Source organism: Kitasatospora sp. NPDC048722, from assembly GCF_040650235.1.
Taxonomy (GTDB): Bacteria; Actinomycetota; Actinomycetes; order Streptomycetales; family Streptomycetaceae; genus Kitasatospora.
Genome location: NZ_JBEZGX010000006.1, coordinates 112225 through 168609 on the forward strand (window position 1 = coordinate 112225; position 56385 = coordinate 168609).

The following is a 56385-nucleotide window of genomic DNA, read 5'->3' on the forward strand; positions in this document are numbered from 1 at the left end:
GATTCGGGCGCAACCGACCGCATCCGTCCGGGAGGTGTCCACCTCCACGTCGTACGTCACACCGGAGTGCACCGCTTCCGCCTGCGCCGCGGCCATCCCGGCGGCCCGGTCGCCGCGCGCCGCCTCCCGGGCGCTCGCGACGGCGGCGTCGCAGCGCACGCCGACCCAGAGCACGTCCAGGCCGTCCAGCGCCGCCCGCCACCGCTGCTGCGAGGCCGCGCCGCCGAGGAAGACCTCGTCGACCACGATCCGGGCGCCGGCCCGCGCCATCGCCGCGACCCCGGTCGTCCAGGCCGCGTCGAGCGCCGCGAACGCCGGTCCGACGCTCACCACACCGTCGGCGTCCTCGCCCGCCAGACCACCGATCCCCTCGCCGCCCTCGCGCAGCCGTGGCGGCAGCGCGTCGACCAGGGTGTCCGTGCCGAGGTGCAGCCACGGCTCCGGCAGCAGGTCCTGGAGGTGGCGCGCGATGCTCGACTTGCCCGAGCTGGAGCCTCCGTTGAGGACGATGACGTTCAGCGCGAACCCCCGTAGGCCGCTGCGGCGGAGGCGAAGGACGTGGCGAGTTCCGGGGTGCCGGCCCAGTGCAGGTGCAGGTAGGAGGCGTGGACGTTGCCGCCGGCGAAGCCCTCGGTGCGGGGGCCGGTGGGCTGGCGCCAGCCCCAGGCGGGGTGGTCGCCCGCGGCCGGCTCGCAGACCGTGCGGTGGAACTCGTGGCCGCGCAGCCGGGTGCCGGCCGGGCCGAGCGGGGAGTCGTGCAGGGCGACGGCCTCCCGGTAGCCGAGGGTGAGCCGTTCGGTCATCCGGGCGGTGGTGTCGAGCACGCCGCACATCGGTCTTCCGTCCAGTTCCCGCCCCAGGTAGAGCAGTCCGGCGCACTCGGCCGCGATCGGTCCGCCGGCGGCGGCGAACTCCCGGATCGCCGAGCGCAGTCGTGCGTTCCCGCTCAGCTCCCGGACGTACAGCTCGGGGAACCCGCCGCCGATGACGAGCCCGGCGGTTCCCTCGGGCAGCCCCGAGGCGTGCAGCGGGTCGAAGGGGACGACCTCCGCCCCGGCGGCGGCGAGGAGTTCGGCGTTCTCGGCGTACGAGAAGGAGAACGCGGCGCCGCCCGCCACGGCGATCCGGGGCCGACCGGCGACCGGTGCGACCTCGGCCGCCGGGTCCCACGGCTCGGCGTCCAATGCCGGTGCGGTCCTGGCCAGCGCCAGCACCGCGTCCAGGTCCACCGAGGCGGCGACGAGGTCCCCCATGTCCGCGACGGCCTTCAGGGCCTCCGCCGACCGCTCCACGGCCGGGATCAGCCCGAGGTGGCGCGAGGGCGTCGCGACGGCCGTGGAGCGGCGCAGCGCGCCCAGCACGGGCACGCCGGAGCCCTCCTCCAGGGCCTCGCGCAGCAGCTGCTCGTGGCGGTCGGAGGCGACCCGGTTGAGGATCACCCCCGCGAGCCGCACCTCCGGGTCCCAGGAGGCGAAGCCGTGCACCAGCGCGGCCACCGACCGGGACTGCGAGCTGCCGTCCACCACGAGCACCACCGGCGCGCGCAGCAGCTTGCCGACGTGCGCGGTGGACGCCAGCTCCCCGCGCCCCGACGCCCCGTCGAACAGCCCCATGACGCCCTCGACGACGGCGACGTCGGCCCCGGCCGCGCCGTGCAGGAACAGCGGCGCGATCCGCTCCGGCCCGCACAGGAAGGCGTCCAGGTTGCGTCCCGGGCGCCCGGCGGCCAGCGCGTGGTAGCCGGGGTCGATGTAGTCCGGGCCGACCTTGTGCGGGGAGACCGCGAGCCCGCGGGCGGCGAGCGCGGCGATCAGGCCGGTGGCGACGGTGGTCTTGCCCGCGCCCGAGGAGGGCGCGGCGACGACGAGGCGGGGGATGCTCAAGGAATCACCACTCGATGCCGCGCTGGCCCTTGCGGCCGGCGTCCATGGGGTGCTTGACCTTGGTCATCTCGGTGACGAGGTCGGCGAAGCCGGTGAGCGCCTCGGGGGCGTACCGGCCGGTGATGACGACGTGCTGGCTGCCCGGCCGGTCCTTGAGCACGGACACGACCTCCTCCGGGTCGACCCAGCCCCAGTGCATCGGATAGGTGAACTCGTCGAGCACGTAGAAGCGGTAGGTCTCGGCCGCGAGGTCGCGCTTGACCTGCTCCCAGCCCTCCTTGGCGGCGGCCTCGCTGTCCATCTCCATCTCGCTGGAGCGCTGGATCCACGACCAGCCGGAGCCCATCTTGTGCCAGTCGACGGTGCCGCCCTCGCCGGAGGCGCCGAGGACGCGCAGCGCGTTCTCCTCGCCCACCTTCCACTTGGCGGACTTCACGAACTGGAACACCCCGACGGACCAGCCCTGGTTCCAGGCCCGCAGCGCCATGCCGAACGCGGCCGTGGACTTGCCCTTGCCGGGGCCGGTGTGCACGGCGGTGATCGGCTGCGTGCGGCGCTGGCGGGTCGTCAGGCCGTCGTCGGGAACGCTCTCGGGAACACCCTTGGGCATGCTGCTCAGGCCGCCTTTCGCATGGTGGTTGCACGGTTGTCGCGACTTTCGCGGACGAGCGAGGCGACGCCCTCGGCGCGCAGCTCGTCCAGGGTGACGGAGGTGCCGCCGAGGTGCCCGGCGAGGGTGCGGGCGAGGCCGAGCCGGACGGGGCCGGACTCGCAGTCCAGGACGACGCTCGCGACGCCCTGGGCGGCGAACAGCCCGGCCGCGCGCCGGGACTGCGCGAGTGCGTCGCGACCGCCGGTGGCCCGTCCGTCGGTGACGACGACGACCAGCGGGCGGCGGGCCGGGTCGCGCAGCCGCTCGATCCGCAGCACCTCGTGGGCGCGCAGCAGGCCGGCGGCCAGCGGGGTCCGGCCGCCGGTGGGCAGCGACTCCAGCCGGGCCGCGCCGACCTCGACGGACGAGGTCGGCGGGAGCGCCAGCTCGGCGCCCGCGCCGCGGAAGGTGATCATGCCGATCTTGTCGCGCCGCTGGTAGGCGTCCATCAGCAGCGACAGCACGGCGCCCTTGACGGCGGTCATCCGCTGCCGGGCGGCCATCGAGCCGGAGGCGTCGACGACGAACAGCACCAGGTTGGACTCGCGGCCCTTGCGCACCTGCTCGCGGAAGTCGTCCTTGCGCAGCACGAGCGCGGCGCCGGAGCGCCCGCGCGCCACCTGGTGCGGCGCGGCGGCCTGGAGGGTGGCGGTCAGGTGCAGGCGGCTGAGGGCGCCCTGGGGGCGCCGCGCGCGGACGGTGTACCCGCTGTCGGTCTCGGCGGGGGAGCGGCGGCCCTGCGCGCCGTGGCCGGTGCCGCGCACGGCGAACAGCCGGGTGCGGTACGGGTCGCCGGCCGCGACCGGCGCGGACTCCCGCGCGGGGGCGGGGTGCTGGGCCGGGACGGGCTGCTGCTCGGCGAGGTCCGAGGCGGCGGCCTCCGGGGCCTGCGGACCGCCCTCGGGCTCCGGTGCGCCGCCGCCGTCCGGGCCGGGGCCGCCGTCGTCGCCGGGGCCGGGGCCGGGACCGTCACCGTCACCGTCCGGGCCGTCGCCGTCAGCTTCCGTCTCGGGGGAGTCCTCCGGGGAGTCCTCGGGCTGCGCGTGTTCCTCCAGCGTCCGGTCCAGCTGTTCCTCGTCCAGTCCGGGCGCGTCGAACGGGTTGCGGCGGCGCCGGTGCGGCAGCGCGAGCTGGGCGGCCTTGCGCACGTCCTCCTCCAGCACCTCCGTGCGGCCGTCCCACGCGGCCAGCGCGACGGCCGTCCGCGCCATGACGATGTCGGCGCGCAGCCCGTCCACCTCGAACGCGGCGCACACGGCCGTGATCTGCCGGAGTGCCACGTCCTTGAGCTCGACCTTGGGCAGCAACTCCCGTGCGGCGGTGATCCGTTCGGCGAGCGCCCGCTCCTCGTCGGCGAACCGCGCCGCGAAGCCGGCCGGGTCCGCGTCGTAGGCGAGCCGGCGCCGGACGACCTCGGCGCGCTCGGCCGGGTCGCGCGTCGCGGCGATCTCCACGGTCAGGCCGAAGCGGTCGAGCAGCTGCGGCCGCAGCTCGCCCTCCTCCGGGTTCATCGTGCCGACCAGCAGGAACCGGGCCGCGTGCCGTACCGAGACGCCCTCGCGCTCGACGTAGGAGCGGCCCATCGCGGCGGCGTCCAGCAGCAGGTCGACGACGTGGTCCTGGAGCAGGTTCACCTCGTCGATGTAGAGCACCCCGCGGTGCGCCTTGGCGAGCAGCCCGGGCTCGTACGCCTTGACGCCCTCGGCGAGCGCGCGCTCCAGGTCGAGCGAGCCGACGATCCGGTCCTCGGCCACGCCGACCGGCAACTCGACCAGCTGGGAGGGCCGTTCACTGTTCCCGGAGGAGGCGTGCGGTCCGTCCGGGCACTGCGGGTCGGGCGCGGCCGGGTCGCAGGAGAAGCGGCAGTCGTCGACCGTGGCGATGGACGGCAGCAGGCCGGCCAGCGCACGGACCATCGTCGACTTGGCGGTGCCCTTCTCGCCGCGCACCAGCACGCCGCCCACGGCCGGGGAGACCGCGTTCAGCAGCAGTCCGAGCCGCAGGTCGGCCATCCCGACGACCGCGGTGAACGGGTAGCGGACGTCACTCATGCCTTGCCAGCCTCCTCAGGCGCACCGGGCGGCAGGAACGGCAGCGATCCGGCCGCCGGCACCCCGCCCTCGATCAGCTTCCACAGCGCGTCGGTGTCCGCGTGCTCCTCGATCAGGTCCCCCAGGCGGTCCAGCCGGGCCTCGCGCGCCTCGGCGAACGAGGTGTCCGGTGCCGGGACGAACGCGCGGCCCGCCAGCGCGGCCACCTCGCGCAGGAACTCCCGGCGGAACCCGTCGTTCTCCAGCGCGCCGTGCCAGGTGGTGCCCCACACCGAGCCCACCCGGCACCCGTCGAGGAAGGGCTCGCCTCCCTCGACCGCGACCACCCCGTGGTGGATCTCGTAGCCCTCGACCCGCTGCCCGTACGCCTCGCCGACCGGCCGGGCGAGCACCTTCTCCACGCCGAACCGCACGTGCGTCGGCAGCAGGCCGAGCGCGTCGACGGCACCGGCCTTGGACTCGACGTCGTCGACGATCGAGCCCGCCAGCATCTGGTAGCCGCCGCAGACCCCGAGGACGGGCTTCCCGGCCGCCGCCCGCGCCCGCAGCGCCGGTTCCAGCCCGCGCTCGCGCAGCCAGGCGAGGTCGGCCACGGTGGCCCGGGTGCCGGGCAGCACGACGAGGTCGGCGTCGGCGAGTTCCTCCGGCCTGGTCGCCCAGCGGACGAGGACGCCGGGCTCCTGCGCCAGCGCGTCCAGGTCGGTGAAGTTCGACAGCCGCGGGAAGCGCACCACGGCCACCCGCAGCACGTCCGCCCCGAGCGGCCCGCGCCCGTCGACCCGGTCCACGACCGTCGACAGGTCCAGGGAGTCCTCGGCGTCCAGCCACAGCCCCGGCAGCATCGGCAGCGTGCCGAGCACCGGACGGCCGGTCAGGCCGTGCAGCATCTCCAGGCCGGGCGCCAGCAGCCGGGCGTCCCCGCGGAACTTGTTGACGAACCAGCCGGCCACGTGCCGCTGGTCCTCCTCGGACAGCAGCGCCAGTGTCCCGAACATCGCCGCGAACACGCCGCCGCGGTCGATGTCGCCGACCACCACGACGGGCAACCGGGCGGCCGTCGCCAGGCCCATGTTGGCGATGTCCCGGTCGCGCAGGTTGATCTCGGCGGGCGAGCCCGCGCCCTCGCACACCACCACGTCGTACCGCCGGCGCAGGTCCGCCAGGCACTCCAGGGCGCGCTCCAGCAGGACGGGCTTGCGCTCGCGGTAGTCCAGCGCGCCCACCTCGGCGACCGGCCTGCCCAGCAGCACCACCTGGCTGCGGCCGTCCGCGCCGGGCTTGAGCAGCACCGGGTTCATCGCCGCCTCCGGCTCCACCCGGGCGGCCTGGGCCTGCATCGCCTGGGCGCGGCCGATCTCGGCGCCGTCGGCCGTCACGAAGGAGTTCAGTGACATGTTCTGCGCCTTGAACGGCGCCACCCGGACGCCACGGCGGGCCAGCCAGCGGCAGATGCCCGCCGTGACGACGCTCTTGCCCGCGTCCGAGGTCGTCCCCGCGACCAGCAGCGCGTTGGTCATGCCCTTCCCCTCCTCAGCAGCGATCGCAGCAGGACGTGCCCCGCGACCGTCGTACCCAGTGCCAGCGCGCCCACCCGCCGCGACAGCGCGCAGGCCCGCTCGATGTCGTCCACCGTCACCGGCCGCAGCTCCGCGCCCAGCACCGGCCGGTGCTCGACGCGCTCGCCGTACCGCAGCGTGCCGCCCAGCCGCACGCCCACGGCGCCCGCGAACGCCGACTCGGCCTGCCCCGCGTTCGGGCTCGGGTGCGCCGAACCGTCCCGCCGCCACACCCGCCAGGCGGTCCGCGGCTGCGGCGCGGCGGCCACCGTGAGCAGCGCCGTCAGCCGGGCGCCGGGCCAGCCCGCCACGTCGTCCAGCCGGGCCGAGGCCCAGCCGAACCGGGCGTGGCGCGGCGAGCGGTGGCCCACCATCGCGTCCAGCGTGTTGACGGCGCGGAAGGCCAGCAGGCCGGGCGTGCCGGCGAGCGCGCCCCAGGCCAGCGCGTTCACGACGGCGTCCGCGGTGTTCTCGGCCACCGACTCCACGACGGCGCGGGCGATCTGCTGCCCGTCCAGTGCGCTCGGGTCGCGCCCGCACAGGTGCGGCAGCCGCTCCCGGGCGGCGGGCAGGTCGCCCGCGGCCAGCGCCCGGCCGATCGTGCGCGCCTCCCGGGTCAGCGAGGTGCCGCCGAGCACCGTCCAGGTCGCGGCGGCGGCCAGCGCGGCCCGCCCCAGCGGCCTGCGGCCGGCCGTCCGCTCCAGCACCACCGCGCCCGCCGCGACGGCGCCCACGCAGAGCGCCGTGTACGCGGCCCCGGCGGCCCGGTCGTCGCGCCACATCCGGCGCTCCAGGCGGGTCGCCGCACCGCCGAAGACGGCCACCGGGTGGCCGCGGCGGGGGTCGGCGTAGCGGGCGTCCGCCAGGTAGCCCGCGACGGCGCCGACCGCGAACGCGGCGGCGCTGGTCAGCGGGCGCACGACGGCGGGGGACAGGGGAGGGCTCGGCGGGTCGGGGCAGCCTGCATCGCGTGCGAGTCCTCACTCAGGGTCCGCGCCCTGGATCGACGTACCGGGGGCGAGAGTCTCCTGGCTTCCGGGTCGAACGCACCTCCGGAGCCTTCCGGCAGCCCGTCAGCGAAGACTGACGGTCCGCCTGTGGGCCCCTCCTGCCCGTCGGCGGGCAAGGAGGGAATCGTTCCGGCCGTGCTCCCCGGTGACAGTGGCGGGACCGCGCCGGACTCGCACCGGCTTCCTCTGCATGCCTCCGTTTGGCCCTGGGATCCCATCACGCGGCCGAACCGGGAGTCAACCGAGGTCACGGAGGGGTTGGTCACACGCGGGAGGCCCGGCGCGCGCCCCCGAACGCCCCGTCACTACCTCCGAGTACGGCCGCCGCAGGAGCATGACATCTCGTGCGATCCTCCAGCGGTGCGCGCGCGCCTCCCGCGGCGCTTCGTGCGTTCGGCGGCTGGGGGGCCCGTTCGTACCGGCCCTAGCGTTCGTTCACATGCGACGAAGACAGCCTCCCGCCTTGTCCCCGGTGCCGTTCTCGCCCGCCGCGGCCCGCGCCCACCGCGCCGGGCTCGGCCTGACCCCCGGACAGGTCGCCCGCGGCATGGCCGCGCACGGCGTCCGGCTGCTGCCCACGCACGTCATCGCCTGGGAGAGCGGAGAGCTGCGCCCCACCGAGGAGGAGTTCATCGCCCTCGCGCGCGCCCTGTGGTGCCCGCCCGCCCAGCTCATGGGCACCCGCCCGGCCCTCCTGCGCGACCACCGCGTGGCCCGCGAACTGAGCCAGGACACCGCCGCCCGTCGCATCGGCGTCGCCCTGCGCGTCTACCAGGAGGCCGAACTCACCGGGACGTGGGACGGCGACGAGGAGCGGACGCACGCGCTCGCCCAGGTGCTCGGACTGCGGCTCACCGAACTCGTGGAGGTCACGGGCCGCGGCGCCGAGCTCGACCAGCGGCTGCGCAGGTGCGTGGACGGGCGCTGGCAGCCCCACCTGCGGGCGGTCGCGCGGCTCGTGCCGGTCCACGAGGACGACCTCGCGGCCGTCCTGACGGCCCTGCACCAGGAGCACCAGGTCTCCTCCCCGCACTGGGGTGCCGCGACGCCCACCCTCCCCCCGCGCGACCGCCCCCTGGCGCCGCGCTTCTGGGAACTCCTCGGCCGCATCCAAACGGAGATCCCGGTCTGACCCCGCCCCGTCCCCCGTCTCCCCCCCGTCCCCCGTACAGCCCATCCCGCCTGGCCGCCGCCCCCACCCGCCAGTGAACTTGTCCCCAGCAGACTCACAGAGCGGGGAGCGATATGCGTTGGGGAACCGCAGCCGCCGTGGCAGCGGCCGCCGTCGGCACCGGGGTCGCCGTGCTGGTCGTCGGCCGGCGGGCGTCCGAGCGGCTGGTGCGGCCGGAGACCGCCGTGCCGGAGTCCGGACCCGTCCTGGTGCAGAGCCTCGCCGCCGGCCGGATCACCTTCAACCGGACGCCCTCGGCCCTCCACCCCGGCCGCTGGGCGCTGGAGTGGGACGGCGACGGCCACGCCGTCGTCGACGACATCCTGCACAGCGACGAACAGGGCGTCACCCGCCGCCTGGTCCGCGCCGACCGGGGCACCCTGACGCCCGGCACCGAGGTCCGGTTCACCCCGCGCGTGCACCTCGGCGACCCGACGACCTCCCTCGGCCTCCCGTTCACCGAGACCGCCGTCGCCGGCGAGCTGGGCGCGATGCCCGCCTGGCGCCTGGACGGCAAGCGCGGCACCTGGGTGGTCCTCGTGCACGGCCCCGGCGCCGACCGCTCCCAGACGCTCCCCGTGCTGCCCGTCCTCCAGCGCCTCGCGCTGCCCGCCCTCGCCGTCACCTACCGCGGCGACCAGGGCGCCCCCGCCTCGCCGGACGGGCTCAGCCACTTCGGTGAGACCGAGTGGCGCGACGTGGAGTCGGCCGTGCGGCTCGCCCTCGACAGCGGCGCCGGCCGGGTGATCCTCTACGGCTGGTCGGTGGGCGCCACGATGTGCCTGCACGCCGCGGCCCGTTCGGCCTGGTCGGGGGCGATCGCCGGGATCGTCCTGGACTCGCCGGTGCTCGACCTGCCCGCCACCGCCCGCCGCGACGCGGTCCGGGCCGGCCACACCAGGCCGGTCGCGGAGCTCGGCGCGCTGGCCGCGGAGGGCCGCACCGGGGTCGACCTGGCCGACTTCGCGCGCCTCGTCGAGGGCGCCGACCTGCGCGTGCCGACCCTCGTCCTGCACAGCCCGGACGACCCGATCGCGCCCTTCCGGGCCGCCCGGCACCTCGCCACGGCCCGCTCCGACGTCGTCAGCCTCCAGGCCTTCCCGGGCGCGGACCACGCGGCCCTGTGGAACTCCGACCCCGCGCACTACTCGGAACTCCTCCGGCGCTGGCTCACCCCCCTCCTCTGACCCGGACCGGCAGCCGTTAATCCGGGGCATTCCGGCCGGTCATTCCTGCGCCCGGCCTCCGCTTCCCCTCTTCTCGCATTCCCCCCACCCGTCATCCCGCGCCACCCGGGCACCGGAAGCCGATTCCGCCGGAACGGGAAGTCGACGCGGTCGATTTCCGCCACCGCGTCCGCCGTCGCCGACCTGGCCGATCCGCATCCACCCGGAGCACTCGCGGCGGGCGTGCCCGGTGGGCGCGTTCCCGTCTCCACCCGTCGTCCGCACCGCGCGAGTCGGCCATTCACCCCTCGCCGAAGCCTTTTCCGTATCCGTTCGAACACCCCACGTGACCACCGCAAACGGGCCTGGCATGAGCCCGCCACACGATTCCGGCCAGGCGGTTTGCCGCTGTTGCCCGATCTTGCGGAGGTGCTGCCACAACCCGCCCGCCCGTACGACCAACCGGATGTGACAGAAGGCCGGTGCAAGGGGAAGACTGCTCGACGTGACGTCTCGGAACCCGCGCGACCGTGATGCCCCGCTCCCACCGACGATCGGTACCGGTGCGACGGTGACCCGCCTTCCCGGTACGGCCCACCGGCCCGTCGGGGCCAGGCCGGGCGGGGGCGGCGTACCCCGCCGACGAGGCCCCGCACCCGCCCCCGGCCGCGGCCGGGTCCCCGTGCCGGACGGCTTCCCGGCCCCCGCCGAGCTGGCCCCGCTGGCCCGCCGGATGCTGGTGGACGCCGTCCGGATCGCCCGCTGGGCCGGGGAGCTCGGCGAGGTCGACAAGCGGGGCGAACTGCTCCCCGAGGACGCCCGCGCGGCGGGCCGCGCACTGGCCATGACGGTCGGCGCCGCGGCCAAGGCCTGGGGCCAGGCGCTGCTGGTCGGCCTGGTCGAGGCCCGCGACGGCGGCGCCGGGCCGGGCTGGCGGCTCCACGCCTGGGAGCACGACGACGAGGCCGTGGTGCGCGGCTGGTCCGCGCTGTTCGACGCCTGGACGCTGCTCGCGCCCGTCCCGCCGGCCGCCCTGCGCGGCGTCTTCACGGTGCTGGCCGGCCAGGCCGTGGACCAGGCCCCGCAGCTGCTCTCCTTCCTGCACCTGGTGGACGGCCCGGTCGCCGACAGCGAGCTCCTGGAGCTGCTGCGCCGCGGCCTGGACGAGCGCCGGGTCGGCGGCAGCGGGGGTGCGGGCCTGTCGCCCGTGCCGCACGCCGCCTCCGCGGTGTCGGCGGTCCGCGGCACCTGCCGCGAGCCGCAGATCGACACCCCGGCCGCGCCCGCGGACGTCGCCGCCGTCCTGGACTGGATGCTGGACGGCCTCGCGGCCGTCGGTGCCGTCGTGCGCAGGAACGACGCCGCCGAACTGTCGCCGCTCGGGCACTGGGCGGTGCGGGCGAAGCTGGAGGAGATCTGCACGGTCGCCCAGACCGCGGCCGGCCACATCGAGCAGAGCGCCTACGAGCTGCTGAACGCCTGCGCCGACTACTCGCCGGGCCCGGCCCGGGCCGAGTACCGCGCCTGGGTGGCGGCCCGCCCGGCGGACCGCGCCGTGGCCGAGCTGCTGGACGCCGCCCAGGGCGACGACGCGCTCGTGCGCGGCCTGGCCTTCGAAGCGCTGCGGGTGGCCGGGGGCACGGCCGAGCAGGCGGTGCGCGCGGCCGTGGACGAGCCGGTGCTGCGCCCGTACGCGCTGCTGTGGCTCGCGGAGCAGTCGGACGAGGGCGTGTCCCCGGCCGACGTGCTGGGTGCCGAGGACGCGGCCTGGCTCTGGGTGGACACGGCGGCCGCGGTGCTGGACCACGGCGAGACCGAGCTGCTGGTCGGCCACGTGGAGGGCGCCTCGGCGGGCGACCCGGTGCGGCTGTTCGCCCGGGCCCGGCAGTCGGGGCACCCGCGGGCGGCCTCGGTGCTGACGGCGGTGTCGGGCGTGCACCCGGACCCGGGCGTGGCCAGGGCGGCCCGCCGCTCGGCGTTCAGCGTCCACACCGGCGGGGCGTGAGCGCCCGGAGGCGAGAACGAGGAAGGGGCCCGGATCCGCAGTGGATCCGGGCCCCTTCGTCATGCGCGGGAGGCTCAGCCGAGCCGCGACTCCGCCCGCCGGGCGCGGACGTCGCCGACCTTCTGGCCGACCTTGCGCCGGATGACCAGCAGCGGCGCCATGGCCGCGAGCGCGATCTGGGCGAAGGCGCCGACGTGCAGGAGCGCGTTGCCGCCCGGCAGGCCGGTGGCCCACGCGGCCAGGCAGCCGATGGAGACCACGATCCAGCACAGCGTGGCGGTGGCCAGCAGGCCCTGCGGCTTCGGGTACTCGATCCGGCTGACCATCAGGTACGCGGCGCCGAAGATGGCGAGCAGACCGGGCAGGAACGGCGGGTCGAGCAGCACGATCGCGATGACCGTCATGGCGCCCATCGGGCAGGGCATGCCCTGGAACACCCCGGGCCGCATCTTCACGGCCGAGAAGCGGGCCAGTCGCAGGACCACCGCGAGCAGCACGGTCAGCGCGATCAGCGCGGACAGCGGCCGGTTGGAGCCCTGCGAGACCATGCCCCAGACCGCGACGAAGTAGGCCGGCGCGATGCCGAAGCTGATCAGGTCGGCCAGGTTGTCGAGTTCGGCGCCCAGGGCGGAGGAACGCAGCTTGCGCGCCACCAGGCCGTCGAAGAGGTCGCACATCGAGCCGATCAGCAGCAGCGTCACCGCGGTGGCGGCGCTGTGCCGGTCCGGAGCGACGTCCGGGTTGGTGATGTGCGGGATCAGGACCCCGGTGGTGATCGAGTAGATCGCCAGGAAGCCGCAGACGGCGTTCCCCAGGGTCAGGAAGTCGGCGGTGGACAGGTGCTGCGGCGAGCGCGGCGCGCGGAGCTCGCGGTCGCGTGCCCAGCGGCGACGGCGCAGCGCCGTCTCCTCGTCGTCCAGGCCGACGATCGTCTCAGGATCAGTCACGGTCAAGGCGTGTCACCCCGGCTGTGGTCTTCTGGCCGACCTCGACGCCGACCTCGACGCCGGCCGGCAGGTAGGTGTCGACCCGGGACCCGAACCGGATCAGGCCGATCCGGTCGCCCTGGGCGACCTTGGTGCCGGCGTCGACGTAGGGCACGATGCGGCGGGCCACGGCCCCCGCGATCTGCACCATCTCGATGTCGCCGAGCTCGGTGTCGAAGTGCCAGACGACCCGCTCGTTCTGGTCGCTGTCCTTGTTGAACGCGGGCACGAACCCGCCCGCGACGTGCTCGACCGACGTCACCGTGCCGGGCAGCGGCGCGCGGTTGACGTGGACGTTGAGCGGGCTCATGAAGATGGCGACCCGGGTGCGGCCGTCCGGCCAGGCGTCGATGCTCTGCACCACGCCGTCGGCGGGGGAGATCACTCTGCCCGTGCCGATCTCACGCTCGGGGTCGCGGAAGAACCACAGCATGCCCGCGCCGAGCGCGCAGGCCGGTACCGCCGCCAGGGCCCACTTGCCGCTGCGCCGGGTGAGGGCGGTGGTCACGGCGGCCGTGGCGAGGGTGGGGACGAACCAGGGGGTGGCTCCGCGCGCGATGGTCACGCGGGGTCGCCGACCGGCCGTCGTGGCTGCGAGGGCATCGCGGTCCGTGACGGAGGTGTGAGGGGACGGGCTGATGGGCATCGAAGACCTTTGTCGCGGGGGATCATGGCCGCTGGACGGGGGCCACCGCGGGATCGGGTAAGAGAGGGACGGCTGCTGTCCCGGTGGATGCTATCGGGAGCACACGGTGGGTGGGCAACCCGCCTGCTCGTTCCGCAGGCGCGAGGTCACGCCTACTCATACGACCGTAGCTCGCCGCCGTCCGGTTCCCAAGGGCCCGGACCGGCCTGGTGACTCTTGTCTCAGCGGGTGTGCCGGGGGAACGCCGCGTCCGAGTCGTCCGCTCCCGGACGCCCCGCGGCGGCGCCGCCACGGCGTGCGGAAGCGGCCGCGGGGCGCGTAGCTGCAGCTCTACGCCCTGCGGCCGCTTCCGGGGCCGTGCCGGGGCCCAGGCGGACCAGGCCGGGGCCGTCGTGGCACGGCGGGATGCCGGGACGGGCCCGCACGCCCGTCGGCCGGCTGTTCAGGGGGCCACCCGTCGGGCCGGGGTGGCCCGGGGGTCACTCGGCGATCCGGTACTCCTCCAGGAGCCGGCGCCCGACGATCATCTTCTGGATCTCCGCAGTTCCTTCACCGATGAGCAGCATCGGGGCCTCGCGGTAGAGGCGCTCGATCTCGTACTCCTTGGAGAAGCCGTAGCCGCCGTGGATGCGGAAGGCGTCCTCGACGACCTCCTTGCAGTACTCGGAGGCGAGGTACTTGGCCATGCCGGCTTCGAGGTCGTTGCGCTCGCCGCCGTCCTTCTTGCGGGCGGCCATGACCATCATCTGGTGGGCGGCCTCGACCTTGGTGGCCATCTCGGCGAGCTTGAACTGGATCGCCTGGTGCTCGGCGATCTTCTTGCCGAAGGTGGAGCGCTGCTGGGCGTAGGAGATGCCGAGCTCGAAGGCACGGCGGGCGACGCCGCAGCCGCGGGCGGCGACGTTGACGCGGCCGACCTCGACGCCGTCCATCATCTGGTAGAAGCCGCGGCCGGGGACGCCGCCGAGGATCCGGTCGGCCGGGATCCGGACGTCCTGGAGGACCAGCTCGGTCGTGTCGACGCCCTTGTAGCCCATCTTCTCGATCTTCCCGGGCACGGTGAGGCCGGGGACGGTCGGGTTCGGGCCGAATCCGGCCGTCTTCTCGATCAGGAAGGTGGTCATGTTCTTGTACGGGCTGCTGCCGCCCTCGTCGGTCTTGCACAGGACCGCGACGAGGGTGGAGGTGCCGCCGTTGGTGAGCCACATCTTCTGGCCGTTGAGGACGTAGAAGTCGCCGTCCTTGACGCCCTTGGTGGAGATGGCCGAGACGTCGGAGCCGAGGCCGGGCTCGGACATCGAGAACGCGCCGCGGATCTCGCCGGCCGCCATCTTCGGCAGGAAGTAGTCCTTCTGCTCCTGCGTGCCGTGGGCGTTGATCATGTGCGCCACGATGAAGTGCGTGTTGACGATGCCGGAGACGGACATCCAGCCGCGGGCGATCTCCTCCACCACGAGGGCGTAGGTGAGCAGCGACTCGCCGAGGCCGCCGTACTCCTCGGGGATGGTGAGGCCGAAGAGGCCGAGCTGCTTCATCCCCTCGACGATGGCGGTCGGGTACTCGTCCTTGTGCTCCAGCTCGGTCGCGACCGGAATGATCTCCTTGTCGACGAAATCCCGCACGGTGGCGAGGATGTCCCGCTGGATCTCGGTGAGGCCGTCGGTCTGTGCGAGGCGTCCCATCGTGCGGCTCCGATTTGTCGTGAAAAGTCGGGGGGGGGGATTGCCGGGGGCCCTGCCGGCGTGGCTGCGGCAGCAGGGCCCCCGTTCCGGGTGGGGGTCGGCCGATGACGGCGGCCTGCCCCTCCGGGGCATGGGGAGGAGAGGTGCGGGTTCAGGAAAGAGGGGTGGGACGGCCGGGCTGTTCGCCGCCGCGCTCCTTGGTGTACGTCTCGGTCGGCACCATCACCTTGCGGCGGAAGATGCAGACGACCGTGCCGTCCTGCTTGTACCCCTTGGTCTCGACGTAGACGATGCCCCGGTCGTCCTTGGACTTGGAGGGCCACTTGTCGAGGACGGTGGTCTCGCCGTAGATCGTGTCGCCGTGGAAGGTCGGCGCGACGTGCCGCAGCGACTCGATCTCCAGGTTGGCGATCGCCTTGCCCGAGACGTCCGGGACGGACATGCCGAGCAGCAGCGAGTAGATGTAGTTGCCCACGACGACGTTCTTCCCGAAGTCGGTCGTCTTCTCCGCGTAGTTGGTGTCCATGTGGAGCGGGTGGTGGTTCATGGTGAGCAGACAGAACAGGTGGTCGTCGTACTCGGTGACGGTCTTCCCGGGCCAGTGCTTGTAGACCGCGCCGACCTCGAACTCCTCGTAGGTGCGTCCGAACTGCATGGCTCAGGCCCTCAGCTTTCCGGGATCTCGAACTTGGTGGTGCGCTCCATGCCGGCGGCCCGGCCCTTGCCGGCGATGACCAGGGCCATCTTGCGGCTGGCCTCGTCGATCATCTCGTCGCCGAGCATCGCCGAGCCCTTGGCGCCGCCCGCCGCGGAGGTGCAGTAGTCGTAGGCGTCGAGGATCAGCTCGGCGTGGTCGTAGTCCTCCTGCGAGGGCGAGTAGATCTCGTTTGCGGCGGCGACCTGGTCGGGGTGCAGCACCCACTTGCCGTCGAAACCGAGGGCGGCGGAGCGGCCGGCGACCTCGCGGTAGCCCTCCTGGTTGCGGATCTGCAGGTACGGGCCGTCGATCGCCTGGAGGTCGTTGGCGCGGGCGGCCATCAGGATGCGCATCAGGATGTAGTGGTAGGCGTCGGCGTTGTAGCCGGGCGGCTGCTCGCCGACCACCAGGGACTTCATGTTGATCGAGGCCATGAAGTCGGCGGGGCCGAAGATGATGGTCTCCAGCCGGGGCGAGGCCTCGGCGATGGCGTCGACGTTGATCAGGCCCTTGGCGTTCTCGATCTGCGCCTCGATGCCGATCTTCCCGACCTCGAAGCCCATGGTCTTCTCGATCTGGGTGAGGAGGAGGTCGAGCGCCCTGACCTGCTCGGCGTCCTGGACCTTCGGCAGCATGATGCAGTCGAGGTTGGGGCCGGCGCCCTCGACGACGGTGATCACGTCGCGGTAGGTCCAGTGGGTGGTCCAGTCGTTGACGCGGACGACGCGGGTCTTGCCGCCCCAGTCGCCGTTGTTGAGGGCGTCGACGATGTTGTGGCGGGCGCTCTCCTTGACCAGCGGGGCGCAGGCGTCCTCCAGGTCGAGGAAGACCTGGTCGGCGGGCAGGCCCTGGGCCTTCTCCAGGAAGCGCGGGTTGCTGCCGGGCACGGCGAGGCAGGAGCGGCGCGGGCGCAGGCGGTTGACAGTGCTCATGAGGGTGGTTCTGTTCCTTCCCAGTGGTCAGCTGGTCAGCTGGTCAGTTCGTGGCCGGGGTCGGTGCGGGCGTCCACGGCTGGAGCTTGTTGGCCAGCCGGATCTCGTCCACGATCCGGCCGATGATGGTCGTGATGCCGAAGTCCTTCGGGGTGAACACGGCGGCGACGCCGGCGGCCTTGAGGGCCTCGCCGTCCGCTGCCGGGATGATGCCACCCACGATCACCGGGACATCCTCCACCCCGGCCCGCCGCAGGCGCTGCAGCACGTCGGGCACGAGCTCGGAGTGCGCGCCGGAGAGGATCGACAGGCCCACGCAGTGGACGTCCTCCGCGACGGCCGCGGAGACGATCTGCTCCGGCGTGAGCCGGATGCCCTGGTAGACCACCTCGAACCCGGCGTCGCGGGCCCGGACGGCGATCTGCTCGGCGCCGTTGGAGTGCCCGTCGAGGCCGGGCTTGCCGACCAGCAGGCGCAGCTTGTCGGCGCCCAGCTCCCCGGCGGTGGCGGCCACGGCGGCGCGCACGGCGGCCAGTTCGCCGCCGGGCTCGGCCGCGACCGCGACCGGGGCGCCGCCGACGCCGGTGGGGGCGCGGTACTCGCCGAAGACCTCGCGCAGGGCGAAGGACCACTCCCCGGTGGTGACGCCGGCCCGGGCGCAGGCGAGCGTGGCCGGCATCAGGTTGGCGTCGGTGGCGGCGACGGTCTTGAGCTCCGCCAGCGCCTGCTGGGCGGCGGCCTCGTCGCGCTGTCCGCGCCAGGCCTCCAGGGCGGCGAGGACGGACTGCTCGGAGGCCGGGTCGACGACCATGATCGCGGTGTCGAGGTCGGCCGTGAGCGGGCTCTCCTCGGTGGTGTCGAAGCAGTTGACGCCGACGATCTTGTCCTCGCCGGACTCGATCCGGGCCCGGCGGGCGGCGTGCGAGGAGACCAGGTTGGACTTCAGGTAGCCGGACTCGACGGCCGGGATCACCCCGCCCATCTCCAGCACCTTCGCGATCTCCGCCTCGGCGCCGGCCAGCAGTTCGGCCGTCTTGGCCTCGATGACCTCGGAGCCGTTGAAGATGTCCCCGTACTCCAGCAGGTCGGACTCGTAGGCGAGCACCTGCTGGATCCGCAGCGACCACTGCTGGTCCCACGGCCGGGGCAGGCCCAGCGCCTCGTTCCAGGCCGGGAGTTGGACGGCCCGGGCGCGGGCGTCCTTGGAGAGCGTGACGGCGAGCATCTCCAGCACGATCCGCTGGACGTTGTTCTCCGGCTGCGCCTCGGTCAGGCCCAGTGAGTTCACCTGCACGCCGTAGCGGAACCGGCGCTGCTTGGGGTCCTCGACGCCGTAGCGCTCGCGCGTGACCTTCTCCCACAGCCGGGCGAAGGCGCGCATCTTGCACATCTCCTCGACGAAGCGCACGCCGGCGTTCACGAAGAAGGAGATCCGCGCGACCACGTCGCCCATGCGCTCGGCCGGCACCTGCCCGGAGTCGCGCACCGCGTCGAGCACCGAGATGGCGGTGCACATCGCGTAGGCGATCTCCTGGACGGGCGTGGCCCCGGCCTCCTGCAGGTGGTAGCTGCAGATGTTGATCGGGTTCCACTTGGGGATGTTGCCGACCGTGTAGGCGATCATGTCGGTGATCAGGCGCACCGACGGGCCGGGCGGGAAGACGTGCGTCCCGCGCGACAGGTACTCCTTGACGATGTCGTTCTGGGTGGTGCCGGTGAGCCTGGCGATGTCGGCGCCCTGCTCCTCGGCGACCACCTGGTAGAGCGCCAGCAGCCACATGGCGGTGGCGTTGATCGTCATGGAGGTGTTGGTCTGTTCGAGCGGGATGCCGTCGAACAGGGTGCGCATGTCGCCGACGTGGCCCACCGGCACGCCGACCCGGCCGACCTCGCCGCGGGCGAGGATGTGGTCGGAGTCGTAGCCGGTCTGGGTCGGCAGGTCGAAGGCGACGGACAGGCCGGTCTGGCCCTTCGCCAGGTTCCGCCGGTAGAGCGCGTTGGAGTCGCTCGCGGTGGAGTGTCCGGCGTAGGTGCGCATCAGCCAGGGTCGGTCGCGCTTCTGCGGCTCGGTCATCGGATCGGCCTCAGACGTTCCGGAAGCGGTTGATCGCGTCGAGGTGCGTGGCGCGGAACTCCGCGTCGCGCACGCCCAGGCCCTCCTCGGGGGCCAGGCACAGCACGCCGACCTTGCCCTGGTGCTTGTTGTGGTGCACGTCGAGGGCGGCCTGGCCGGTCTCCTCCAGGGAGTAGACCTTCGACAGGGTCGGGTGGATCTTGCCCTTGGCGACCAGGCGGTTGGCCTCGTACGCCTCGCGGTAGTTGGCGAAGTGCGAGCCGACGATCCGCTTGAGCGACATCCACAGGTAGCGGTTGTCGTACTGGTGCATGTAGCCGGAGGTGGAGGCGCAGGTGACGATGGTGCCGCCCTTGCGGGTGACGTACACCGAGGCGCCGAAGGTCTCCCGGCCCGGGTGCTCGAAGACGATGTCGACGTCCTCGCCGCCGGTGAACTCGCGGATCTTGGAGCCCAGGCGCTTCCACTCGCGCGGGTCCTGGTTCTCCGCGTCCTTCCAGAACCTGTAGCCCTCCGCCGAGCGGTCGATGATCGCCTCGGCGCCCATGGCGCGGCAGATCTCGGCCTTCTGCGGGCTGGAGACCACGCAGATCGGGGTGGCGCCGCCGGCCAGCGCGTACTGGGTGGCGTACGAGCCGAGGCCGCCGCTGGCGCCCCAGATCAGCACGTTGTCGCCCTGCTTCATGCCGGCGCCGTTGCGCGAGACCAGCTGGCGGTAGGCGGTGGAGTTGACCAGACCGGGGGAGGCGGCCTCCTCCCAGGTGAGGTGCTTGGGCTTGGGCAGCAGCTGGTTGGTCTTCACCAGGGCCAGCTGGGCCAGGCCGCCGAAGTTGGTCTCGAAGCCCCAGATGCGCTGCTCCGGGTCCATCATCGTGTCGTTGTGGCCGTCCGGGGACTCCAGCTCGACCGAGAGGCAGTGGGCGACGACCTCGTCGCCGGGCTTCCAGGCGTTGACGCCGGCACCGGTGCGCAGGACGACACCGGCCAGGTCGGAGCCGAGGACGTGGTACGGCAGGTCGTGGCGCTTGGTGAGCGGCGACAGCCGGCCGTAGCGCTCCAGGAAGCCGAAGGTGGAGACCGGCTCGAAGATCGAGCTCCACACGGTGTTGTAGTTGACCGCACTGGCCATGACGGCGACGAGGGCCTCGCCCGGGCCGAGCTCGGGCAGGGCGACGTCGTCGAGGTGGAGGGACTTGCGGGGGTCCTTGTCGCGGCTGTCGAGGCCGGCGAACATCTGCTCCTCGTCCTTGTGGAGCGTGACCGCCCGGTAGGACTCGGGGAGCTGGATCGCTGCGAAGTCCTCCGCCGTGGCGTTGTTGCTGAGGATCGCGTCGAGGATTTGCTGCATGGCTCTGCCTCCGGAGGCGTACCTGTGTGAGGGCGCACAGGGCGTCTGGGGAAGGCCGGGAGCGGACACCGGCTTCGCTGTGGTGGGTGGTGGGCGGGTCAGGCTGGTGGGCCCGGCCGTGGGCCGGGTGGTACTCGCTCTGCTCCCGGGGTGTGGGAACGCCGGACGACGGCGCGCCGAGGTGGGGAGCCGCGGCGCCGCGACTGGTGGGTAACAACGTAGTGGCACCCTGTGCCAGCCGTAAAGACACCGGGTGTCAGCAATTTGGCCGACTTTCGCCGGCTGTCATGAACACCCGAACAGGGACGAAAAGGGCCCGCCGCCGATTCCTCGGCGCGGGCCCTTTTTGACCTTCGATTCCTCTGTGACCTGCGGAAACGCTCCCGTCAGGCGCGCCCGGAGCCGCTCAGCGCGGCCCGGATGCTGTCCACCACGACGTCCAGCGGAGCGTCCGTCCGGGCGACTGTGATGAGTACCTCACCTCCGGGGCTGGCACTCAGTGCGCTCTCGGCGAGCACCTCCCCGGGCGTCCCATTGGCACCGGGTGCCACCAGGGACCCGCGGCGCCTGGCACCGGGCGAGCTGGCCGCCCAGAAGGTCCGCCGGATCACCTCGAAGGAGTGGTCCAGCTGCGCCTCCACGTCACCCCGGCCGCCGGCCCGCAGCCAGCGCCGCAGCACGTGGTTGTGCGCCGCGACCACGGCCGCCGCCGACACCTCGGCCAGCATCGAGTCGTCCTCGCCGCCGCGCTGCCAGCCCGACGGGATGTCCTCGCCGGTGTCGAAGCGGCCCAGCAGGTACCGGGTGAACAGCCGCTCGTACCGGGCCACCACGGCGATCTCCCGCTCGCGCAGCGCCGGCACCTGGCGGATCAGCTGGTACCGCGCGACCGACACCCCCGGGGTGGAGGCGTACATCCGCAGCACCTCCTTGATGCCCCGGCAGACCACGTCGAGCGGGTGCTCCTCGGGCTCGGCGCTGGCCAGCAGGTCCGCGACCCGGACGAGCGTGTCGTCGTGGTCCGGGAAGATCGCCTCCTCCTTCGACCGGAAGTACCGGAAGAAGGTGCGCCGGGCGACCCCGGCCGCCGCCGCGATCTGGTCGACGGTGGTCTCCTCGTAGCCCTGCGAGGCGAACAGGTCCATCGCGGCCGTGGCCAGGTCCTGGCGCATCTGCAGGCGCTGTGCCGCGGCCCGGCGGCTGCCCGGTCCGGCGTCCGGGCCGGTGCCCCCGGCCGACGTGGCCGGCCGGTCGGCGGCGCGCGGTGCGGCGGACTGCTGCGGGGTGGCTGACTGAACCCGATCCATGTCCGGAACGCTACACGGCCCCGGCTGCGCCCCGGCGGCCCTTCCCCGGCGGACCGGTGCGACCGGGCCGGTCACGGCGGGGCGCGGCCAGCGGGCGGACACCGTCCCGGGGTTCCAGGCCGAGCGCGGTTGCCCGGCCGTCGGCGCGCTCCCGGCCGGCCCCGCCCCGCGGGGGGCGGCGCCGCCGGGCTGCGGCACGGTCACCGGCGCGCGTGGTCGCGGAACCCGCGGCCGGTCTTGCGGCCCAGGCAGCCCGCCGCCACCAGGTGCTCCAGCAGCGGCGCGGCGGCCAGGCCCGGCTCGCGGAACTCCTGGTGCAGCACCTGCTCGATGGTCAGCGAGACGTCCAGGCCGACCACGTCCAGCAGCTCGAACGGGCCCATCGGGTAGCCGCAGCCGAGCTTCATCGCGGTGTCGATGTCGTCCACCGTCGCGTAGTGCTCCTGGAGCATCCGCACCGCGTCGTTCAGGTAGGGGAAGAGCAGCGCGTTGACGATGAAGCCGGCCCGGTCCCCGCACTCCACCGGGTGCTTGCGCACCTTGGCGCACAGGTCCAGGACGGTCGCGGTGACGTCCGGCGCGGTCAGCACGGTGGAGACCACCTCGACCAGCTTCATCGCCGGTGCCGGGTTGAAGAAGTGCATGCCGACGACGTCCTGCGGCCGCGAGGTGGCGGTCGCGCAGCTGATCACCGGCAGCGAGGAGGTGGTGGTGGCGAGCACCGCGCCCGGCCGGACGATCTTGTCCAGGGTCGCGAACAGCTCCCGCTTGACCGCCAGGTCCTCGGCCACCGCCTCGACCACCAGGTCGACCTCGGCCAGCTCCGCGTACTGCCCGACCGGCGTCACCAGGGCCAGCGCCGCGTCCCGCTGCTCGGCGCTCATCCGGCCCTTCGTCACCGAGCGCTCCAGCGACTTCGCCAGCTGCGCCTTGGCCCGGTCCGCCTTCTCCTGGCTGCGCGCGGCCAGCAGCACGGTGTACCCGGACTTCGCGAACACCTCGGCGATGCCGGTCGCCATCGTGCCCGAGCCGCACACGCCGACCGTCCGCACCTCGCGGCCCGCCACCTTCGGCTGCGCCGGGCCGGTGGCCGCGTCGACGGCCCTGGACGAGCCCGGCGCCTCGTAGGTGTAGAAGCCGCGGCCGGACTTGCGGCCCAGCAGACCGGCCGACACCAGCTGGCCGAGGATCGGCGCGGGCGCGTGCAGACGGTCCCTGGACTGCTCGTACATCGCCTCCAGGACGGTCCGCGCGGTGTCCACGCCGATCAGGTCGAGCAGCGCCAGCGGGCCCATCGGCAGGCCGCAGCCGAGCCGCATCGCGGCGTCGATGTCCTCGCGCGAGGCGTACTTGGACTCGTACATCGCGGCGGCCTGGTTCAGGTAGGCGAACAGCAGGCCGTTCACCACGAAACCGGCCCGGTCGCCGGCCGCGACCGGCTCCTTGCCGAGGTCCCGGGCGAACCCGGCGGCGTCCTCGGCGACCTGCGGGGCGGTCAGCACCGTGCGGACCACCTCGACCAGCTTCATGGTGTGGACCGGGTTGAAGAAGTGCAGGCCGAGCACCCGGTCCGGGCGGGCGGTCGCGGCGGCGATCCGGGTCACCGAGAGCGCGGTGGTGCCGGTGGCGAGCACCGTCTCCGGAGGGCAGATCCGGTCCAGCTCGGCGAAGACCTCACGCTTGAGCTCCAGCTGCTCGGGCACCTCCTCGATCACGAGGTCGGCGGCCGCGGCGGCGGAGAGTTCGTGGCCGACGGAGAGCCGCGCGAGCAGGGCCGCGCGCTCCTCGGCGGTGATCCGCGCCCGCTCGACGGCGTGCGCGGTGGCCTCCTCGATCCGGGCCAGTGCCCGGGCGGCCGAGTCCTCGGTGGCCTCGATGCCGATCACCCGGCGGCCGCTCTTGGCGACCGCCACCGCGACGCCGGCACCCATCGTGCCGAGGCCGACCACGGCGACCGTGGGGAAGGGACGCTGCATGGTCCTGACTCCTAGTCATGAAGGGCCCGCGCGCGCTCCGGCGGGCGTGCCGCCGCGCCCGTGCGTACGCAGGGGGCGGCAGCCCGCCGGAGGAGGGTCCGCGCGCGGGGGCTGGAGGGATGACGGGTGCGGCCCACCCGCGCAGCGGCCGGTCCGCTCCGGCCGAACCGCGGGTGTGCCGTGGTGCTCAGGCGCTCGGAGGTGAACGGAGCGACGCTGACACGAGGAGGGAAACCCGGCCCGCCGCGGTTCGCGGCACCGGCCGGTGAAGGACGCACGGCACCCGTCGGTGCGGCTCCCGAAGCCCGACGGCGGTGCGTGCGGCCACTGTAGCGAAGCTACTGCCCAGTAGGAAGAGGGCGGACGACGGCAAGACCGGCCCACCCCGAACGGGTGAACGGGAGGACGCGCGTCCGTTCCAACCACCCGATCGAGGAGTTACGCGGGCCCACCCCGGGGGGCAGCATGAAGGCATGACTGCTGACACCATCGCCGTCGGCGTGGACGCCCGGGCTGCCGTCGAACTGCCCCCGCGCGCCGAGCGCGCCCGGCAGGCCGAGGCCACCGCCGACCGGCTCCGCGCGGCCGGGGTCGAGGCGGTCGCCGTCACCTGGGTGGACAACGCCGGCATCACCCGGGTCAAGGCCGTGCCGCTCGGCACCCTCGTCCACGCCGCCCAGTGGGGCGTCGGCGCCGCCCCCTGCTTCGACGTGTTCCTCGCCGACGACGGGATCACGACCAGCCCGATCATCGGCGGCCCCACCGGAGACCTGCGCCTGTACCCCGACCTCGACCGGGTCGTCCCGCTCGCCGCCCAGCCCGGCTGGGCCTGGGCCCCGGGGGACCGGCACACCCAGGCCGGCGCCCCGCACCCCGGCTGCCAGCGGCTGTTCGCCCGCCGGATGGAGGCCACGGCCGCCGCGCGCGGGCTGGGCCTCAAGGCCGGCATCGAGGTCGAGTGGGTGGCCGCCCTCGCCGGCGCCCCGGCGGACGAGCCGCAGTACCCCACCCACGGCCCCGCGTACGGGATGCACCGCCTCACCGACCTCTCCGACTACCTGCGGGACGTCCTGCGCGCCCTCGGCGAGCAGGGGCTCGACGTCCTGCAGATCCACCCCGAGTACGCGCCGGGCCAGTTCGAGGTCTCCGTCGCCCCCGAGGGCCCGGTCGCCGCCGCCGACACCGCCGTCCTGGTCCGGCACACCATCCGCGCCGTCTCCAACCGGCACGGCCTGCGGGTCTCCTTCGCGCCCGTGGTCGAGCCCGGCACGGTCGGCAACGGCGGCCACCTCCATCTGAGCCTCTGGCGGGAGGGCCGCAACCTCGGCCGCGGCGGCTCCGGCCCGCACGGTCTGACCACCGAGGCCGAGGGCTTCCTGGCCGGTGTGCTCGCCGCGCTGCCCGAACTGCTCGTGCTCGGCTGCTCCAGCCCCGCCGGGTACCTGCGGCTCGTCCCCTCGCGCTGGGCCGGCGCCTACCAGTGCTGGGGCCTGGAGAACCGAGAGGCCGCGCTGCGCCTGGTCACCGGCTCGGCGGGGGAGCGCTCCGCCGCGGCCAACGCCGAGGTCAAGTGCTTCGACGCCAGCGCCAACCCCTATCTCGCGGTCGGCGCCGTGCTCGCCGCCGGACTCGCCGGGATGGACCAACGCCTCGCCCTGCCACCGGAGTTCACCGGCGATCCGGCCGCCGCCGCGCCGGGCACGGTGCCCCGGCTGCCGGCCCGCCCGGCCGAGTCGATCGCCGCCTACGAGCGCTCGGCGGTGCTCCGCGAGGCGCTCGGCGAACCGCTCTACCAGGCGGTGCTCGCGGTCCGCCGGGCCGAGGCCGAGCAGTACGCCGACGCCACCCCCGAGCACATGGTGGCCGCCACCCGCTGGCGGTACTGACCGGTGCCTCTCCCGGACGTCCCCGCGCTGGTCGACCACCACTGCCACAGCGTGGTGGCGGCCGACCTCCCGGACGACGCCCTGGCCGGGCTGCTCACCGAGTCGGACCGCCCGCCCGCGCCCGGCACCACGCCCTTCGACAGCGCCCTCGGCCTCGCGGTCCGGCGCTGGTGTCCGCCCGCGCTCGGCCTGCCCGTCCATGCGCCGGCTGCCGAATACCTGTCCCGCAGGCGGGAGTTGGGCGCCGCCGAGGCCACCGGCCGACTGCTGGCCGCCGCCGCGCTCGACACCTGCCTGATCGACACCGGGCTGACCGCCGCCGCGGGCCGTCCGCTGCTCCCGCTCGGCGAGTTCGCCGCGGCCGCCCGCGTTCGGGTGCGCGAGGTGATCCGGCTGGAGACGGTCGCCGAGGCGGTGCCCGCGACGGCCGGGGGCTGGCCGGAGGCCGTCCGCGACGCCCTGGCCGGGGCCGCCGCCGGGGCCGCCGCCGTCAAGTCCGTCATCGCCTACCGGCACGGCCTCGCCGTCCCGCCCGAACGGCCCGCCCGGGCCGCCGCGGTGGCCGCGGCGGGGGCCTGGCAGCGCGCCGGGCACGGCCGGCTGACGGACCCGGTGCTCCTGCACCACCTGCTGTGGACGGCCGTCGACGTGTGCGCCGAGCTCGGCCTGCCGATCCAGCTCCACACCGGCTTCGGCGATCCCGACCTCACCCTGCACCTGGCCGACCCGGCGCTGCTCACCCCCTTCGTCCGCGCCGCCGAGCCGAGCGGTGTCCCGCTCGTGCTGCTGCACTGCTACCCGTACCACCGGCAGGCCGCTTTCCTCGCGCAAGCCTTCCCGACGGTGTACGCCGACCTCGGGCTGACGGCCTCGTACACCGGCCCCCGGGTGGCGGCGGTACTCGGCGAGATGCTGGAGCTGTCGCCGTTCGGCAAGCTGCTGTTCTCCACCGACGCGTACGGCCTGCCCGAGCTGTACCTGGTCGGCGCCGCCCAGTTCCGTTACGGGCTCGGCGAGTTGCTCGGCCAGTGGCGGGCCGGCGGCGCCTGCTCGGCGGCCGACGCGGAGCGGCTGGCCCGGATGGTCGCCGCGGACAATGCGCGCCGGTTGTACGCACTTTAGGTGGTAGGCGTCCCACCGGCCTGTGGACCATCACTTTTTAACACTATGACCGACTGTTTGCCGGTTGACCTGCGGACTCCTGGGCTCCGCTGTTGGTCTAGTTGTGACGATTAGATGACTACCTCTTGCTTTTCTTAGTAAATATTCATTAGCGTCCCGATCACTCCATCGCACCTGCTGCCGCAGCTGCTGCATGACGACTCGGGAGGGTCTACCCCTATGCGTGTTTCTCGGATCAGCCGGACCCGGTACGCGGCGGTGGGCCTCGTGCTCGCCACGGCGGGCGCCCTCGCGCTCCCGGCCGGTACCGCCGTCGCCGCGCCCGCGCCCGCGGCCGGCTCGACCACCGGCCCGCTGCTGAGCTACGTGGTCAACACCAAGGCCAACCACGGCCAGGTGCAGAAGGTGGAGAAGGCGATCACCACCCTGGGCGGCACGGTGGTGTACTCCTACGAGCAGATCGGCGTCGTGGTCGCCCGCTCGAACGACACCGCGTTCGCCGAGAAGCTGCGCCAGGTCAAGGGCGTCGACTCGGTGGGCGCGAGCCGCACCAAGGGCATCCTCGCCGCCGACCAGGGCAAGGCCGACGTCGCCGCCGAGCCCGCCGCGGCCCCTGCCGCCGGTCAGGAGCCCTACGAGGCCAACCAGTGGGACATGCGTCAGATCGGCGTCGACAAGGCGCACAAGATATCGCTCGGCAGCCGCAACGTCACCGTCGGCGTGCTGGACTCGGGCATCGACGCCACCCACGAGGACCTGGCCCCCAACGTGGACGCCTCGCAGTCGGTCTCCTGCATCGACGGCAAGCCGAACACCGACTGGAAGGCCTGGCAGCCGACCACCAGCGACCACGGCACCCACGTGGCCGGCACCATCGCCGCCGCCAAGAACGGCAAGGGCGTCGTCGGCATCGCGCCGAACGTGAAGCTGGCCGCGGTCAAGGTGGTCGACGACGGCGGCTTCATCTACCCGGAGAACGCGGTCTGCGGCTTCGTGTGGGCCGGCGAGCACGGCTTCAAGGTGACCAACAACAGCTACTACGTCGACCCGTGGATGTTCAACTGCCCGAACGACAAGGACCAGGCGGCGATCACCGCCGCCGTCCGCAAGGCGGTCGCGTTCTCGCAGCGCAAGGGCGTTCTCAACGTGGCCGCGGCCGGTAACGAGAACATCGACCTCGCCCACAAGACCACCGACGTCTCCAGCCCGGACGACACCACCCCGGGCACCCGCCCGGTCACCAACGACTGCCTGTCGCTGCCGACCGAGCTGCCGGGTGTCGTCGCCGTCTCCGCCGTCGGCGTCAACGGCGAGAAGTCGTACTACTCCAGCTACGGCAAGGGCGTCGTGACCGTGGCCGCGCCGGGTGGCGACCGCCGCTACCAGATCCCGGACACCCCGGACAAGGACGGCCGGATCCTGTCCACCATCCCGGGCAACAAGTACGGCTACATGCAGGGCACTTCGATGGCCACCCCGCACGTCACCGGTGTCGTCGCGCTGCTCGCCGGCACCTTCCCGTGGGCCAGCCCCGAGGAGCTGACCGAGCTGCTGACCAACCAGGCCGAGTCGCACGCCTGCCCGGCCGGGGACTTCAACCCGGGCGGCGCCGGCCAGTGGAAGGCGACCTGCGAGGGCGGCGAGAACGACAACGGCTTCTACGGCGCGGGCATCATCAACGCCGAGAAGGCGGTCCAGTGGTGGCGCTGACGCGCTGACCGCGTGGAACACCTGATCACCTGATCACCGGGGAGCGGGCCCACTGGGTCCCGCTCCCCGGTCGTTTTTGAGTACCCGTACTCAGGCCCGCCCGCAGCCGGCTCGCCAGGATGGATCCGTACCGAACGGAACCGTCAGGGGAGTTGAGCGGCATGGCACACACCGACAGCGGCTGGCAGGCGGTCCCGGCCCGGCCGGTCGGCGGCGGGCGCGGCTGGCCCTGGTTCGTCCTGGGCGCTGCCGAACTCCTCGCCGCGGGCACGATGCTGGCGCAGTTCGTGGTCGTCGGCCTGATGTGCGGCGTGATGGGGCTCGCGGCCGGCGCCTCCGTCGGCGCGGTGGCGGGGCTGATCGCGATGCTCGCCGCCGGCCCGCTCACCGGCCTGCTCGTGGCGGGCCTCGGCGCGGCCCTGGTGCCCGCGCAGGTCCGCCGGAGGAACGGCGCCGCGGTCTTCGCCCTGCTCATGGCCGGCCTGCTGGCCGGCACCACGATCGAGTACCTCGGCTGGATCCACCCCGCCGTCGGTTAGCTCTCGAAGTGGTGCTCCCACACCGTCTCGACCGACGGCTTGCCGTGCAGGTCCGGCACCTCCTGGAGCCAGGCCGGGCGGCCGGCCCTCGTCCGGGCGGCCCGCCGCCGCTCGGCCTCGCGCAGCTGCTCGGGCGTGGCGAAGCCCTCCGGCAGCCACTCGGCGGACAGCACCGCGCGGGCGGCCAGGTGCGTGACGTACGCGTGCCGTACCGCGTCCACCGAGTCGAACCCGGGTTCGTCGGCCAGCCATTCGTCCGGGACGAGCGCCAGTACCTCCTCCAGCAGCCCGACGGTCACCAGCGGCCCCAGGTCCTCGTCGGCCAGCCGGACGTCCGGGGCGCAGCCGCCGAGCGCGTGCGCGCTGAGGTCGTAGCGCTTGCCGACGGCCGCCTCCGCGGTGGACCAGCGGTGGTGGAAGATCAGCGCGGCGCCGTTGTCGATGAGCCAGAGCCGCCCGTGCCAGACCACGAGGTTGGGGTTGTGCACGGTGCGGTCGACGTTGCCGGTGAGGGCGTCCAGCCAGACCACCCGGCCGGCCTCGGCGGAGCCGACGCAGACCAGTCCGGGCCGGTAGTCGCGCGCACCGGGCAGCAGGTCCATCCCGAGGTTGAGTCCGGCGCTGGCCCTGAGCATGTCCTGGATCTCGGTGTCCGGTTCGTCCGCGGCGACCGCCGGGTCGAAGTCCACCAGCCGCAGCTCCGGCACGCGCAGGCCGAGCCGCCGGGCGAGCTCGCCGACGATCACCTCGGCGACCAGCGCCTTGCGCCCCTGCGCGGCGCCGGTGAACTTGACGACGTAGGTGCCGAGGTCGTCGGTCTCCACGACGCCGGGCACGGAGCCGCCGGCCCGCAGCGGGTCCACGTAGCGCACTGCTGTCACCAGTTCGAGCACATCCGCCACCCTACGGCCTCCGCGCCCGGCCGCGAGCCCCGGAAGGCCCGTTCCGCAGCCCTGTGGTTGGCTTGCCGCTGAGATCGGAACCACCACACGAGGAGTACAGGTCATGGGACAGGTGCTGGCCACCACCGAGCGGGTCTACGACGCCGCCCCGGAGCGGGTGTACGAGGCGCTGGCCGACTACCAGGTGACCCGCCCGAAGCTGCTGCCCGCGCAGTACAGCGAGTACGAGGTCCGGGCCGGCGGCACCGGGGCCGGCACCCAGGTGCACTGGAAGCTCCAGGCCACCGAGAAGCGCGTGCGGGACTGCCTGTTCACGGTCTCGGCCCCGAAGCCGGACCAACTGGTGGAGAAGGACGCCAACTCCAGCATGGTGATCACCTGGACCGTCTCGGCGGCGGGCGAGGGCCGGTCGAAGGTGACGGTCTCGGCCACCTGGCAGGGTGCCGGCGGCATCGGCGGTTTCTTCGAGCGCACCTTCGCCCCGAAGGGCCTGAACCGCATCCACGACGAGGTGCTCGCGAACCTGGCCGCCGAGGTGCGCTGAACCACCCCCGGGGACCCGGGGAATCGACCGGGGTTTCGAGCGGTCCGTCCACCCGTACGAGCCGCGAGCCGTACGGGTGGACGGACCGCCACCTGCGGGTGACGGGGGCCGCCCGGCACGGGGGAGCCACCCTAGGCTCGCCGCCGTGCATATGACGATCCTTCACATTTCGCAGCCGGTGGACGGCGGGGTGGCCCGCGTCGTCGTCGATCTGGTCCGTGGCCAGCGCGAGGCCGGCCACCGGGTGCTGGTGGCCTGTCCGCGCGGCGGTCGGCTGGCCGAGGAGGCCGCCGCCGTGGGCGCGCTGGTCCAGGACTGGCCCGCCGAGCGCTCGCCCGGGCCGGCGACGGCCAGGGAGGCCTGGCGGCTGCGCCGGATCGTCCGGGCCGCCGCGCCCGACGTGGTCCACCTGCACAGCGCCAAGGCCGGGCTGGCCGGTCGGCTGGCCGTGCGCGGCGCGGTGCCGACCGTCTTCCAGCCGCACGCCTGGTCCTTCGCCGCCGTGGACGGCACGCTGGCCGCCGCCACCCTGCGCTGGGAGCGCTTCGCGACCCGCTGGGCGCACCGACTGCTGTGCGTCAGCGTCCAGGAGCGGGCCGACGGCGTCGCCGCGGGGTTGCACGCCGACTGGGCGGTGGTGCCCAACGGAGTGGACGTCCGCCACTACGCGCCCGCCGACCGCCGGGCCGCCCGGATCGCGCTCGGCCTGGACCTGGACGCCCCGCTGGCCGTCTGCGTGGGGCGGCTGTGCCGGCAGAAGGGGCAGGACGTGCTGCTGGCGGCCTGGCCCGAGGTGATCCGCCGGGTGCCGCAGGCGCGGCTGGCACTGGTCGGCGGCGGGCCGGACGAGCAGGCCCTCGCGGAGGCGGTGCGGGCGTCGGCCGAGCCGTCCCGGGTGCGGATGGTGGGGGACGTGCCGGATCCGCGGCCGTGGCTCGCGGCGGCCGACCTCGTGGTGCTGCCCTCGCGCTGGGAGGGGATGGCGCTGGCCCCGCTGGAGGCGATGGCCGCGGGCCGTCCGGTGCTGCTGACCGACGTGCCGGGGGCCCGCGAGTGCCTGCCGTCCGCCGCGCACGGGCAGGCCGTCGTCCCTCCGGAGGACGCGGTGGCGCTGGCCACCCGAATGGCCGAAGCACTGTCCGATCCGATCGAGTGCGAGCGCCGCGGCGCCGGGCTGCGCGACCACGTGGTCGCCCGTCATGACGTCCGCACGGTGGTCGAACAGGTGGACGCCCTGTACCGCCACCTGCTGGGTGCCGGTCCGGGGGCCGGACGCCGCCGCACCCGTGTCCCAGAGCGGATCTGATCGTTTCACATGCCGTGAATGCCCGCTGCTCAGGCGCTGCCGTATTCGCACCCTCAACCGGATAAGGACGAGGCGTCAAATCAGAAATACCTATTAATGGGCGGCTGGAATGAAATGGCAAGTCATCTTCCGGCCTGCAAGTCCTGGTTCGGTATTGTCGGATTTTGCCTGCTTCGTTTCGATTTTGCCCCGGGAATTCGCGAGAGAATCGAGAGCCGCCGGCGGCAGCAGGTGCTGTCAGGACCGCGCCCACCGGGCCCGGGCGGCCGCCCCGCGCCGATCGGCGCCGTGGCTCCGTCACCCCGGGCACACAGCAGGGGAGTTCGTGCGCTGATGACCATTGACCACGACAGTGTGCCGCGATCCGGCCGGCCCCTGTCCGGCCCGCGGCGGCCCGGCACCGGGTTGCTCGACCGGCCGGCAGGTGCCGCGCGGGCCCGCGCGGTGGCGCCGGGGCACCGGCACCGCAGGGCGGTCCGCTCCCGGCTCGCCCTGCCGCTCGCGCTGGTCCAGGTCGACGCGATCGCGCTGTGCGCCGCCGCCGGCATCGCCAACCGGTTCCTCGACTCCGCGGTACGGGTCGCCCCGCTGCTCGGCGTCGCCGCCGTCCTGCCCCTCCTGCTCGTCCTCAACCTGGCCGGCGGCCTCTACCGCACCCGGCTCACCCTGTCCGTCCTGGACGAACTGCCCGCGCTGGCCGTGCGCGCCGCGGTCGCCACCGCCTTCGCCGTCACCCTCACCGGCTGCCTGGACGGCCGCTGGCCCGACTGCGGCCCGGCCACCCCGGCCCGGCTCACCGCCCTGCTCGGCGCCCAGCTGCTGATCGCCGTCGTCGGCCGCGCCGTCCTCTACCACCTCGTCCGCCGGATCCGCCGCAGCCGTCCCAGCCCCGTCCTGGTGCTCGGCGCCGGCCGGCTCGGCCACCGGGTCGCCGCCGCCCTCAACGCGCGCGGCGAGTACGGGATGCGCCCGGTCGGCTTCCTCGACGCGGACCCGCCGCTGCTGGCCGGCGACACCGACCTGCCCGTCCTCGGCGGCCGCGAGGTCCTGGAGCGCGAGGTCCGCCGCCACCGCGTCCAGCACGTCGTCGCCACCGCCGGCGCCGCCGACGAGGCCGAGACCGCCGCCACCCTGCGCGACGCCGTCCGGCTCGGCTGCCAGGTCTGGCTGGTGCCCGCCCTGCGCGAGTACGGCTCGCTGCCCACCGCGCCGCTGGCCGCCGGCGACCACCTCTGGGGCTTCCCCTGCCTCCAGGTCGGGCGCCCCGCGATGCGCCGCCCCGGCTGGGCCGCCAAGCGCGCCCTGGACGTCACCGCCGCCGGCCTGGGCCTGCTGCTGCTCGCCCCGGTCCTCGTGCTGTGCGCGCTCGCCGTCCGCTTCGACACCGGCCCCGGCGTGCTCTTCCGCCAGCAGCGCACCGGGCTGGACGGCCGGGTCTTCACCGTCCTCAAGTTCCGCACCCTGCGCCCCAGCAACGAGCACGAGTCGGCCACCCGCTGGAACATCTCCCAGGACCACCGGATGGGCGCCGTCGGCAAGCTGCTGCGCAAGAGCTCGCTGGACGAGCTGCCGCAGCTGTGGAACGTCCTGCGCGGCGACATGAGCCTCGTCGGACCGCGCCCCGAACGCCCCTACTTCGTCATGCGGTTCAGCCAGGCCTATCCCGAGTACGCGGACCGCCACCGCGTCCCGGTCGGCCTCACCGGCCTCGCCCAGGTCAACGGCCTGCGCGGGGACACCTCGATCGAGGACCGGGCCCGTTTCGACAACCGCTACATCGAGAGCTGGAGCCTCTGGCAGGACGTCAAGATCCTGTGCCGCACCGCGGCCCTGATGCTCCACCCGGACGGGAGCTGACCTTTCGTGGCCCTCACCCTCCCCGCCGCGGCCCGGCCGCCGGCCTTACGGAAGGCGCTGCCCGCGCTCGCCGACCGGCCGAGCCTGCTCGCCGCGGCGACCGTGCTCCTGGTGTGCGTGCCCACCGGCGAGAAGGACGTCACCGCCGCCGTCCACATCACCGCCGCCGACCTCGCCTCGCTGGCGCTGGTCGCCCTCACCGCCTACCACCTGCTGCGCGGGCGGCTGCCCGCCGTCGCCCGCGCCACCTGTGCGCAGTTCGCCGCGGTCGTGCTCGCCGCCGCCGTGGCCACCGTCGGCTCGATCGACCCGGCCGGCAGCGTCACCGGCTTCGTCCGGCTCGTCCAGGTCTTCGTCCTGGTCCCGGCCGCGGTGCTCTGCTCGCTGCGCGACCGCACCGACCAGCGGCTCGTCCTCGGCTCCTTCGTGGCCGCCGCGCTCATCGAGGGCGCCGTCGGCGCCGACCAGTACCTGACCCGCACCGGCGCCTCGTACACCGGCCAGCCGATCCGCGCCGTCGGCACGTTCGGCGCGCTCGACATCATGGCGATGTCCACCGTCGTCAGCTACGGCCTGCTGGCCGCCCTGGCCCTCGCCCTCGCCGAACGCGGACCCGGCGGCAGCGCCCGGCTGCGGCGCGCGATGTACGCCTCCGCGGCCTTCCTCGCGTTCCCGCTCGCCGTCTCCTTCAGCCGTGGCAGCTGGATCGCCACCGGTGTCGCCGTCACCGTCCTGCTGCTGCGCGCCGACGCCCGGCTGCTCGTGCGCGGCGTCGTGCTCGGCGCGGCCGCCGCCGTCGTCCTCGTCGGCGGACTCGGCCTCGGCGCCTCCGGGGTCACCGAGCGGCTCAGCTCGATCGGCTCCGTCGAGGCCGCCCCCGACCAGTCCGTCTCCGACCGCTACGACCTGTGGTCGACCGCCACCCGGATCTGGCAGGACCACCCCGTCCACGGCGCCGGCCCCAAGGCCTTCCAGCAGCTGCGCGACAGCCACGCCCCGCTGCGGCTGTCCTCCGGAAGCGACGCGGCCGACCCCACCATCGGCTTCCAGCGCGAGCCGCTGCTCTCCCCGCACAACATGTACTTCCTGGTGCTCAGCGAACAGGGACTGATCGGCATCGTCGCCTACTCCGCGCTCTTCCTCGGCCTGCTGCTCGGCTGCCTGCGCCGCTCCCGCGGCCCCGGCCTCGCCGCCCTGGCGCTGCTGACCTGGGTGCTCGTCGACTTCCTCTACGCCGACATCGGCGGCACCACCACCGTGCTGACCTCCGTCGTGCTCGGCCTCGCGGCCCGCGCCGCGACCCCGGAGGCCTGACATGACGACAGACCGGCCCGCGCTCACCCCGACGCTGCCCGGGCCCCGCCACGCCCCGCCCGCCGAGGCCGCGCCCGGCGGCCCCGACCCGGCCCCCCGGCGCGGCTTCCTCGCCAAGGCCTTCGGCATCACCGCCGTCCTCAGCGCCGCCGGGTCCGCCCTCGGGCTCCTGCGCGACCTCCTGCTGGCCCGCTACTTCGGCGCCAACCAGGGCACCGACGCCTTCCTGGTCTCCTGGACGGTGCCCGAGACGGCCGCGCCACTGCTGATCGAGGACGCCATGTCCTTCCTCATGGTGCCCGCGTTCGCCCTCGCCCTGGTGCTGCGCGAGGAGCGCCCGGACGGCCCGGACCCGGTCCGCCAGCTCGTCCGCGCCACCCTGCCGTGGCTGCTGCTCGCCCTCAGCGCCCTCGCCCTCGGCACCGCGATCGGCGCGCCCCAGCTCGTCGAACTGCTCGCCCCCGGCCTCGGCGACCCCGCCCTCGCCGTCTCCTGCACCCGGATCACCGCGATCACCGTGCTGCCGTTCGGCGTGGCCGGCTACCTCGCCGCCGCACTGCGCGCCCACCACTGCTTCACCGCGCCGGCCGGCATCTACGTCGCCTACAACGTCGGCATCCTGGCCGTGATGCTGAGCTGCCAGGCCTTCCTCGGCGTCCGCTCGGCCGCCGTCGGCGTCGCGGTCGGCAGCGTCCTGATGGCCGCCCTGCTCGTCGCCCCGTTCGCCCGCCGGCTGCGGGCGGGCCGGGCCGCCCGCTCCCGCCGCTCGCGCCACGCCCTGGTCCTGATGCCGTTCGCCCTGCTGCCGGTCGCGGCCTTCACCCTGACCCGCCAGTCCCAGGTGTTCGTCGAGCGCTACCTCGGCTCCGCACTTCCGCCCGGCACCATCTCGCACCTCAACTACGCCGCCAAGGTCTCCCAACTCGCCATGACGGCGGGCATCCTGATCTGCACCGTCACCTTCCCGCTGGTCGCCCGCGCGCTCGCGGCCGGCGACCTCGCCGCCGCGCGCGACCGGGTGGAAAAGGACCTCGGGCAGGCCGCCGCCGTCGTCCTGCTCGGCACCGCGTTCCTGATGGCCTGCGCGCCCTCGGTCGTCTCGCTGCTCTTCCAGCGCGGTGCCTTCGGCCCGCAGGACACCGCCGCCACCGCAGCCGTCATCCGGGTCTACAGCTTCGGGCTGCCCGCCCAGGCGCTGATCGGCGTGATGATCCGCCCGTACTTCTCGCTGCGCCCCGTCGTGCGCCGGGCCGACGAGCCGGGCACCGACGACGGGGGCCGGCGCCTGCTCGACTGGTACCCGGTCGCCGCGATGCTGCTCGGCCTCGCCGTCACCGTGGCCGTCGGCCTGCTCGCCACACCCGGCTACGGCGCGCTCGGCCTCGCCGCCGGGAACGCGGCCGGCATCACCACCACCGCGGCCCTGCTGCTGCGCGGCCTCGTCCTGCGCGGCATCCCGCTGCGGCTGCGCCGGGTGCTCGGTGGCCACGGCCGGCTGCTGGCCGCCGCCGGCGGCGCCACCGCGTTCGGCACCGGCGCGGCCGGCCTCACCGCCGACCCCCTGCTCTCGACCGTGTCCGGGGGGCTGGCCGTGGCGCTGGCCTTCGCCGCCCTCGGCACCGGCCTCGGTGCCAGGGAGGTCCGGGGCCCGGTCCTCGCCGCCGTCCGGGTCCTGAACCCGCCAACCGTCGCCGATGAAGGGAAGCTTCCCCATGGACACTGAACGGGGAACCGTCCGGTCGGCCGCCCAGGCGGGCGTCACCGACGCCCTACCGCACCGGGCGCGACTGCCCCGCAGCCGCCGCCCGACCGGCGAACCGCCCGGCCCCGGCCCCACCTCGCCGTGGATCCTGATGTACCACTCGGTGGCGGTCGAGGAGGAGGACCCCTACCGGCTCACCGTCAGCCCCGAGCGCTTCGCCGAACAGATCGCCTGGCTGCACCGGCGCGGCCGGCGCGGCGTCTCGGTCCGCGAGCTGATGCGGGCCCGCGCCGCCGGGCGGGACGACAAACTCGTCGGACTCACCTTCGACGACGGCTACGCGGACTTCGCCCGGTACGCCGTACCGATTCTGCAGGCGTACGGCTTCACCGCCACCGCCTACGTCGTGGCCGACCTGCTCGGCCGGGCCAACGACTGGGACGCCGAGGGCCCGCGCAAGGAGCTCCTCACCGTCCAGGAGGTCACCGAACTCGCCGCCGCCGGCTGGGAGATCGGCTCGCACGGCCTCGGACACCAGTCGCTGCCCGGCCTGCCCGCCGACGTCCTCGCGAACCAGACCCGGGAGAGCCGCAGGCTCCTGGAGGAGGTCGTCGGCGGTCCGGTCACCGGCTTCTGCTACCCGTACGGCGACGTCGACCTGCCCGCCACCCTGGCCGTCCGGGACGCCGGCTACGACTACGCCGTCGCGATCGCCCACTCCCCGCTCACCGGCCGCTTCGCGCTGCCCCGCTGCTACGTCGGCGACCGCGACGGCGCCTGGCGGCTGCGCGCCAAGCGCGGCCGGCACCGGCTGCGCGACACCGTCACCGAGCTGCGCCGCGCCCGGCTGGCCCGCCGGAGGGCGGCGCGGTGAGGGTCCTGCACATCGTCACCGGCCTCGCGTCCGGTGGTGCCGAGCGCCAACTCCAGCTGCTGCTACGGCACCTGCCGCCGCACCAGCAGTGCGAGGTGCTCGCCCTCACCAACCCCGGCACGGTCGCCGCCGCCCTGCGCGCCGACGGCTTCACCGTCCACCACCTGGACATGCGCGGCAACCGCGACCTCGGCGCGCTGCCCCGGCTGGTCCGGCTGGTGCGCACCGGCCGCTACGACCTCGTGCACACCCACCTCTACCGGGCACAGCTGTACGGCCGGCTCGCGGCGCGCCTGGCCGGGGTCCGTGCGGTGGTGTCCACCGAGCACTCGCTGCACGCCGGGGTGATCGAGGGCCGCCCGGTCACGCGGAGCGTCAAGGGCCTCTACCTGGCCGCCGAGCGGCTCGGGACCACCACCGTCGCGGTCTCCCGCCAGGTCGCCCAGACGCTGCACGCATGGGGCGTCCCGCCGACCCGGGTCGAACTGATCCCGAACGGCATCGACGCCGCGCGCTTCCGCCGGCCGGACGGCGAGCGGGCCACCGCCCGGCACCGGCTGCGCGCCGAACTCGGCCTGCCGGAGGGGAGCTGGGTGATCGGCGGGATCGGTCGCCTGGTGCCGGGCAAGCGCTTCGGCGTCCTGCTGGAGGCGCTCGCCGCACTCGACCCGGACGCCCGGCTGGTGCTGATCGGCGAGGGCCCGGAGCGCGCCGCCCTGGATCGGCGGGCCGCCGAACTGGGCGTCCGGGAAAGACTGGTGCTCACCGGTGAACGCGATGACGTGCCGGAGCTGCTGACCGCGCTGGACGTGCTCGCCGCCCCCTCGACCGAGGAGACCTTCGGCCTCGGCGTCCTGGAGGGGCTCGCGGCCGGCCTGCCGGTGCGGCACAGTGCCTGCCCCGCGCTCGACGAACTGCCGCCCAGCGCCGCCCCGCAGGCCCGCCGCATCCCGTCCGAGCCCGCCGCGTACGCGACCGCGCTGCGCGAGCTTCGGCACCTGACCGACCGCACCGCCGGTCCGCTGCCGCACCCCCCGGCGGTCGGCCACTACGACATCGTCCGCGTCGCCGCCGACCTGGGCGCCCTCTACGACCGCCTGGCGCGCGCTTGACCGCCCACCGGTCCGATCCCCGAAGGGCCGCCGTCCGTGCGGCCCGCATATCCAAGGAGTCACACCCATGACCACACCGCGCCGAAGCGCCCGCCGCCTGGTCCGCCGCTGGTGGCCGGTGGCGCTCGCGGTGCCGCTGGGCGCCGCGGCCGGCGCCGGGTACGCCGTCGTCTCGCACCCCTCGTACTCCGCCAGCGCCTACGTGCTCGTGGTGCCGCAGAACGCGGGCGAGGCCGCCACCGCGACCAACTTCGCCCAGGCGTACGGGCGGCTGGCCGGCCAGCCGCAGGTGCTCGCGGCCGCCGCCGCCGAGACCGGGCACACCCTCAACGAACTGGGGAACCTGGTGCACGGGACGACCTCGCCGGACGCCCCGATGATCGAGATCACCGGAACCGGCACCCGGGCCCAGGAGGCCGCCCGGACCGCCGACGCGGTGGCCCGGTCGCTGGTCTCCTTCGCCAACACGAGCAGCAGGGACACCGGCGTCCGGCTGGTCACGCTGGCGCCGGCCGCCGCGCCGGACAAGCCGACCACGCCGTCCGGCAGCCTGGACGTCGCGGTCGGCGGCGCGGCCGGACTGCTGCTGGGCGCGCTCGTGATGATGACCCGCCGCCGCGCCGACGGCGAGGCGCCCGCCGACCCCGGGGCCCCGGAGGCGACCGCTCCGAGCACCCCGCGCCCGCGGACCGAGGAGGCCTCCGCCCTCACGGCCGCCGGGCCCGCGGGCAAGGCCGCCGGGAAGCCGGCCGAGAAGCCGGTCCGGGCCGGGAAGACGGCCGACCAGCCCGCCGGCGCCGCCGGGGCCGTGGGGGAGCCCCCGGCCAAGGAGAAGGCCGCGACCGGGAGTGCGCGATGAGGTCCGAGGCCCGGGCCGCCGGCCTGCCCGCCCAGGCCACCTCGCCGTCCGGACCCGACCCGGCGCCGGGCCCGGTCTGGACGGCCGAGCTGCGCCGCGAGGACGACGCCCTCGACACCCTCGCCGAGGAGTGGGAGGGCCTGGCCGCCCGCTGCCGGACCACCACCTTCTTCCAGGCCGCCGGCTGGCAGCGCTCGTGGTGGCGCCACTACGGCACCCCGGGCGGCCTGCTGGTGGTGACCGTCCGCCGGGACGGCCAGCTGGTCGGCGCGGGCGCCTTCCGGCGGCGCGGCGGCCCGCTCGGCGGGCTGACCGCCCTCGGCGACGGACTCGTCGACTTCACCGACGTCCTGCTCGACGACGACTGCGCCGACCGGGCCGCGGCCGAGTTCGCCGCCGTGCTCCCGCTCACCCGGCCGTGGCACACGCTGGAGCTGCGCGAGGTCCACCCCGAGGCGGCCGTGCAGAAGGTGTTCGAGCACTGGCGCGGCCGGCGCCGCCGGTTCGCCGACTCGCTGTGCCAGTACCTGCCGGCCGTGTCGATGGAGCAGCTGCTCAAGCGGGTGCCCGGCAAGACCGCCCAGCGCAGCCGGGTGAAGCTGCGCAAGATCGCCGAGGCGGGCGTGGAGGTCGGCTCGACGCCGGTGGCGGAGGTGCCGGCGGCACTGGAGGCCCTGCTGCGGCTGCACTTCCTCCAGTGGCAGGAGCGCGGCGTGACGCCGGAGCACCGCACCGAGCGCTTCGCCCGGCACCTGGTCGAGTCCACGACCGGGATGGTCGCCTCCGGCCGGGCCGTCGTGCACCAGTTCCGGCTGGACGGCGAGCTGGTGGCGGTGAACCTGCTGCTGCTCTGCCCGTCCTTCGGCGGCTTGTACCTGTACGGCGCGCACCCGCAGCTGCGCGAGAGGCTCGACATCGCCGGGCTGCTGTTCGCCGCGGCGCTGGACGAGACGGTCGGCGCCGGGATCCCGGTGCTGAGCCTGCTGCGCGGCCAGGAGCCGTACAAGCAGCGCTGGCGGCCGGACCAGCTGCCCAACCAGCGGCTGCTGTTCGGCCCGAAGGGAGCGGCTCCGGCGGCGACCGCCAGGGCCGGTGCGATCCGGGCCCGGCAGGCGGTGGCGCACGTCCTGCGGACCCGCTTCCCGCGCCTCAAGGAGGCGCTGCTGGCCCGCCACCGCCTCTGAGCTCCGCGGCGCCGGGGCGCTTCCTACCGCCGGGCCGGACTCCCGCTCGGTGAGGGGGAGGCGGAGGGTGACGGGGACGGGGAACCGGTGGGTGACGGGGACGGCGAACCGGTGGGTGACGGGGACGGCGAACCGGTGGGTGACGCTCCGGCCGACGGGCTCTGGCCGGCCGGGGTGCCCGGCGGGGTCGGCGCGGCGGGCCCGGAGGGCAGGACGGGCACGGCCGACGCGGTGGGGACCGGGGGCGCCGTCGGGACGACCGCCGGCGCCCCCTTCGATCCCGCCATCAGCTGCTTGAACCGCGCGCCGGAGCGCGGGTTGCGGTCACACCCGAAGAAGCCGTGGGGGCAGTAGTCCGTGACGGTCTGGTAGGCGGTGTCGTGGGTGCGCATCCACTCGACCATGCGCTGCACGAAGTCCGGGTTGTCGCCGTTGCGGAACAGGCCCCACTCCGGGTACGAGACCTGCTTGCCGCGCTTGGCGGCGAACTCCACCTGGTCCTGGAGCCCGTACGGCTCGCGCACGTAGTCGTCGAAGGTGGCCCCGGCCGGCTGGTCGTAGCTGTCCATGCCGATGATGTCGACGACGTCGTCGCCGGGGTAGCACCTGGTCCACGGGATCGCGTCCAGCCCGCGGTTGGGCGCGAAGTCGAAGCGGAAGTGCTGGCCGGGCACCGAGCGCATGACCGTGACGATCCGCCGCCAGTACGCCTTCCACGCGGTCGGGTCGGGCTTGCAGCGGTGCGTGTAGGTGACGCCGTTCATCTCCCAGCCGGGGGTCAGCACGGTGTCCGCGCCGCCGAGGGCGACCAGCCGGTGGGCGAGCTTGAGGAAGTGCCGGTCGAAGTCGCCGTGCGCGCCCTGGCCGAGGAGCTTGGCCACCTGGCCGTCCGGCACGTTCGCCTCGTCGGGCACCAGCATCGGCACTCCGAGCACGAGCACCCGGGACGGGTCGGCGAGCCGCCACTGCGACCACATGCCGAGCACCACCGGCTCGCCCTCGACGTCCGCCCAGCTGTTTCCCGCCAGGTAGGTGTGGCCGACCTGGAGGTTGGCGTTGCCGAGCCACTGCGCGTACCGGCCGATCTGCGGGATGTAGTTGTCCCATGAGCCGACGAACGCGCCGAAGGGCGGTTCGTGCCGGGCCCGCTGGACGGCCGGGCGGGGCGCGGCGCCGCGCGGTTCGAAGGCGTCGGACGAGAGGGCGTGCCGTTCGCCCCGGCTGAGCGGCGTCCCGGCCGGCACGCCGGCGGTGGCCAGCAGCAGCAGGGCGGCGGCGGCCAGCGTCAGGCGGCCGATGCGCATGGTCTCTCCCGGGCGTCACGGGTGGGGCGGGTGGGGGAGCGCGGACGGACCGTGGCGCCCCGCTCGCCGACAGTAGGCCCGTCGGGCGTCGGAAAAGCCGAATGTCACCCTAAAGTGGGCGATATTCGAACGCCGTCTGCCGCAACGGCACCCCGGGTGCCCGTCGTGTATCACCTCTGTAACAGTCCGGACCGGCCCCGGAGCCCGCCCCCGCCGGACCGCGCGGAGGGGCGCCGGACCCGGTCGGCACCGACGGCGCAGGTCGGCGGCGGGGTGCGCGCGGCGGCCGTGCGCGCTCCGGCGCGGGGTCCGCACTGCGGGACCCGGACGATTCCCGGCTGACTCGCGTGCCCGCCGAAAGGTACCCTCCGCAACGTGTCCTGGAAGCCGCTGCGTGTACTGACCCCTCGCTCGATCCTGCCCGCCGTCGCGGTGATGCTGGTCCTTGCGGCCGGAGCGGCGGCGCACGCCAACAAGCCGGTGCCGTTCGGCGACCGGGTGGCGGGACCGGGCGACGCGGAGGCCACGCCGGTGAACTCGCAGTCCCTGAGCGCGGCCGACCTGGAGCTGAAGGTCGTCGGTCCGGGCCTGGAGGCGGTTCACCGCGGGACCGGCGAGCAGGCATGGTCCTACCACCGCGAGGGCGCCAACGCGCTGTACCTGGCGATGGCCGGCGACAACGCCATCGTGGTCTGGGACGACGGCCTGATCACCTCGGTGCGCCCGGGCGACCACGAGGTGCGCTGGCACCGCGCCGTGCCCGGCCTGGCCGACTGGCTGCGCGGGGACGGCGAGCCCGGCGCCGACAAGCGGACCGACGAGCAGCGCAAGCAGGTCGCCCAGGAGCGGGCGGCGGCGGCGCTGCACACCGTCCAGAAGGCGTCCCCGTGGGTGGCGATCGTCACCCCGAACCTGACCATGGGCCTGCGCGACGCCGACGGCGACCTGCGTTACAACGGCAAGCCCCCGGGCAACTGCCTCTACGACCCGCTGCGCACGGTCGACACCGACTACGCGGTGCTCGTCCCGCGCAGCTGCCTCGGAAGCAGCGGGCAGCCCGTCTCCGGCGGCATCACCGGCTACCGGCTGGACAGCACCGGGTGGGAGCTCAGTGCCGGCCCGGCCGCGCAGGTCAAGGTGCTGGACCGCACCCGGGTGCAGATCACGGACGGCCCGATCGTCCCGGCCAAGGTGTTCGACACCAGGGCCGCGGCGCCCGTCGTCCCGTGCGAGAGCCCGGCCGCGCCGTTCGCCGCCGTGCGTCCGCAGAACGCCTGCACCGACCCGTCGGCCACGCCGACGGCGGACGTGCCGCCCGCCCAGTCGCCCGACCCGGCGGCCGGTCAGCCGACGCCGGCGGCCACCGACCCGGCGACGCCCGCGGCCACCGACCAGCCGACCGCCGCCGCCACCGACCAGGCCTCCGCGACGCCGCAGTCGTAGCGCCCGGGCCGGCCCGCCGCGGGCCGCCGGTACCCCGGGGCGGTGATCCCCCCGGGGGGCTCCCGCGCGGCCCGGTAGACTTGCCGTCATGGCTGTTCTCTCCGGGCACTAGCGGGCGAGCGGCGGCGCCCCGTGCGCCGTGCCGACCGCCGACGAGCCCCCCTCCCGCCGCCCGGCCCTGTGCACCGCCCAGGCTGCCCGCCCACGTCCCAGGAGTAGTACCCGGCCATGATTTCCGCGAACGCCCTTGAGCTGCGCGCAGGCGCCCGCATTCTGATCGAGTCCGCGAGCTTCAAGGTCGCCGCCGGCGACCGGATCGGTCTGGTCGGGCGCAACGGCGCCGGCAAGACCACGCTCACCAAGGTGCTGGCCGGCGAGGGCATGCCCGCCGCCGGCACGGTGACCCGCTCCGGGGAGGTCGGCTACCTCCCGCAGGACCCGCGCACCGGCGACCTCGACGTCCTCGCCAAGGACCGCATCCTCTCCGCACGCGGCCTCGACACCGTGCTCAAGAAGATGCGCGAGAACGAGGACCGGATGGCCAACGGCACGGGCGCCACCCGGGACAACGCGATGAAGAAGTACGCCCGGCTGGAGACCGAGTTCCTCACCAAGGGCGGGTACGCCGCCGAGGCCGAGGCCGCCACGATCGCCGCCGCGCTGGGCCTGCCGGACCGCATCCTCGGCCAGCCGCTGCACACCCTCTCCGGTGGTCAGCGCCGCCGCGTCGAGCTCGCCCGGATCCTCTTCTCCGACTCCGACGTGCTGCTCCTCGACGAGCCCACCAACCACCTGGACGCGGATTCCATCGTCTGGCTGCGGGACTTCCTGAAGACGTACAAGGGCGGCTTCATCGTCATCTCGCACGACGTCGACCTGGTCGAGACGGTCGTCAACAAGGTCTTCTACCTGGACGCCAACCGCTCCTGCGTCGACGTCTACAACATGGGCTGGAAGCAGTACCAGCAGCAGCGCGAGGACGACGAGAAGCGCCGCAAGCGCGAGCGCGCCAACGCCGAGAAGAAGGCCGCGACGCTGAACGCGCAGGCCGACAAGATGCGCGCCAAGGCGACCAAGACGGTGGCCGCGCAGAACATGGCCCGCCGCGCCGACAAGCTGCTCTCCGGCCTGGAGCAGGTCCGGGTGAACGACAAGGTCGCCAAGCTGCGCTTCCCCGACCCGGCCCCCTGCGGCAAGACCCCGCTGACCGCCAGCGGCCTGTCCAAGTCCTACGGCTCGCTGGAGATCTTCACCGACGTCGACCTGGCGATCGACCGGGGTTCCAGGGTCGTCGTGCTGGGCTTCAACGGCGCCGGCAAGACCACCCTGCTGCGGATGCTCGCCGGGGTGGAGGCGCCGGACACCGGCGAGGTCATCCCGGGCCACGGCCTGAAGATCGGCTACTACGCCCAGGAGCACGAGACGCTCGACCCGGACCGCAGCGTCCTGGAGAACATGCGCTCGGCCGCGCCGGACACCGACCTGGTGCAGATCCGCAAGATCCTCGGCTCCTTCCTGTTCTCCGGCGACGACGTGGACAAGCCGGCCGGAGTGCTCTCCGGCGGCGAGAAGACCCGTCTGGCGCTGGCCACCCTGGTGGTCTCCTCCGCCAACGTGCTGCTGCTGGACGAGCCCACCAACAACCTCGACCCGGCCAGCCGCGAGGAGATCCTGGGCGCGCTGCGCGAGTTCTCCGGCGCGGTCGTGCTGGTCACCCACGACGAGGGCGCGGTCGAGGCGCTCGACCCGGAGCGGATCATCCTGCTGCCGGACGGCGTGGAGGACCTGTGGAACCCGTCCTACGCCGATCTGGTCTCGCTGGCCTGACCGGAAGTAGACGCCCCCTCCTCTTTTCGGACCAGAAAACCTAGTCCTTACGGCGTGTCCGGGAATGAAGCAGTGCCGGATTCCGTTTAAGGAGCTTCCGTCGGCCCGCCACTCGATCGTGGTCGGGCCGACGCTGCTGATCAGCTACTTTCCGGCAGCCGGCGCAAATCGCCCGGGGGCGTGCACTCTGCGTGAGCGCCCTGATGCGCTCGGATCACCACCGAAGGACGGCGCATTCCCGACATCGACCTTGTCGAATGGGTGGCCAGGACGCGGTGGATGGGTGATCATGGGAATCTGACCGAGCAACGCTACGAGGAGGCACGGGTGGCCGAGACTCTGAAAAAGGGCAGCCGGGTGACCGGTGCCGCGCGTGAGAAGCTCGCGGCCGATCTCAAGAAGAAGTACGACTCCGGGGCGAGCATTCGCGCTCTCGCGGAGGAGACCGGTCGCTCGTACGGCTTCGTGCACCGGATGCTGAGCGAATCCGGAGTGATCCTCCGGGGCCGCGGCGGTGCCACGCGGGGCAAGAACAAGGCGACTGCCGGGGCCGGTTCCTGACGGCCTGTCGGCTCATGGCTGGATGACGCGGCGGCAGGGCGCCGACCGGGGAGACGAGTGGCGATCGTCGCTAATTGTCCGACGATCGTGGGCTGATCGTGAGTCGACCAGCTGATTCGTCCGCCCTTGGATCGAGTCGACCGGCCGCCGATCGTCATGCCCGCATTTCCTTTTCGACGAATTCCCCGATACTCCCGGGCCGCTGGGTCTGCCGCTGCGCGCCCGGGTTTGTTACTCTCCGGTAGCCAAGTCCCTCGCCACCGGAGGTCTCCGCATGACCGCCCCCGCCACCGACCCGCAGACCCCGAGCGGGGAGCAGGACGGCGTCCGCCTGGAGATCGACGGCGACCTCGCCGTCGTCACCCTGTGTCAGCCCAAGCGGCGCAACGCCCAGTCGCCCGCCATGTGGCGCGCCCTCGCCGCCGCCGGCCGTGATCTGCCCGGCACCGTCCGCGTCGTGCTGCTCCGCGCGGAGGGCGTCTCCTTCTCCGCCGGCCTCGACCGGGCCATGTTCACCCCCGAGGGCATCCCCGGCGAGCCCAGCTTCCTCCAGCTCGCGGCCGCCGAGGAGAAGGAGCTCGACGACACCATCGCCACCTACCAGGAGGCCTTCACCTGGTGGCGTCGGCCCGACCTGATCTCGATCGCGGCCGTCCAGGGGCACGCCGTCGGCGCCGGGTTCCAGCTCGCGCTCGGCTGTGACCTGCGGGTCGTCGCGGAGGACGTCCAGTTCTCCATGAAGGAGACGTCGCTCGGGCTCGTCCCCGATCTCGCCGGCACCAAGCCGCTCACCGAACTCGTGGGCTACGCACGGGCACTGGAGATCTGCGTGACCGGCCGCTGGGTGGGTGCGGAGGAGTCCGTCGCGATCGGCCTGGCCAACATCGCCGTCCCGGGCGCGGAGCTCGACGGCGCCGCGCGCGACCTGGCCGCCGCGCTGCTGGCCGCGCCGCGGAACGCCGCGATCGAGACGAAGGCCCTGCTGCAGGGGGCCTCGGGCCGGTCGTTCGACGAGCAGCGTTCCGCCGAACGGGTCGCGCAGGCCCGTCGTCTGCGGGACCTGGCGGGCATCGGCGACTGACGTCCGTTCCCGCTCGGTGGGCCCGGCTCCGGGGTTGCTCCCCGGAGCCGGGCCTCCGTCGTTCCCGGGGGTTCCCTGAGGGGTGCCGAAGCGCCGCTCGGCGGGCGCGAAACGTGGCGAAATGCCAGAGTTGTAGGGATCTGCGATATAGCTGGATCCGTACGACGGGAGACCCGCCCCATGCCTGACACTCCGACGCCCGCGAGCATGCACAAGAACCCCGCCAACGCCCCGGCCTCCGCTGCTTCCCACGCCTCCGGCCCGTCCGGTTCCTCCGGTGCGGCCGGTTCGCCCGCCGGGTCCGCCGCCGCTGCGCCCAAGCCGGTCGCCGAGCGCGGCCGGACGGCGCTGGCCGTCGGAGTGGTCGAGAAGATCGCCGGCATGGCGGCCCGCGAGGTCTCCGGCATCCACGCCCTCGGCTCCGGGCTCGCCCGGACGTTCGGCGCCATGCGGGACCGGGTGCCCGGCGGAAAGTCCAGCGTCGGACGCGGCATCAAGGCCGAGGTCGGCGAGAAGCAGACCGCGATCGACATCGCGCTGGTCGTCGAGTACGGCGTCGTCATCCCCGAGCTCGCCCGCCAGGTGCGGGAGAACATCATCGACGCGGTCGAGCGGATGACCGGCCTCGAGGTCGTCGAGGTCAACATCGCGGTCAACGACGTGCACCTCCCGGACGAGCCGGAGTTCGAGGAGGAAGAGGAGCAGGTGGTGCCGTCCGGGCAGCGGCCCAAGCTCAAGTGACCGCCCGGGCGCACGGGATCCCGGGCGCAGGACGAGGGAGTAGCGGATGAACCTGGCCGTGGTCGGCCTTGTGGTGGGCATGGCGCTCGGCTTCGCCGGGTACTTCGGCGGGTTCGCGGCCTTCCTGCTGGTGGCGGCGCTGGGGCTGGTCGGCTTCGTGATCGGGCGGCTGCTGGAGGGCGACATCGAACTCGGGGACCTGGGCGACCTGCTCCGCGGCCGCGACCGGCGCCGCTGATGGCGGGCACGGCCGCCCCGGCCGCGGAGCGCGGCCGGACCCGGATCTCCGACCGCGCGTACGCGCGCATCGCGGCCCGCGCGGCCGCGGAGGCCCTGGCGGGGGCGTGGGCCGGACGGTCGGTCAGGGGCGGGCCGCCCACGGTGTCGGTGTCCGTCCCCGGCAGCACCGTCCGGGTCCGGGTGGAGGTCGAGCTGCCGTTCCCCGCCGATCTGGCCGCGCTCGCGCGGGCCGTGCGGGACCGCGTCGGGGCGCAGGTCAAGGGGCTGACGGGGACACGGGTTTCGGAGGTGGTCGTGGTCGTGGAGCGGCTGGTGACGGGAGGGCGGTCGTGACGGCTCCGGAGGAGGGGGAGGCGGGGGGCGGCGAGGAGAAGGTGCGCCGGCCCCGGGCGGCGCGGACGCCCGAGGCGGTGCTGGTGGCGGCTGGCGTGCTGGTGGTCGCGGGCGCGCTGCTCTATGACGTGGTCTCGGTGCGGACGGGACACTCCGTGCGGCGGTGGCGGGCGGAACTCGCGGACGAGCTCGCGACCCGTCACCTGGACGACCTGTGGGTCCTGGTCGGGGCGGGGGCGGCCACCGGGCTGGGGGCGCTGCTGCTCTGGCTGGCGTTCGCGCCGGGGATGCGCCGGTGGCTGGCGCTGCGTCCGCACGGGGGCACCAGCGCGGTGATCAACCGGTCCGGGATCGGGCACCTGCTGACCGACCGGGCGGCCGGGCTCCCGGGCGTCGAGCGGGTCCGGATCCAGATCGGGCGGCGGCGGGTCCGCGTGCACCTGTACGGGCCGTCCGACCCGGCGTCGCTGCAGCGGCAGCTTCGGGACGAGCTCGCGCGGGTGACGCTGGCGCGGCCGTTGCGGCTGGACGTCCGGACGGTGCCGCGGGAAGGGGCCGGGGAGGCGGAGACGGAGGCGGCGGGGAGCGCGGGCGGCGCGGGAGGGGCGGCGGGATGAGCCGGGGGACCGTCAACCGGGTGCTCATCGGGCTGGTCGGGGCGGTGCTCGTGGTGGCCGGGGTGCTGGTACTGGCCGGCGGGCTCGACCTGTACGGGCGGCTCGGGGTGCACCCGCCCGGCTGGTGGCCGCTGACCTCGCCCTACCAGCCCGTGGTGAGTGCCAGGTCGCGTACCCGGTGGGTGGCGGGCTCCTGGTGGTGGCCGACCGTCATCGGCGGGCTGTCGGTGCTGGTCGTGGCCACGGTGTGGTGGCTCGTGGCGCAGCTGCGGCGCACCGGGCTCTCCAGCATCGCGGTGCCGACGCCCGGGGTGGCCGGGCTCAGGACGCGGGTGAGCGCGCGGGCGCTGGAGTCGGCGCTGGAGTCGGGGGCCGTCGTGCTGCCCGAGGTCGAGCGCGCGGACGTGCGCCTGGTGCGCGCGCCCGGGCACCCGCGGCTGCGGGGGGCCGTCCGGCTCACCCCCGGCGGGGACCCGGCCGCGCTGGTCGAACACTTCGAGACGGGACCGCGGGCCGACGCGCTCGGGAGCCTCAGGGTGCCGGAGCTGCCCGCCGACCTGCGGATCCGGGTGCTCCAGGAGGCCCCCGCCGGTGCGCGGCGCCGGCGGCGGCGGAGGAGGCGGAGGCATCCGCGGGTGGAGTGACCGGCCGGGGACTCAGAGGGTGCGCAGGGCTCCGCCGTCCACCGGGACCATCACACCGGTCAGGTAGGACGCGGCGGGGGAGAGCAGGAACGCGGCGACCTTGCCGAACTCCTCCGGGGTGCCGTAGCGGCCGAGCGGGATGCCGGCGCTGTGGTGGGCGCGGGCGCCCTCCGGGTCGCCGCCGAGGGCGTCGAGCTCGCGGACCCGGTCGGTGTCGATCCGGGCCGGGAGCAGGCCGACCACCCGGATGCCGCGCGGGCCGAGCTCGTCGGCGAGCGACTTGGCGGCCATCGCGAGGCCGGGGCGCAGGCCGTTGGAGATGCCGAGCCCCGCGATCGGCTGGCGGACGGAGGCCGAGAGCACGAAGCCGATCACGCCGCCCTCGCCGAGGGCCGCGGCGGCGGTGCGGGCGATGCGCAGGGCGCCGAGGAAGACCGACTCGAAGGCGTCGCGCCAGGCCTCCTCCGGGGTCGTCCCGACCGGGCCGGCCTGGGGGCCGCCGACGCTGATCAGGACGCCGTCCAGGCGGCCGAAGGCGGCGGTCGCCTCGGCGACGAGCCGTTCGGCGGTCCGCGGGTCGGCGTTGTCGGCGGCCACGCCGCGGACGGTGCCGGGGAGACCGGCGAGTTCGGCGACGGCCGCGTCCACGGTCTCCTTGGTCCGGCCGGTCACCAGCACGTGGGCGCCGTCGGCGGCGAGTTCGCGGGCGGTGGCGAGGCCGAGGCCGCGGGTGGCGCCGGTGACGACGTACGCCCTGTCCTTCAGTCCGAGATCCATGGGGACATCTTGCCGGGTCGGGGGCGTCCGGCATTGCGCGGGCGTCCTCAGGCGGGGACAATCTCCGCGGCGGCCTCGGGTTCGGCCTGCTGCCTGGCGCGGTCCTTGGCCTCGCGGCGGACCAGGATCCACACACCGACCGGGATCATCGAGGTGAACAGCCACCACTGGATCGCGTAGGCCATGTGCGGGCCGATGTCGGAGTGGTCGGGGTCGGGGATCAGCTCGGGCTGGGCGGCCGGGGCCGGGGTGGTGCCGGTGAGCTCCAGGTAGCCGCCGAGCAGGGGGACGCCGGTCTCCTTGGCCTGCTGCTCGCTGTTGATCAGGTTGAACTGGCGGTCGGGCAGGCCGGCCCGGTCCTTGACGAAACCGCCACTGCCCTTGACCGTCTCGTCGGCGCGCATCCGGCCGGTGACGGTGACCTCGCCGCCCGGGGCCGCCGGGACGGGCGGGTACTCGGTGGCGGTGTCACCGGAGGCGACCCAGCCGCGGTTGACCAGGACGGTGCCCTTGCCGTCCGACAGCGTCAGCGGGGTCACGACGAAGTAGCCGATGGTCCCGTTGGAGTCGGTCCGCTTGCGGACCACGAACTCGTGCGCCGGGTCGTACTGGCCGGTGGCCGTCACTGCGCGCCAGGTGAGGTCCGAGGGGACGGCGAAGCCCGGGGTCGGCGACAGGCTGTCGAACGGCTCCGGCTTGGCGGTGAGCGCCTTGGCGATCAGCTCGTTGCGGGCCACCCGCGCCTCGTGGCGGTGCAGCTGCCAGAAACCCAGCTTGATCGTCGTGGGGATCAGCAGCAGCGCGATCAGCAGGGTGATCAGCCATTGCCGGGTCAGCAGAAAACGGTACACATGGGAACCGTACGCCGACCTCACAGGCGCCTCACGCACCGGGGTGCGGGGCGACCTCGCGCAGCAGCTGGAGGAAGGCGTCCTCGCCGACGACCGGGGTGCCCACCTCGCGGGCCTTGCGCGCCTTGCCGCTCCAGCTGTTGGGCTCGTTGGTGACGAGGAGGCTGGTGAGCCGGCTCACCGAGGTGGCGATGTGCAGGCCGGCCTCGGCGGCGCGGTCCTCCAGCAGCTCGCGGTCGGTGGCGGTGTCGCCGGTGAACGCCACCCGCATGCCCTGGACCAGCGGCTTGCCGTCCTCCCAGCGCCCCGGGTTCGGGTACGGGCACGGCGGGCGCTTCTTGGCCTGGCGGTAGGCGGCGCCGGTCCAGTTGCCGCGGCCGGGGGCGGCGGGCTCGTCCTCGCCGAGGTCGGTGACCGCGACGCAGGTCTGCAGGGGCAGCGGGACGCCGCCCAGGCGCGCCAGGTGCAGGCTGGGGCGGAACGCCTCGGCGAGCACGCGGGCGTCGTCCAGGGCGTTGTGGGCCTGGCGCTGCTGGACGCCGAAGTGCGCGGCGAGCGAGGAGAGCTTGCCGTTGGGCAGCGGCAGGCGCAGGTCGCGGGAGAGGACCATGGTGCAGATCCGCTGGTCGACCGGGGCGCGGCGGCCGGCCCGGGAGAACTCGCGGGAGATCATGTTCCAGTCGAAGAGCGCGTTGTGGGCGACCAGGACGCGGTCCGCGAGACGGGTGGCGAACTCGTCGGCGATCTCCGGGAAGGTCGGGGCGCCGGAGAGCAACTGGGCGGTGAGGCCGTGGATCCAGACCGGGCCCGGATCACGCTCGGGGTTGACCAGGGTGTACCAGTGGTCGGTGATCTCGCCGTCCGGGTCCAGCTGGTAGACGCCCGCGGAGATGACGCGGTCCGAGCGGCCGAGGCCGGTGGTCTCGACGTCCACCACGGCGAAGCCCCCGTCGAGGGTGGCGGTGCGCTGGGCCGGGAGCTGCACGCCGTGCGTCTCGGGCTGGATCGGTTGCATGGTCCAACAGGATAAGCGCCGATCGGACGGCGTCCGGCCGAAATGTTCGGGCGAGGCGGTCGGAATAGAGTGTTCCGCATAGGCGTCGTCCATACGGCCGACCCCGTAGACAAGGACGAACATCCATGCGCGCCACCGTCATCCACGGCCCCAGTGACATCCGGATCGAGGAGGTCCCGGACCCGGTGGTCCGGCAGCCGACGGACGCCGTGGTCCGGGTCCTGAACGCCTGCATCTGCGGCAGCGACCTCTGGGCCTACCGCGGGGTCGCGCAGCGCGTGGCCGGGCAGCGGATCGGGCACGAGTTCCTGGGCGTGGTGGAGGAGGTCGGCGCCGACGTGCGGGACTTCGCGAAGGGCGACCTCGTCGTGGCGCCGTTCGTCTGGTCGGACGGCACCTGTGAGTTCTGTCTCGAAGGTCTCCAGACCTCCTGTCCGCACGGCGGCTTCTGGGGCCAGGTGGGCTCGGACGGCGGCCAGGGCGAGGCGGTCCGGGTCCCGTTCGCGGACGGGACGCTGGTCAAGCTGCCGAAGGAGGCGGCCGGCGACGAGAAGCTGCTGCCCGGCCTGCTGGCGCTGTCGGACGTGATGTCCACCGGTCACCACGCGGCCGTCTCGGCTCGGGTGCGTCCGGGCTCGACGGTCGCCGTGGTCGGCGACGGCGCGGTGGGCCTGTGCGGCGTGCTGGCGGCGCGCCGGCTCGGCGCGGGCCGGATCATCGCGCTCGGCCGCCACCCCGCCCGCACGGACCTCGCCCGGCGCTTCGGCGCGACGGACGTGGTGGCCGAGCGCGGCGACGCGGCCGTGGAAGCCGTGAAGGAGCTGACCGGAGGACTGGGCGCGCACGCGGTGCTGGAGGCGGTCGGCACCGAGGAGTCGATGCGCACGGCCGTCTCGATCGCCCGGGACGGCGGCGCGGTGGGCTACGTCGGGGTGCCGCACGGCGGGAGCGCCGGTGTCGATATCGGCCAGATGTTCGGTCGCAACGTTTCGCTGAACGGCGGGGTGGCGCCGGCCCGCGCGTACATCCCCGAGCTGCTGCCCGACGTCCTCTCGGGCGCCATCGAGCCGGGCCTGGTGTTCGACCGGACGGTCGGACTGGCGGAGGTCCCGGACGGTTACCGGGCGATGGACGACCGCTCGGCGCTGAAGGTCCGGATCGCGTTCTGACGGTCCCGGCCGGACCTGATAGATCGTCACGAGGGGCGCCACCATTGGACGGTGGCGCCCCTCGAGCATGGGGAGGGGCGGTCCCGAAGTGACGCCAGTGGTGGTTTTCGGCCAATTGGATGGTGCGAGGGGGTGAACAGCTGGCCGATCGCAGTCAAGCCCTTCCGGGGTGGGCACGACGCTCCTAGCATTGCGCGGCGCGCATACGGATTGTGACGCCCCTCACGTCCGACCGTCCGCCTTGTGCGACCGCTACGCCGAAGGAGTGAGGAGTACAGCGTGGAATCGCCGCCGATCACCACTGCCCCTACGGATGTCCAACTCGTCGACGAGAGCGAGGAGTTCCGGACCCTGCGGAGTTCCTTCCGGAACTTCGCCTTCCCGGTCACCATCGGCTTCGTGCTGTGGTACCTGCTCTACGTCCTGCTCTCCAGCTACGCGCCCGGTCTGATGGGCACCAAGGTCGTCGGGCACATCAACGTCGCACTGGTGCTGGGGCTGCTGCAGTTCGTCACCACCTTCGCCATCGCGGCGTGGTACGCCCGTTACGCGGACCGGCGGATCGACCCGCCCGCCGCCGCGATCCGCGAGGCCCACGGAGCCGTCGTCCATGCCCCCCGGGAGTCCGCCGAATGATCCTGCTCGCCAGCTCCGCCACCGAGCACCGCGGACTCACGATGACCCTGTTCGGGTTCTTCGTGCTGCTCACGCTCGGCATCACCGTCTGGGCCGGCCGGCAGACCAAGGACGCCGCCGACTTCTACGCCGGCGGCCGGGCGTTCACCGGCTTCCAGAACGGCCTGGCCATCTCCGGCGACTACATGTCCGCCGCGTCCTTCCTCGGCATCGCCGGCGCCATCGCCCTCTCCGGGTACGACGGCTTCCTGTACTCGATCGGGTTCCTGGTGGCCTGGCTGGTCGCCCTGCTCCTGATCGCCGAGCCGCTGCGCAACTCCGGCCGCTACACCATGGCGGACGTGCTCGCGTTCCGGATGAAGCAGCGCCCGGTGCGCACCGCCGCCGGAGTCTCCACGATCATCGTGTCGATCTTCTACCTGCTCGCCCAGATGGTCGGCGCCGGGTCGCTGGTCGCCCTGCTGCTCGGCGTCAGCGGGGAGGGCGCCAAGCGCTGGACCATCGTCGCGGTCGGCGCGCTGATGGTCGTCTACGTGGTGATAGGGGGTATGAAGGGCACCACGTGGGTGCAGATCGTCAAGGCCGTGCTGCTGATCGCCGGCACCGCGCTGATGACCGTCCTGGTGCTCGCCAAGTACCACTTCAACCCGTCCGAGCTGCTCGGCGCCGCGGCCAGCGCGAGCGGCAAGGGCACGGCTTTCCTCGAACCCGGGCTGAAGTACGGCGTCAGCGACACCAGCAAGCTCGACTTCATCAGCCTCGGGATCGCGCTGGTGCTCGGCACCGCCGGTCTGCCGCACATCCTCGTCCGCTTCTACACCGTGCCCACCGCCAAGGCGGCGCGGAAGTCGGTGCTCTGGGCGATCGGCATCATCGGCGTCTTCTACCTGATGACGCTGGCGCTCGGCTTCGGCGCGGCGGCGCTCGTCGGGCCCAAGGCGATCAAGGCGGCCAACGCCGCTGGCAACACCGCGGCGCCGCAGCTGGCCGAGTCGCTCGGCGGCGGCGCGGGCTCCACCGGGGGCGCGATCCTGCTCGCGGTGATCTCCGCGGTCGCCTTCGCCACCATCCTCGCCGTCGTCGCCGGCCTCACCCTGGCCTCCTCGGCCTCCTTCGCGCACGACCTCTACGCCAACGTGATCCGGCGCGGCCGGGCCACCGAGAAGGAGGAGGTGCTCTCGGCGAAGTGGGCCGCCGTCGCGATCGGCGCGGTGGCCATCGTGCTCAGCCTCTTCGCCGGCAAGCTCAACACCGCGGCCCTGGTCGCCCTGGCCTTCGCGGTGGCCGCCTCGGCGAACCTGCCGACGCTGCTCTACTCGCTGTTCTGGAAGCGCTTCACCACCGCCGGTGCCGTCGCCTCCGTCTACGCGGGCCTGATCAGCTCGGTGCTGCTGGTGATCTTCTCGCCGGTGGTCTCCGGTGCGAAGACCTCGCTCTTCCCGGACTCGGACTTCCACTGGTTCCCGCTGGAGAACCCCGGCCTGGTCTCCATCCCGATCGGCTTCCTGGCCGGCTGGATCGGCACCCTGCTGTCCAGGGAACGCCCCGACCCGGCGAAGTACGCTGAACTGGAGGTCCGCTCGCTGACCGGACTGGGCGCCCACTGATCGCCACGCGATGACTATGCTGGCCCGGCCCCGCCGCGACGGTGGGCCGGGCCGGCCGCATTACTGGTGAAGGGACCGCCGTGCTGCTCGACACCTTCGGACGACAGGCCGTCGACCTGCGCGTCTCCCTCACCGACCGGTGCAACCTGCGCTGCACGTACTGCATGCCCGAGGAGGGGCTGCAGTGGCTCGGCAAGCCCGACCTGCTCACCGACGAGGAGATCGTCCGGCTGGTCACGATCGCGGTGCGCGACCTCGGCGTGCGGGAGGTGCGCTTCACCGGCGGCGAGCCGCTGCTGCGCCCCGGGCTGGTCGCGATCGTCGCCGCGTGCGGCGAACTGGAGCCGCGCCCGGAGATATCGCTCACGACCAACGGGATAGGCCTGGCCCGCACCGCGACGGCGCTGCGCGAGGCCGGACTCGACCGCGTCAACGTCTCCCTGGACACCCTCGACCCCGAGGTGTTCTTCACGCTCACCCGCCGCAAGCGCCACCAGGACGTCCTGGACGGATTGGCCGCCGCCGAGGCCGCCGGGCTGACCCCGGTGAAGCTGAACGCGGTGCTGATGCGCGGGGTCAACGACCACGAGGCGCCCGACCTGCTCGACTGGTGCCTGGAGCGCGGCTACGAGCTGCGGTTCATCGAGCAGATGCCGCTGGACGCCCAGCACGGCTGGGACCGCACGTCGATGATCACCGCCGAGGAGATCCTGGAGCGGCTCGCCGCGCGCTTCGCGCTCACCCCGGAGCCCTCCGCGCGCCGGGGCGCCGCGCCGGCCGAACGCTGGCTGGTGGACGGCGGCCCGGCCGGGGTCGGCGTGATCGCCTCCGTCACGCGCCCCTTCTGCCGCGCCTGCGACCGTACCCGCCTCACCGCCGACGGGCAGGTGCGCAACTGCCTCTTCGCGACGGGGGAGACGGACCTGCGCACCGCCCTGCGCACGGGCGCCGACGACGCCGAGATAGGTGCCCTGTGGCGGGCGGCGATGTGGGGCAAGAAGGCGGGCGCGGGGATCGACGACCCGGAGTTCCACCAGCCCGACCGGCCGATGTCGGCGATCGGGGGCTAGGGGCCAGGCCACGGCACTAGTCCGCCTCGGACCCTTCCGGAGCCCGGGGGTAGTCGGCGAAGGAGACGACCTCCTTGAGGAAGCCGCGCACGCCCAGGAACTGGGACAGGTGCTCGCGGTGCTCGTCGCACGCGAGCCAGGTCTTGCGGCGGTCCGGGGTGTGCAGCTTGGGGTTGTTCCACACCAGCACCCAGCCGGCGTCCGCCCGGCAGCCCTTGGCGGAGCAGATCGGCGTCTGCGGGGTGTCCATCGGGCCGTCCTCGGGGCTTGGCGGGGCTGTGCACCGCCAGTCTTTCACGGGCCCTTCCGCGGCCCGGCGGCCGGGGATCCCGGCGCGGCCCGGCTGCGGGCATGGCGACGCCGGGCAGCCACGGGGGGAGCTGCCCGGCGTCGGTCCGTCGCTCCGACGGGGGATG

General features: G+C 74.0%; 49 protein-coding genes, 1 pseudogene and 1 riboswitch (1 of these 51 only partly in view). Of the genes and pseudogenes, 29 read left to right on the plus strand and 21 right to left on the minus strand.

The features are described from left to right. From cpt to AB0C76_RS07365, 6 genes and pseudogenes are all read right to left on the minus strand, one after another. Positions 1-519: pseudogene (cpt, locus tag AB0C76_RS07340) on the minus strand (chloramphenicol phosphotransferase CPT); its annotated part reaches 3 nt to the left of the window's first position; the annotation flags it as partial. Continuing rightward, complete coding sequence (locus AB0C76_RS07345) at positions 516-1883, minus strand: cobyrinate a,c-diamide synthase (RefSeq protein ID WP_359960989.1); 1368 nt, start codon at positions 1881-1883, stop codon at positions 516-518. The gene AB0C76_RS07345 and the pseudogene cpt, both read right to left, overlap by 4 nt. A gap of 4 nt (positions 1884-1887) precedes the next feature. After that, positions 1888-2493: a cob(I)yrinic acid a,c-diamide adenosyltransferase gene (gene cobO, locus AB0C76_RS07350; RefSeq protein WP_359960992.1), complete on the minus strand. Its 606-nt coding sequence runs from the start codon at positions 2491-2493 to the stop codon at positions 1888-1890. A 5-nt stretch (positions 2494-2498) separates the two neighbouring features. Then, positions 2499-4586, minus strand: a complete 2088-nt coding sequence (locus AB0C76_RS07355; RefSeq protein ID WP_359960994.1) for a putative cobaltochelatase — start codon at positions 4584-4586, stop codon at positions 2499-2501. Further along, positions 4583-6103 (minus strand): cobyric acid synthase, encoded by a 1521-nt coding sequence (locus AB0C76_RS07360; RefSeq protein ID WP_359960997.1) that lies wholly within the window; start codon positions 6101-6103, stop codon positions 4583-4585. Before AB0C76_RS07360 ends, AB0C76_RS07355 begins: the two co-directional genes overlap by 4 nt. Then, on the minus strand, positions 6100-7062 hold the full coding sequence (locus AB0C76_RS07365; protein ID WP_359961000.1) for a cobalamin biosynthesis protein: 963 nt from the start codon (positions 7060-7062) through the stop codon (positions 6100-6102). Before AB0C76_RS07365 ends, AB0C76_RS07360 begins: the two co-directional genes overlap by 4 nt. A gap of 101 nt (positions 7063-7163) precedes the next feature. Continuing rightward, positions 7164-7340: riboswitch (cobalamin riboswitch) on the minus strand. A 275-nt stretch (positions 7341-7615) separates the two neighbouring features. On the opposite strand from AB0C76_RS07365, the gene AB0C76_RS07370 reads away from it, so the two are divergent. From AB0C76_RS07370 to AB0C76_RS07380, 3 genes are all read left to right on the plus strand, one after another. Next, on the plus strand, positions 7616-8284 hold the full coding sequence (locus AB0C76_RS07370; protein ID WP_359961003.1) for a helix-turn-helix transcriptional regulator: 669 nt from the start codon (positions 7616-7618) through the stop codon (positions 8282-8284). Positions 8285-8421: 137 nt separating this feature from the next. Continuing rightward, a complete protein-coding gene (locus tag AB0C76_RS07375) occupies positions 8422-9510 on the plus strand; it encodes a hypothetical protein (RefSeq protein WP_359961006.1) in 1089 nt (362 codons plus the stop codon). A 661-nt stretch (positions 9511-10171) separates the two neighbouring features. Next, on the plus strand, positions 10172-11494 hold the full coding sequence (locus tag AB0C76_RS07380; RefSeq protein WP_359961009.1) for a hypothetical protein: 1323 nt from the start codon (positions 10172-10174) through the stop codon (positions 11492-11494). A 74-nt stretch (positions 11495-11568) separates the two neighbouring features. Here AB0C76_RS07380 and AB0C76_RS07385 read toward each other — a convergent pair whose 3' ends face one another. From AB0C76_RS07385 to AB0C76_RS07425, 9 genes are all read right to left on the minus strand, one after another. Beyond that, a complete protein-coding gene (locus AB0C76_RS07385) occupies positions 11569-12393 on the minus strand; it encodes a CDP-alcohol phosphatidyltransferase family protein (protein WP_359961204.1) in 825 nt (274 codons plus the stop codon). Positions 12394-12433: 40 nt separating this feature from the next. Continuing rightward, the gene (locus AB0C76_RS07390; protein WP_329926306.1) at positions 12434-13126 is read right to left on the minus strand and encodes a phosphatidylserine decarboxylase; all 693 of its coding nucleotides are present in this window, start codon (positions 13124-13126) and stop codon (positions 12434-12436) included. Between the two features lie 479 nt (positions 13127-13605). Then, on the minus strand, positions 13606-14808 hold the full coding sequence (locus AB0C76_RS07395) for an acyl-CoA dehydrogenase family protein (RefSeq protein WP_359961012.1): 1203 nt from the start codon (positions 14806-14808) through the stop codon (positions 13606-13608). Between the two features lie 151 nt (positions 14809-14959). Then, positions 14960-15463 (minus strand): MaoC family dehydratase, encoded by a 504-nt coding sequence (locus AB0C76_RS07400; protein ID WP_359961015.1) that lies wholly within the window; start codon positions 15461-15463, stop codon positions 14960-14962. Between the two features lie 11 nt (positions 15464-15474). Beyond that, a complete protein-coding gene (locus tag AB0C76_RS07405) occupies positions 15475-16437 on the minus strand; it encodes a CoA ester lyase (protein WP_359961018.1) in 963 nt (320 codons plus the stop codon). Positions 16438-16480: 43 nt separating this feature from the next. Beyond that, positions 16481-18511 (minus strand): protein meaA, encoded by a 2031-nt coding sequence (locus AB0C76_RS07410; RefSeq protein WP_359961021.1) that lies wholly within the window; start codon positions 18509-18511, stop codon positions 16481-16483. 10 nt (positions 18512-18521) lie between these two features. Then, the gene (ccrA, locus tag AB0C76_RS07415) at positions 18522-19859 is read right to left on the minus strand and encodes a crotonyl-CoA carboxylase/reductase (protein ID WP_359961024.1); all 1338 of its coding nucleotides are present in this window, start codon (positions 19857-19859) and stop codon (positions 18522-18524) included. 386 nt (positions 19860-20245) lie between these two features. Beyond that, positions 20246-21166: a TetR family transcriptional regulator gene (locus AB0C76_RS07420; protein WP_359961027.1), complete on the minus strand. Its 921-nt coding sequence runs from the start codon at positions 21164-21166 to the stop codon at positions 20246-20248. A 200-nt stretch (positions 21167-21366) separates the two neighbouring features. Continuing rightward, positions 21367-23142, minus strand: coding sequence for a 3-hydroxybutyryl-CoA dehydrogenase (locus AB0C76_RS07425; RefSeq protein ID WP_359961029.1), 1776 nt, complete (start codon positions 23140-23142; stop codon positions 21367-21369). Positions 23143-23615: 473 nt separating this feature from the next. On the opposite strand from AB0C76_RS07425, the gene AB0C76_RS07430 reads away from it, so the two are divergent. The 4 genes from AB0C76_RS07430 to AB0C76_RS07445 all read left to right on the plus strand — a co-directional run bounded on the left by AB0C76_RS07430 (position 23616) and on the right by AB0C76_RS07445 (position 28399). Further along, positions 23616-25028: a glutamine synthetase family protein gene (locus AB0C76_RS07430; protein WP_359961032.1), complete on the plus strand. Its 1413-nt coding sequence runs from the start codon at positions 23616-23618 to the stop codon at positions 25026-25028. A gap of 3 nt (positions 25029-25031) precedes the next feature. Then, a complete protein-coding gene (locus tag AB0C76_RS07435; RefSeq protein ID WP_359961035.1) occupies positions 25032-26150 on the plus strand; it encodes an amidohydrolase family protein in 1119 nt (372 codons plus the stop codon). A gap of 219 nt (positions 26151-26369) precedes the next feature. Further along, entirely contained in the window at positions 26370-27860 is a 1491-nt protein-coding gene (locus tag AB0C76_RS07440) for a S8 family serine peptidase (protein ID WP_359961038.1), read from the plus strand. A 161-nt stretch (positions 27861-28021) separates the two neighbouring features. Further along, on the plus strand, positions 28022-28399 hold the full coding sequence (locus AB0C76_RS07445; RefSeq protein WP_359961040.1) for a hypothetical protein: 378 nt from the start codon (positions 28022-28024) through the stop codon (positions 28397-28399). Here the strand turns inward: AB0C76_RS07445 and AB0C76_RS07450 are convergent. Beyond that, positions 28396-29292: a HipA family kinase gene (locus AB0C76_RS07450; protein ID WP_359961207.1), complete on the minus strand. Its 897-nt coding sequence runs from the start codon at positions 29290-29292 to the stop codon at positions 28396-28398. The genes AB0C76_RS07445 and AB0C76_RS07450 overlap by 4 nt on opposite strands. Before the next feature lie 112 nt (positions 29293-29404). Between AB0C76_RS07450 and AB0C76_RS07455 the strand changes: the two genes are divergently transcribed. From AB0C76_RS07455 to AB0C76_RS07495, 9 genes are all read left to right on the plus strand, one after another. Beyond that, entirely contained in the window at positions 29405-29845 is a 441-nt protein-coding gene (locus AB0C76_RS07455) for an SRPBCC family protein (protein ID WP_359961043.1), read from the plus strand. A gap of 151 nt (positions 29846-29996) precedes the next feature. Further along, positions 29997-31151 (plus strand): glycosyltransferase, encoded by a 1155-nt coding sequence (locus AB0C76_RS07460; protein ID WP_359961046.1) that lies wholly within the window; start codon positions 29997-29999, stop codon positions 31149-31151. Positions 31152-31484: 333 nt separating this feature from the next. Further along, positions 31485-33008, plus strand: a complete 1524-nt coding sequence (locus AB0C76_RS07465; protein ID WP_359961049.1) for an exopolysaccharide biosynthesis polyprenyl glycosylphosphotransferase — start codon at positions 31485-31487, stop codon at positions 33006-33008. A gap of 6 nt (positions 33009-33014) precedes the next feature. After that, on the plus strand, positions 33015-34322 hold the full coding sequence (locus AB0C76_RS07470; protein ID WP_359961052.1) for an O-antigen ligase family protein: 1308 nt from the start codon (positions 33015-33017) through the stop codon (positions 34320-34322). A gap of 1 nt (position 34323) precedes the next feature. Then, positions 34324-36045: a lipid II flippase MurJ gene (locus AB0C76_RS07475; protein ID WP_359961055.1), complete on the plus strand. Its 1722-nt coding sequence runs from the start codon at positions 34324-34326 to the stop codon at positions 36043-36045. Beyond that, entirely contained in the window at positions 36035-36898 is an 864-nt protein-coding gene (locus AB0C76_RS07480; RefSeq protein ID WP_359961058.1) for a polysaccharide deacetylase family protein, read from the plus strand. Before AB0C76_RS07475 ends, AB0C76_RS07480 begins: the two co-directional genes overlap by 11 nt. Next, the gene (locus AB0C76_RS07485) at positions 36895-38010 is read left to right on the plus strand and encodes a glycosyltransferase (RefSeq protein ID WP_359961060.1); all 1116 of its coding nucleotides are present in this window, start codon (positions 36895-36897) and stop codon (positions 38008-38010) included. The genes AB0C76_RS07480 and AB0C76_RS07485 overlap by 4 nt, the downstream gene beginning before the upstream one ends. A gap of 67 nt (positions 38011-38077) precedes the next feature. Then, positions 38078-38869 carry a Wzz/FepE/Etk N-terminal domain-containing protein gene (locus tag AB0C76_RS07490; RefSeq protein ID WP_359961062.1) on the plus strand — a complete coding sequence of 264 codons (792 nt, stop codon included), beginning with the start codon at positions 38078-38080 and terminating at the stop codon, positions 38867-38869. Continuing rightward, on the plus strand, positions 38866-40053 hold the full coding sequence (locus tag AB0C76_RS07495; RefSeq protein ID WP_359961065.1) for a GNAT family N-acetyltransferase: 1188 nt from the start codon (positions 38866-38868) through the stop codon (positions 40051-40053). The genes AB0C76_RS07490 and AB0C76_RS07495 overlap by 4 nt, the downstream gene beginning before the upstream one ends. Positions 40054-40076: 23 nt before the next feature. On the opposite strand, the gene AB0C76_RS07500 is transcribed toward AB0C76_RS07495, so the two are convergent. Next, entirely contained in the window at positions 40077-41357 is a 1281-nt protein-coding gene (locus AB0C76_RS07500; protein WP_359961068.1) for a glycosyl hydrolase, read from the minus strand. Positions 41358-41732: 375 nt separating this feature from the next. Between AB0C76_RS07500 and AB0C76_RS07505 the strand changes: the two genes are divergently transcribed. The 9 genes from AB0C76_RS07505 to AB0C76_RS07545 all read left to right on the plus strand — a co-directional run bounded on the left by AB0C76_RS07505 (position 41733) and on the right by AB0C76_RS07545 (position 48844). Beyond that, entirely contained in the window at positions 41733-42800 is a 1068-nt protein-coding gene (locus tag AB0C76_RS07505) for a hypothetical protein (RefSeq protein WP_359961071.1), read from the plus strand. A gap of 228 nt (positions 42801-43028) precedes the next feature. Then, positions 43029-44627, plus strand: a complete 1599-nt coding sequence (locus AB0C76_RS07510; RefSeq protein WP_359961074.1) for an ABC-F family ATP-binding cassette domain-containing protein — start codon at positions 43029-43031, stop codon at positions 44625-44627. 327 nt (positions 44628-44954) lie between these two features. Beyond that, entirely contained in the window at positions 44955-45188 is a 234-nt protein-coding gene (locus AB0C76_RS07515) for a helix-turn-helix domain-containing protein (RefSeq protein WP_030059940.1), read from the plus strand. A gap of 274 nt (positions 45189-45462) precedes the next feature. Then, positions 45463-46269 carry an enoyl-CoA hydratase/isomerase family protein gene (locus AB0C76_RS07520; protein ID WP_359961077.1) on the plus strand — a complete coding sequence of 269 codons (807 nt, stop codon included), beginning with the start codon at positions 45463-45465 and terminating at the stop codon, positions 46267-46269. A 207-nt stretch (positions 46270-46476) separates the two neighbouring features. Then, a complete protein-coding gene (locus tag AB0C76_RS07525; protein ID WP_359961210.1) occupies positions 46477-47010 on the plus strand; it encodes an Asp23/Gls24 family envelope stress response protein in 534 nt (177 codons plus the stop codon). A gap of 46 nt (positions 47011-47056) precedes the next feature. Continuing rightward, entirely contained in the window at positions 47057-47248 is a 192-nt protein-coding gene (locus AB0C76_RS07530) for a hypothetical protein (protein ID WP_359961080.1), read from the plus strand. Next, on the plus strand, positions 47248-47583 hold the full coding sequence (locus AB0C76_RS07535) for a hypothetical protein (RefSeq protein WP_359961083.1): 336 nt from the start codon (positions 47248-47250) through the stop codon (positions 47581-47583). Before AB0C76_RS07530 ends, AB0C76_RS07535 begins: the two co-directional genes overlap by 1 nt. Further along, positions 47580-48200, plus strand: coding sequence for a DUF6286 domain-containing protein (locus tag AB0C76_RS07540; RefSeq protein WP_359961086.1), 621 nt, complete (start codon positions 47580-47582; stop codon positions 48198-48200). The genes AB0C76_RS07535 and AB0C76_RS07540 overlap by 4 nt, the downstream gene beginning before the upstream one ends. Beyond that, positions 48197-48844, plus strand: coding sequence for an alkaline shock response membrane anchor protein AmaP (locus AB0C76_RS07545; RefSeq protein ID WP_359961089.1), 648 nt, complete (start codon positions 48197-48199; stop codon positions 48842-48844). The genes AB0C76_RS07540 and AB0C76_RS07545 overlap by 4 nt, the downstream gene beginning before the upstream one ends. Positions 48845-48856: 12 nt before the next feature. On the opposite strand, the gene AB0C76_RS07550 is transcribed toward AB0C76_RS07545, so the two are convergent. The 3 genes from AB0C76_RS07550 to AB0C76_RS07560 are packed head-to-tail and all read right to left on the minus strand — an operon-like array spanning position 48857 to position 51487. After that, on the minus strand, positions 48857-49621 hold the full coding sequence (locus AB0C76_RS07550; RefSeq protein ID WP_359961092.1) for an SDR family oxidoreductase: 765 nt from the start codon (positions 49619-49621) through the stop codon (positions 48857-48859). Positions 49622-49668: 47 nt separating this feature from the next. After that, positions 49669-50472 (minus strand): SURF1 family protein, encoded by an 804-nt coding sequence (locus AB0C76_RS07555; protein ID WP_359961095.1) that lies wholly within the window; start codon positions 50470-50472, stop codon positions 49669-49671. Positions 50473-50503: 31 nt separating this feature from the next. After that, positions 50504-51487: a DEDDh family exonuclease gene (locus tag AB0C76_RS07560; protein WP_359961098.1), complete on the minus strand. Its 984-nt coding sequence runs from the start codon at positions 51485-51487 to the stop codon at positions 50504-50506. A 125-nt stretch (positions 51488-51612) separates the two neighbouring features. On the opposite strand from AB0C76_RS07560, the gene AB0C76_RS07565 reads away from it, so the two are divergent. From AB0C76_RS07565 to moaA, 4 genes are all read left to right on the plus strand, one after another. Beyond that, positions 51613-52656, plus strand: a complete 1044-nt coding sequence (locus AB0C76_RS07565) for a zinc-dependent alcohol dehydrogenase family protein (protein ID WP_359961101.1) — start codon at positions 51613-51615, stop codon at positions 52654-52656. Between the two features lie 279 nt (positions 52657-52935). Beyond that, the gene (locus tag AB0C76_RS07570) at positions 52936-53292 is read left to right on the plus strand and encodes a DUF485 domain-containing protein (RefSeq protein ID WP_359961104.1); all 357 of its coding nucleotides are present in this window, start codon (positions 52936-52938) and stop codon (positions 53290-53292) included. Continuing rightward, positions 53289-54899 carry a cation acetate symporter gene (locus AB0C76_RS07575; RefSeq protein WP_359961107.1) on the plus strand — a complete coding sequence of 537 codons (1611 nt, stop codon included), beginning with the start codon at positions 53289-53291 and terminating at the stop codon, positions 54897-54899. The genes AB0C76_RS07570 and AB0C76_RS07575 overlap by 4 nt, the downstream gene beginning before the upstream one ends. 80 nt (positions 54900-54979) lie before the next feature. Beyond that, positions 54980-55969, plus strand: a complete 990-nt coding sequence (moaA, locus tag AB0C76_RS07580) for a GTP 3',8-cyclase MoaA (RefSeq protein WP_359961110.1) — start codon at positions 54980-54982, stop codon at positions 55967-55969. Positions 55970-55985: 16 nt separating this feature from the next. Here moaA and AB0C76_RS07585 read toward each other — a convergent pair whose 3' ends face one another. Further along, positions 55986-56219: a hypothetical protein gene (locus tag AB0C76_RS07585; RefSeq protein WP_359961113.1), complete on the minus strand. Its 234-nt coding sequence runs from the start codon at positions 56217-56219 to the stop codon at positions 55986-55988. Between the last annotated feature and the right edge of the window lie 166 nt (positions 56220-56385).

What these genes read in the sequence shown, in the direction of transcription:
- AB0C76_RS07455 (WP_359961043.1), top strand. Translation starts at nt 29,405, where the DNA reads ATGGGACAGGTGCTGGCCACCACCGAGCGGGTCTACGACGCCGCCCCG.
- AB0C76_RS07545 (WP_359961089.1), top strand. Translation starts at nt 48,197, where the DNA reads ATGAGCCGGGGGACCGTCAACCGGGTGCTCATCGGGCTGGTCGGGGCG.
- AB0C76_RS07425 (WP_359961029.1), bottom strand. Translation starts at nt 23,142, where the DNA reads ATGCAGCGTCCCTTCCCCACGGTCGCCGTGGTCGGCCTCGGCACGATG.
- AB0C76_RS07400 (WP_359961015.1), bottom strand. Translation starts at nt 15,463, where the DNA reads ATGCAGTTCGGACGCACCTACGAGGAGTTCGAGGTCGGCGCGGTCTAC.
- cobO (WP_359960992.1), bottom strand. Translation starts at nt 2,493, where the DNA reads ATGCCCAAGGGTGTTCCCGAGAGCGTTCCCGACGACGGCCTGACGACC.
- AB0C76_RS07405 (WP_359961018.1), bottom strand. Translation starts at nt 16,437, where the DNA reads ATGAGCACTGTCAACCGCCTGCGCCCGCGCCGCTCCTGCCTCGCCGTG.
- AB0C76_RS07510 (WP_359961074.1), top strand. Translation starts at nt 43,029, where the DNA reads ATGATTTCCGCGAACGCCCTTGAGCTGCGCGCAGGCGCCCGCATTCTG.
- AB0C76_RS07480 (WP_359961058.1), top strand. Translation starts at nt 36,035, where the DNA reads ATGGACACTGAACGGGGAACCGTCCGGTCGGCCGCCCAGGCGGGCGTC.
- AB0C76_RS07560 (WP_359961098.1), bottom strand. Translation starts at nt 51,487, where the DNA reads ATGCAACCGATCCAGCCCGAGACGCACGGCGTGCAGCTCCCGGCCCAG.
- AB0C76_RS07460 (WP_359961046.1), top strand. Translation starts at nt 29,997, where the DNA reads ATGACGATCCTTCACATTTCGCAGCCGGTGGACGGCGGGGTGGCCCGC.
- AB0C76_RS07520 (WP_359961077.1), top strand. Translation starts at nt 45,463, where the DNA reads ATGACCGCCCCCGCCACCGACCCGCAGACCCCGAGCGGGGAGCAGGAC.
- AB0C76_RS07585 (WP_359961113.1), bottom strand. Translation starts at nt 56,219, where the DNA reads ATGGACACCCCGCAGACGCCGATCTGCTCCGCCAAGGGCTGCCGGGCG.
- AB0C76_RS07465 (WP_359961049.1), top strand. Translation starts at nt 31,485, where the DNA reads ATGACCATTGACCACGACAGTGTGCCGCGATCCGGCCGGCCCCTGTCC.
- AB0C76_RS07490 (WP_359961062.1), top strand. Translation starts at nt 38,078, where the DNA reads ATGACCACACCGCGCCGAAGCGCCCGCCGCCTGGTCCGCCGCTGGTGG.
- AB0C76_RS07575 (WP_359961107.1), top strand. Translation starts at nt 53,289, where the DNA reads ATGATCCTGCTCGCCAGCTCCGCCACCGAGCACCGCGGACTCACGATG.
- AB0C76_RS07445 (WP_359961040.1), top strand. Translation starts at nt 28,022, where the DNA reads ATGGCACACACCGACAGCGGCTGGCAGGCGGTCCCGGCCCGGCCGGTC.
- AB0C76_RS07530 (WP_359961080.1), top strand. Translation starts at nt 47,057, where the DNA reads ATGAACCTGGCCGTGGTCGGCCTTGTGGTGGGCATGGCGCTCGGCTTC.
- AB0C76_RS07410 (WP_359961021.1), bottom strand. Translation starts at nt 18,511, where the DNA reads ATGACCGAGCCGCAGAAGCGCGACCGACCCTGGCTGATGCGCACCTAC.
- AB0C76_RS07355 (WP_359960994.1), bottom strand. Translation starts at nt 4,586, where the DNA reads ATGAGTGACGTCCGCTACCCGTTCACCGCGGTCGTCGGGATGGCCGAC.
- AB0C76_RS07360 (WP_359960997.1), bottom strand. Translation starts at nt 6,103, where the DNA reads ATGACCAACGCGCTGCTGGTCGCGGGGACGACCTCGGACGCGGGCAAG.
- AB0C76_RS07525 (WP_359961210.1), top strand. Translation starts at nt 46,477, where the DNA reads ATGCACAAGAACCCCGCCAACGCCCCGGCCTCCGCTGCTTCCCACGCC.
- AB0C76_RS07565 (WP_359961101.1), top strand. Translation starts at nt 51,613, where the DNA reads ATGCGCGCCACCGTCATCCACGGCCCCAGTGACATCCGGATCGAGGAG.
- AB0C76_RS07535 (WP_359961083.1), top strand. Translation starts at nt 47,248, where the DNA reads ATGGCGGGCACGGCCGCCCCGGCCGCGGAGCGCGGCCGGACCCGGATC.
- AB0C76_RS07395 (WP_359961012.1), bottom strand. Translation starts at nt 14,808, where the DNA reads ATGGGACGCCTCGCACAGACCGACGGCCTCACCGAGATCCAGCGGGAC.
- AB0C76_RS07420 (WP_359961027.1), bottom strand. Translation starts at nt 21,166, where the DNA reads ATGGATCGGGTTCAGTCAGCCACCCCGCAGCAGTCCGCCGCACCGCGC.
- AB0C76_RS07440 (WP_359961038.1), top strand. Translation starts at nt 26,370, where the DNA reads ATGCGTGTTTCTCGGATCAGCCGGACCCGGTACGCGGCGGTGGGCCTC.
- AB0C76_RS07390 (WP_329926306.1), bottom strand. Translation starts at nt 13,126, where the DNA reads ATGCCCATCAGCCCGTCCCCTCACACCTCCGTCACGGACCGCGATGCC.
- AB0C76_RS07495 (WP_359961065.1), top strand. Translation starts at nt 38,866, where the DNA reads ATGAGGTCCGAGGCCCGGGCCGCCGGCCTGCCCGCCCAGGCCACCTCG.
- AB0C76_RS07550 (WP_359961092.1), bottom strand. Translation starts at nt 49,621, where the DNA reads ATGGATCTCGGACTGAAGGACAGGGCGTACGTCGTCACCGGCGCCACC.
- AB0C76_RS07475 (WP_359961055.1), top strand. Translation starts at nt 34,324, where the DNA reads ATGACGACAGACCGGCCCGCGCTCACCCCGACGCTGCCCGGGCCCCGC.
- ccrA (WP_359961024.1), bottom strand. Translation starts at nt 19,859, where the DNA reads ATGCAGCAAATCCTCGACGCGATCCTCAGCAACAACGCCACGGCGGAG.
- AB0C76_RS07500 (WP_359961068.1), bottom strand. Translation starts at nt 41,357, where the DNA reads ATGCGCATCGGCCGCCTGACGCTGGCCGCCGCCGCCCTGCTGCTGCTG.
- AB0C76_RS07430 (WP_359961032.1), top strand. Translation starts at nt 23,616, where the DNA reads ATGACTGCTGACACCATCGCCGTCGGCGTGGACGCCCGGGCTGCCGTC.